47 protein-coding genes (2 of these 47 running past the window's edge) are annotated in these 57,671 nt (G+C 57.7%); 26 read left to right on the forward strand and 21 right to left on the reverse strand.

Features of this window, described 5'->3' with window-relative positions; translation table 11 throughout:
* Positions 1 to 485, forward strand: the end of a protein-coding gene (locus EU557_RS16810) for a Gfo/Idh/MocA family protein (RefSeq protein WP_135531615.1). It extends 718 nt beyond the left edge of the window; only the last 485 of its 1,203 coding nucleotides appear in the window; its start codon lies off the left edge, out of view; its stop codon occupies positions 483 to 485.
* A gap of 251 nt (positions 486 to 736) precedes the next feature.
* Here the strand turns inward: EU557_RS16810 and EU557_RS16815 are convergent, their stop codons facing one another.
* The 4 genes from EU557_RS16815 to EU557_RS16830 all read right to left on the reverse strand — a co-directional run bounded on the left by EU557_RS16815 (position 737) and on the right by EU557_RS16830 (position 4,719).
* Positions 737 to 1,858 carry a glycoside hydrolase family 43 protein gene (locus EU557_RS16815; RefSeq protein ID WP_135531616.1) on the reverse strand — a complete coding sequence of 374 codons (1,122 nt, stop codon included), beginning with the start codon at positions 1,856 to 1,858 and terminating at the stop codon, positions 737 to 739.
* A gap of 277 nt (positions 1,859 to 2,135) precedes the next feature.
* Positions 2,136 to 2,612, reverse strand: a complete 477-nt coding sequence (locus EU557_RS16820; RefSeq protein WP_135531617.1) for a hypothetical protein — start codon at positions 2,610 to 2,612, stop codon at positions 2,136 to 2,138.
* A gap of 107 nt (positions 2,613 to 2,719) precedes the next feature.
* Positions 2,720 to 4,180 carry a T9SS type A sorting domain-containing protein gene (locus EU557_RS16825; protein ID WP_167855244.1) on the reverse strand — a complete coding sequence of 487 codons (1,461 nt, stop codon included), beginning with the start codon at positions 4,178 to 4,180 and terminating at the stop codon, positions 2,720 to 2,722.
* 191 nt (positions 4,181 to 4,371) lie between these two features.
* On the reverse strand, positions 4,372 to 4,719 hold the full coding sequence (locus EU557_RS16830) for a hypothetical protein (RefSeq protein WP_135531619.1): 348 nt from the start codon (positions 4,717 to 4,719) through the stop codon (positions 4,372 to 4,374).
* A 270-nt stretch (positions 4,720 to 4,989) separates the two neighbouring features.
* Between EU557_RS16830 and EU557_RS16835 the strand changes: the two genes are divergently transcribed.
* Positions 4,990 to 8,283, forward strand: coding sequence for a cellulose binding domain-containing protein (locus EU557_RS16835; protein ID WP_135531620.1), 3,294 nt, complete (start codon positions 4,990 to 4,992; stop codon positions 8,281 to 8,283).
* A gap of 144 nt (positions 8,284 to 8,427) precedes the next feature.
* Here EU557_RS16835 and EU557_RS16840 read toward each other — a convergent pair whose 3' ends face one another.
* A complete protein-coding gene (locus EU557_RS16840) occupies positions 8,428 to 8,967 on the reverse strand; it encodes a DUF4136 domain-containing protein (RefSeq protein ID WP_135531621.1) in 540 nt (179 codons plus the stop codon).
* A 294-nt stretch (positions 8,968 to 9,261) separates the two neighbouring features.
* On the opposite strand from EU557_RS16840, the gene EU557_RS16845 reads away from it, so the two are divergent.
* The gene (locus EU557_RS16845; RefSeq protein WP_135531622.1) at positions 9,262 to 10,299 is read left to right on the forward strand and encodes an alpha/beta hydrolase; all 1,038 of its coding nucleotides are present in this window, start codon (positions 9,262 to 9,264) and stop codon (positions 10,297 to 10,299) included.
* Between the two features lie 149 nt (positions 10,300 to 10,448).
* Here the strand turns inward: EU557_RS16845 and EU557_RS16850 are convergent, their stop codons facing one another.
* Positions 10,449 to 11,429 carry an aldo/keto reductase gene (locus tag EU557_RS16850; RefSeq protein ID WP_135531623.1) on the reverse strand — a complete coding sequence of 327 codons (981 nt, stop codon included), beginning with the start codon at positions 11,427 to 11,429 and terminating at the stop codon, positions 10,449 to 10,451.
* A gap of 258 nt (positions 11,430 to 11,687) precedes the next feature.
* On the opposite strand from EU557_RS16850, the gene EU557_RS16855 reads away from it, so the two are divergent.
* The 8 genes from EU557_RS16855 (at position 11,688) to EU557_RS16890 (ending at position 20,837) form a co-directional block, all read left to right on the forward strand.
* Positions 11,688 to 12,137 carry a GNAT family N-acetyltransferase gene (locus tag EU557_RS16855; protein WP_135531624.1) on the forward strand — a complete coding sequence of 150 codons (450 nt, stop codon included), beginning with the start codon at positions 11,688 to 11,690 and terminating at the stop codon, positions 12,135 to 12,137.
* A gap of 246 nt (positions 12,138 to 12,383) precedes the next feature.
* Complete coding sequence (locus EU557_RS16860) at positions 12,384 to 13,688, forward strand: PAS domain-containing protein (protein ID WP_135531625.1); 1,305 nt, start codon at positions 12,384 to 12,386, stop codon at positions 13,686 to 13,688.
* Between the two features lie 42 nt (positions 13,689 to 13,730).
* On the forward strand, positions 13,731 to 14,093 hold the full coding sequence (locus EU557_RS16865; protein WP_135531626.1) for a CZB domain-containing protein: 363 nt from the start codon (positions 13,731 to 13,733) through the stop codon (positions 14,091 to 14,093).
* Positions 14,094 to 14,301: 208 nt separating this feature from the next.
* Positions 14,302 to 15,963: a M28 family peptidase gene (locus tag EU557_RS16870; RefSeq protein WP_135531627.1), complete on the forward strand. Its 1,662-nt coding sequence runs from the start codon at positions 14,302 to 14,304 to the stop codon at positions 15,961 to 15,963.
* A 134-nt stretch (positions 15,964 to 16,097) separates the two neighbouring features.
* Complete coding sequence (locus EU557_RS16875; RefSeq protein WP_135531628.1) at positions 16,098 to 16,700, forward strand: hypothetical protein; 603 nt, start codon at positions 16,098 to 16,100, stop codon at positions 16,698 to 16,700.
* A gap of 240 nt (positions 16,701 to 16,940) precedes the next feature.
* Positions 16,941 to 18,392: an AMP-binding protein gene (locus EU557_RS16880; RefSeq protein WP_135531629.1), complete on the forward strand. Its 1,452-nt coding sequence runs from the start codon at positions 16,941 to 16,943 to the stop codon at positions 18,390 to 18,392.
* Between the two features lie 69 nt (positions 18,393 to 18,461).
* Positions 18,462 to 19,598 carry a DUF3419 family protein gene (locus EU557_RS16885; protein ID WP_135531630.1) on the forward strand — a complete coding sequence of 379 codons (1,137 nt, stop codon included), beginning with the start codon at positions 18,462 to 18,464 and terminating at the stop codon, positions 19,596 to 19,598.
* Between the two features lie 39 nt (positions 19,599 to 19,637).
* Positions 19,638 to 20,837, forward strand: a complete 1,200-nt coding sequence (locus tag EU557_RS16890; RefSeq protein ID WP_135531631.1) for a phosphotransferase — start codon at positions 19,638 to 19,640, stop codon at positions 20,835 to 20,837.
* A gap of 87 nt (positions 20,838 to 20,924) precedes the next feature.
* Here EU557_RS16890 and EU557_RS16895 read toward each other — a convergent pair whose 3' ends face one another.
* The 3 genes from EU557_RS16895 to EU557_RS16905 all read right to left on the reverse strand — a co-directional run bounded on the left by EU557_RS16895 (position 20,925) and on the right by EU557_RS16905 (position 25,922).
* On the reverse strand, positions 20,925 to 21,983 hold the full coding sequence (locus EU557_RS16895) for a hypothetical protein (RefSeq protein WP_135531632.1): 1,059 nt from the start codon (positions 21,981 to 21,983) through the stop codon (positions 20,925 to 20,927).
* A 249-nt stretch (positions 21,984 to 22,232) separates the two neighbouring features.
* Positions 22,233 to 24,887 carry a PEP/pyruvate-binding domain-containing protein gene (locus EU557_RS16900; RefSeq protein ID WP_167855245.1) on the reverse strand — a complete coding sequence of 885 codons (2,655 nt, stop codon included), beginning with the start codon at positions 24,885 to 24,887 and terminating at the stop codon, positions 22,233 to 22,235.
* Positions 24,888 to 25,016: 129 nt separating this feature from the next.
* Positions 25,017 to 25,922: a UbiA prenyltransferase family protein gene (locus tag EU557_RS16905; RefSeq protein ID WP_135531634.1), complete on the reverse strand. Its 906-nt coding sequence runs from the start codon at positions 25,920 to 25,922 to the stop codon at positions 25,017 to 25,019.
* Positions 25,923 to 26,245: 323 nt separating this feature from the next.
* On the opposite strand from EU557_RS16905, the gene EU557_RS16910 reads away from it, so the two are divergent.
* Positions 26,246 to 28,468 carry an efflux RND transporter permease subunit gene (locus EU557_RS16910; protein ID WP_135531635.1) on the forward strand — a complete coding sequence of 741 codons (2,223 nt, stop codon included), beginning with the start codon at positions 26,246 to 26,248 and terminating at the stop codon, positions 28,466 to 28,468.
* Here EU557_RS16910 and EU557_RS16915 read toward each other — a convergent pair.
* Both EU557_RS16915 and EU557_RS16920 read right to left on the reverse strand, forming a co-directional pair.
* Positions 28,428 to 30,011 (reverse strand): glycosyltransferase family 39 protein, encoded by a 1,584-nt coding sequence (locus EU557_RS16915; RefSeq protein WP_135531636.1) that lies wholly within the window; start codon positions 30,009 to 30,011, stop codon positions 28,428 to 28,430. The genes EU557_RS16910 and EU557_RS16915 overlap by 41 nt on opposite strands.
* A gap of 416 nt (positions 30,012 to 30,427) precedes the next feature.
* Positions 30,428 to 30,673: a hypothetical protein gene (locus tag EU557_RS16920; protein ID WP_135531637.1), complete on the reverse strand. Its 246-nt coding sequence runs from the start codon at positions 30,671 to 30,673 to the stop codon at positions 30,428 to 30,430.
* Positions 30,674 to 30,779: 106 nt separating this feature from the next.
* On the opposite strand from EU557_RS16920, the gene EU557_RS16925 reads away from it, so the two are divergent.
* Positions 30,780 to 32,195, forward strand: coding sequence for a YfcC family protein (locus EU557_RS16925; protein WP_135531638.1), 1,416 nt, complete (start codon positions 30,780 to 30,782; stop codon positions 32,193 to 32,195).
* A gap of 308 nt (positions 32,196 to 32,503) precedes the next feature.
* A complete protein-coding gene (locus EU557_RS16930) occupies positions 32,504 to 34,357 on the forward strand; it encodes a tetratricopeptide repeat-containing sensor histidine kinase (protein WP_135531639.1) in 1,854 nt (617 codons plus the stop codon).
* Between the two features lie 204 nt (positions 34,358 to 34,561).
* Here EU557_RS16930 and EU557_RS16935 read toward each other — a convergent pair whose 3' ends face one another.
* From EU557_RS16935 to EU557_RS16950, 4 genes are all read right to left on the reverse strand, one after another.
* A complete protein-coding gene (locus EU557_RS16935; RefSeq protein WP_135531640.1) occupies positions 34,562 to 35,569 on the reverse strand; it encodes an SDR family oxidoreductase in 1,008 nt (335 codons plus the stop codon).
* Between the two features lie 588 nt (positions 35,570 to 36,157).
* Positions 36,158 to 37,276 (reverse strand): alpha/beta hydrolase, encoded by a 1,119-nt coding sequence (locus tag EU557_RS16940; protein WP_135531641.1) that lies wholly within the window; start codon positions 37,274 to 37,276, stop codon positions 36,158 to 36,160.
* Positions 37,277 to 37,440: 164 nt separating this feature from the next.
* Positions 37,441 to 38,241 (reverse strand): LytR/AlgR family response regulator transcription factor, encoded by an 801-nt coding sequence (locus EU557_RS16945; protein ID WP_135531642.1) that lies wholly within the window; start codon positions 38,239 to 38,241, stop codon positions 37,441 to 37,443.
* 15 nt (positions 38,242 to 38,256) lie between these two features.
* Positions 38,257 to 39,318 (reverse strand): sensor histidine kinase, encoded by a 1,062-nt coding sequence (locus EU557_RS16950; RefSeq protein WP_135531643.1) that lies wholly within the window; start codon positions 39,316 to 39,318, stop codon positions 38,257 to 38,259.
* Between the two features lie 190 nt (positions 39,319 to 39,508).
* On the opposite strand from EU557_RS16950, the gene EU557_RS16955 reads away from it, so the two are divergent.
* On the forward strand, positions 39,509 to 41,509 hold the full coding sequence (locus EU557_RS16955; RefSeq protein ID WP_167855246.1) for a carboxypeptidase-like regulatory domain-containing protein: 2,001 nt from the start codon (positions 39,509 to 39,511) through the stop codon (positions 41,507 to 41,509).
* Positions 41,510 to 41,603: 94 nt separating this feature from the next.
* On the opposite strand, the gene EU557_RS16960 is transcribed toward EU557_RS16955, so the two are convergent.
* Positions 41,604 to 42,005, reverse strand: a complete 402-nt coding sequence (locus EU557_RS16960; RefSeq protein WP_135531645.1) for a DUF6960 family protein — start codon at positions 42,003 to 42,005, stop codon at positions 41,604 to 41,606.
* 216 nt (positions 42,006 to 42,221) lie between these two features.
* Here EU557_RS16960 and EU557_RS16965 point away from each other — a divergent pair, with 216 nt between their 5' ends.
* The 11 genes from EU557_RS16965 to trpS all read left to right on the forward strand — a co-directional run bounded on the left by EU557_RS16965 (position 42,222) and on the right by trpS (position 54,264).
* On the forward strand, positions 42,222 to 42,911 hold the full coding sequence (locus tag EU557_RS16965) for a DUF421 domain-containing protein (RefSeq protein WP_135531646.1): 690 nt from the start codon (positions 42,222 to 42,224) through the stop codon (positions 42,909 to 42,911).
* 76 nt (positions 42,912 to 42,987) lie between these two features.
* Complete coding sequence (locus EU557_RS16970) at positions 42,988 to 43,689, forward strand: DUF421 domain-containing protein (protein WP_135531647.1); 702 nt, start codon at positions 42,988 to 42,990, stop codon at positions 43,687 to 43,689.
* 297 nt (positions 43,690 to 43,986) lie between these two features.
* Complete coding sequence (locus tag EU557_RS16975; protein WP_245326297.1) at positions 43,987 to 45,828, forward strand: alpha-amylase family glycosyl hydrolase; 1,842 nt, start codon at positions 43,987 to 43,989, stop codon at positions 45,826 to 45,828.
* Positions 45,829 to 46,467: 639 nt separating this feature from the next.
* On the forward strand, positions 46,468 to 48,306 hold the full coding sequence (locus EU557_RS16980; RefSeq protein WP_135531648.1) for a glycosyltransferase: 1,839 nt from the start codon (positions 46,468 to 46,470) through the stop codon (positions 48,304 to 48,306).
* A gap of 264 nt (positions 48,307 to 48,570) precedes the next feature.
* Positions 48,571 to 49,347: a DUF4198 domain-containing protein gene (locus EU557_RS16985; protein WP_167855247.1), complete on the forward strand. Its 777-nt coding sequence runs from the start codon at positions 48,571 to 48,573 to the stop codon at positions 49,345 to 49,347.
* Between the two features lie 102 nt (positions 49,348 to 49,449).
* Positions 49,450 to 49,824: an STAS domain-containing protein gene (locus tag EU557_RS16990; RefSeq protein ID WP_044002696.1), complete on the forward strand. Its 375-nt coding sequence runs from the start codon at positions 49,450 to 49,452 to the stop codon at positions 49,822 to 49,824.
* 170 nt (positions 49,825 to 49,994) lie between these two features.
* A complete protein-coding gene (locus EU557_RS16995; protein ID WP_135531650.1) occupies positions 49,995 to 50,912 on the forward strand; it encodes a ribonuclease Z in 918 nt (305 codons plus the stop codon).
* A gap of 126 nt (positions 50,913 to 51,038) precedes the next feature.
* Positions 51,039 to 51,788 (forward strand): queuosine precursor transporter, encoded by a 750-nt coding sequence (locus EU557_RS17000; RefSeq protein WP_135531651.1) that lies wholly within the window; start codon positions 51,039 to 51,041, stop codon positions 51,786 to 51,788.
* A gap of 36 nt (positions 51,789 to 51,824) precedes the next feature.
* Positions 51,825 to 52,481, forward strand: a complete 657-nt coding sequence (locus EU557_RS17005) for a hypothetical protein (protein WP_135531652.1) — start codon at positions 51,825 to 51,827, stop codon at positions 52,479 to 52,481.
* Positions 52,482 to 52,771: 290 nt separating this feature from the next.
* On the forward strand, positions 52,772 to 53,275 hold the full coding sequence (locus EU557_RS17010; protein ID WP_135531653.1) for a hypothetical protein: 504 nt from the start codon (positions 52,772 to 52,774) through the stop codon (positions 53,273 to 53,275).
* Between the two features lie 11 nt (positions 53,276 to 53,286).
* Positions 53,287 to 54,264 carry a tryptophan--tRNA ligase gene (gene trpS / locus EU557_RS17015; RefSeq protein WP_135531654.1) on the forward strand — a complete coding sequence of 326 codons (978 nt, stop codon included), beginning with the start codon at positions 53,287 to 53,289 and terminating at the stop codon, positions 54,262 to 54,264.
* A gap of 144 nt (positions 54,265 to 54,408) precedes the next feature.
* On the opposite strand, the gene EU557_RS17020 is transcribed toward trpS, so the two are convergent.
* The 5 genes from EU557_RS17020 to EU557_RS17040 form a co-directional block, all read right to left on the reverse strand.
* On the reverse strand, positions 54,409 to 55,257 hold the full coding sequence (locus EU557_RS17020) for a hypothetical protein (protein WP_245326298.1): 849 nt from the start codon (positions 55,255 to 55,257) through the stop codon (positions 54,409 to 54,411).
* A 193-nt stretch (positions 55,258 to 55,450) separates the two neighbouring features.
* Positions 55,451 to 56,599, reverse strand: a complete 1,149-nt coding sequence (locus EU557_RS17025; RefSeq protein WP_135531655.1) for a CaiB/BaiF CoA transferase family protein — start codon at positions 56,597 to 56,599, stop codon at positions 55,451 to 55,453.
* Positions 56,600 to 56,616: 17 nt separating this feature from the next.
* The gene (locus EU557_RS17030; protein ID WP_135531656.1) at positions 56,617 to 57,291 is read right to left on the reverse strand and encodes an ATP-binding cassette domain-containing protein; all 675 of its coding nucleotides are present in this window, start codon (positions 57,289 to 57,291) and stop codon (positions 56,617 to 56,619) included.
* A complete protein-coding gene (locus EU557_RS17035) occupies positions 57,288 to 57,614 on the reverse strand; it encodes a hypothetical protein (protein WP_135531657.1) in 327 nt (108 codons plus the stop codon). The genes EU557_RS17030 and EU557_RS17035 overlap by 4 nt, the downstream gene beginning before the upstream one ends.
* A 45-nt stretch (positions 57,615 to 57,659) precedes the next feature.
* Positions 57,660 to 57,671 carry the end of a class I SAM-dependent methyltransferase gene (locus EU557_RS17040; protein WP_135531658.1) on the reverse strand. Its footprint extends 729 nt past the window's final position, so 12 of the gene's 741 nt are visible here — the last part of the coding sequence; its start codon lies beyond the right edge, outside the window; its stop codon occupies positions 57,660 to 57,662.

Raw genomic sequence — 57,671 nt, forward strand, 5'->3', positions numbered from 1 at the left:
TTTACAGTGTGCAGGGCGTGATTTACACCAAAGGCCAATTGCCGGTTTCCGTCACGGCCAAGCTGGCGCCCAACCCCGACCCCAAAGGCTTGTTTAAGGAGGTAGAGGCCGGCGTGAATTGGCAGATGCAGTTTGCCGATGGCGCCGTGGCCAACTGCCGCACCAGCTACGCCGAAAACATGAATAGCCTCCTGCGGGCCGAAGCCAGCAAAGGCTTCCTGGAGCTGCAGCCCGCCTTCGGGTACGGCGGCATCGACGGCCGCACCAGCAAAGGCCCCATGAACCTGCCCAACGTGCCCCAGCAAGCCCGCCAGATGGACGACTTCGCCGACTGCATCCTCAATAACAAACCCACCCGCGTGCCCGGCGAAATGGGCCTCCGCGACGTGCAGATTCTGCAAGCCATCTACCGTGCCGCCGAAACCGGCCAGAAGGTCTCCACTAAGGACATCCAGCAGGTACTAGACAAAACCAACAGCCGCTAGGCCAGTAGTAGCCAGTTCCAATATACACGCTTGCCCAAAGCACGTCATCCTGACGAAGGAAGGATCCTATCACGTTGGCACGAGGCGCTAGGCCAGTTGTTCTTACGTGAGTAGGTCCTTCACTCTGCTCAGGATGACGTGCTAGAGTGAGGCAGTTTACCCTAAACGGGTCAAGCTCAAAAAGTCTAAAACCAACAAGCCCGGACCTGCGCTGCAGATCCGGGCTTGCTGTTGTTGATACGCTAGGCCACTTAGGGGTTGAGGGTTTCAAAACCACCGTCGGGCTTACGCTTCAGCTCCGTCACTTTCACGTTGCGGAGCCAGGTTTTGTTGGAGAGCTCCGTGTCGTGATAGAAGAGGTACCACTTGCCGTCTTTCTCGATGATGGAGTGGTGAGTCGTCCAGCCTTGCACGGGGTTCATGAGCACACCCTGGTAGGTGAAGGGACCGTAGGGCGAGTCGCCGGTGGCGTACACCAGCAGGTGCGTGTCGCCGGTAGAATAAGAGAAGTAGTACTTGCCATTGTACTTGTGCATCCAGCCACCCTCGAAGAAGCGGTGCGTGTTGTCGCCCGACAGGAAGGGCTTGCCATCTTGGCCTAGAATTTGGATTTCCTTCACCGGCTCATCAAAGCGCAGCATATCCGAGCTCAAGCGCGCCATTTTCGGACCGAGTGCCGTTTCTTTGGCGCCTGGCTCCTGCATTTTGGGGTTGCTGGCGTCGTACTTACCAGAACGCCAGCGCTGGAGTTGTCCGCCCCAGATGCCGCCCATGTACATGTAGGTTTTGCCGTCGGTGTCGGTGAACACGGCCGGGTCGATGCTGAGGCTGCCCTCAATCGGCTTGGGCTCCGCCTTGAACGGACCCGTAGGCGACTTGCTGGTGGCCACGCCAATCCGGAATACGTCCTGCTTGTCCTTCACGGGGAAGTACAAATAGTAGGTGCCATTCTTGAAAGCGGCATCGGGCGCCCACATCTGGCGGCCAGCCCATGGCACATCCTTCACATCCAGCGCCACCCCATGGTCGGTCACTTTTCCATTCACGCTGTCCATGGACAGAATGTGGTAGTCGCGCATGGCAAAATGGTCGCCGTTGTCGTTCTCCGGCATCCCCGTCTCAATGTCGTGCGAGGGGTAGATGTAGATTTTACCGTTGAACACGTGAGCCGAGGGGTCGGCAGTGTAGATTTCTTTGATCAGCGGCTTGGCCAGATACTTCTGCCCGCCAGTAGTGGAGGCTGCGGCCGTGGCGCTGGTATCGGCGGCCGTACCGCTGGCTGCGGTTTCGCTGGAGGAGGAGTTGCTTTGGCAGGCGTTGAGCAAGGACAGCGCGGCCAAGGCGGGAAGGGCCGGCTTCAGGAAGTGGGACATAGTGGGTGAAAAGAGCGAATGATGGAAAGAGCAGAACAGCCGGTCTTAGCTTGCCCTGATACCATCAAATATAGAAACCTTCAATTACCGCCAATAAAGCCGCAAAAGACCTTCTCCCCAGATAAACTATCTAATCGTTTGTGATAGACAATCGGTAACGTTTCCGATAGCTATCCTTTCAGAAATACCCAATTTTTTGTCTTTCGTCACAGCTATACATTGTTGCTTAGTAGGTCAGAAATCGTAGATAATAGGCGCCTTGCTGAAGCTAGGCCACTTACTTTCTATAATAGGTTTCTACATACCCATCAGGTCTTTCCTGGTCAATGCGCAGCGTGCCAGACACCTCGCTCACCCGGTACCGATTAACCAACACCACGAACCCCGTGTCGGGAGCCGCTAGATACAACCGCCGCCGCACGGTAAGAATCAGGTGCTGTTGCGCATCAAGCCAGCTTCTCTCCTGTCGCAGAATAAATTTGGTGGGCACGCTGCACTGGTCCGCATCACACTGCACGAACATACTATCCCGCGTGAACGAAAGCGTGCGTTGCGCCCCGACTATTGCGGGTGTCAGCACGTCTTTACCCGTGAGCCCTCCTACGCTAGATATCCATTGCCATTCCCCAAAAATCCCCGTCGGCTCCGGCTCGCCGCCGCAGCCGCTTGCCGAGAGCAGGAGGCCTACTGCTAGGTGGGGCAGTAAGGTCCGTAGGCGTTTACTACTTAGCAGGCCACTTCTGATTGCTTCCATTTATCAGCATTATATAACGTAATGGTTTGTTTTAACAAGGTTATCGATTGGCTACCCGAGCCCATATCGGAAGGAGGAATAGCAATATCCTGTTCTCACCTCTTTGCTCAATACTTAAGTAGCTTATGGCAGCTTCGGGAAGCAGAGCCCACTTGCACTTCCACCCAATACACGCCGGCCGCCAAGAAGGCAATATTTACCTGCTTATCCTGCGCGGTTTCTGTCATCGACCGTACCAAAATCCGCCGCCCCAGCGCGTCGTAAATAGCCAGCCGATAGGGAGCGGCACAACCGTCGCCGACTTGCACCCGGAAGGATTCAGTGGTGGGATTAGGAAAGATGCTCACCTCCGCCTGTTCACATGGGCTTTCTGGCTCAGGCGGCGCTTCGAGTCCGTTGAAATAGTGCTGCAAAAAATTAGGTAGCCCTGGACCCAGACTGCCAGGGCGAAAGTCTACGGTCTGGTACCGGATGCCACAGGCATAGCCCCGCCGGTTAGGGTAGGGAATGACATACAACTTGTCACCGATTACCGACGTCGTGGCATCCTCATAACCGCTGGCCCCATACAGGCGACCATCTAGGCCTAGCTGCCAGGCATAAAAGCCAGAGACGCTTTGCTCTCTAGAGTTGATGTTGGTAGCCGGGTTGCCCGCCACCACACTTTGCCCCGAGGCCGCGATGGCCGCATCATCGCCGGCCTGCAGATCATACTGCACCACAACGTTGCGCTCTCTCCGCTCCCGGTTGAAGAACCGATAATCCTGGGCATATAGCTTCGTATTATCGGGCGAGAAAGCCACCCCTCCCCCATCAAACAACTGCCCTAAGGAAATGAAGTGGCTAATGTTCCCTGTGGCCGGGTCAAAGTCGAACAAGCTCAGCGGTATCTCTAGGCTAGGGGTCGAATAGGCCAGGTGGCGCCCATCGGGGGAGGCACGCAGGAAACCGGAAAGGGCCCGGAAGAAGTCGGTCCGGCGTAGCTCTGGCCCCACGGCCACCCGCTGAGCCAGCCGCACGCCGGCTGGGTCTACTAAGAACACTTGGAAGTACGCGCCCGGCCACTCGTGAACCAGTACCCAGTAATCGCGGCCGTTAGCGTGGCGAATGGCAGTGAGCTGTTCCGTAAAAGTACCCGGGAGGTGGCGATTCTTCTCTGTTTCCACTACATCGCCCAAGCCACCAGCCAAGCCCATATCGATGCGGGAATAAAAGAGATTCGTTTCCCGCTCCGGCGGGGGCAACGCGAGGCCGAGGGTGAAGAGGTAATACTGCTGAGGCTGCCCCGGCACCGGTAGAGTCAATGCTCCTTGGAAGACATCCCGAAAGGTGGGCAAGCCCTCGCCATGGGGCATTACTTGGTGCTGGCGGTTCCAGACCTGTTCACCATTAGAATAGAATAGCAGTTCCCCCGTCTGCCCATCCGAGATGACGACTGAGGGGAACGTGGTCGTCATGGCACTGCCCGTTATCGGACGGGGAGCGCCGGCTGAGAAGTCCCAGCCACCTTTATCGCCAAAGAACCAATACGTAGCCTCTTTCTGAGCTAGCGCTCGTTGCTGTAGCAATAGCAAAAACAAGAGAAGGCAGGATGCCCTTCCTCTCTGAGTAATAACAAACCTATAACTCATCTTATCAAGTAGATATACAACAACTGTACAATAAGATAGCAGCCTTTCACCGGAAAAGCTATCAGCGTCAGACAACTAGGCCCATGTTTCCGCAGAAGTACCTTTACCTAAATAATAACCTCCCATAGCTACCACCGAATATTATGCAAAAACGTGTCGAGCTTTTCGCGTAAGGTACCAGCGGGGTACCGCCGGACAAACTCAGCCTCCAGATCAGGACGAGCATAATAGGTTAATTCCCACTGATAACCATCGGTAGCTGTGTGCTCCCGACGGATATGCAAAGCCTCTCGGTGCGGCTCGATCTGCTCATATAGGCTAACCACTAACCAATACATTGAAGTGTAGGCATACAGTCGCTCGGCGGTACCGTTTGCTCGCCAATAGCGCACTACATTAAGCAGTTCCTTTCCTTCCTCCCAATGGAGGTAATGTGCTTCAATATCTGACCAGGGGCGGGCGTGCACAGGTGCCATTAGTAAGGAATATATGTGTTAACCTGAAGCCTGTGTGGCTTAGCATAAGGAAACGGGTTTTGCCAAGAGCCGGACAGTTAATAGTTGAAGATAGCTATGCTCCCTAGTTGCGATGAGGTATTTGCAACTGCTGGCGCTAGGCTAGAGATATACTTGAATATCAGGTGTATATGACTATTCCTAATTCATTTCATTTATCAATGAAATTACATTATATATTTATATAATTATACATTGTGCTATCAATTCCTTTCTTATCCTCTACTCTTTATGAAGAAAACATTACTACGCGTGGGCAGACTAGCCGCCTGTACGGGCTTGCTGTTCAGCGCCCTGACAACTGGTTTCGCCCAGACCAGCAAGGTCACGCCCCAGAAGTTCAAAGCCTCTTCTGAGCTGCGAGAACTTGTCAACAAATCCGCTACGGCGTCTCGTACTCCTGCCATAGGTGGCCTACAAAAGGCTGACTTACTGCAGGTCAAAGGCAATTACGTGGTTATTGAAGCCGTTGCCAACGACGCCAACGGGCAGGCATTGCTTCGCCAATTGCAACAGTTAGGGCTAAAGAACGGAGCTTCGTTCGGGCGAATGGTGTCCGGCCTGTTCCCCATTGGTAAAATTGATGAGTTGGAGACTGTAGGCCAGCTGCGCTATGCCGTCCCCTCTTACCAGCCCATGCACAACAAGGGCCTTGTGACGTCGCAGGGAGATGTATCGCTGGGCGCAGAGAAGGTCCGCACCAAGTCGGCCGTAACGGGGGTAGGCTCTAAGGTGGGCGTACTCTCAGACAGCTACGGCTCTATCCCGGGTGGTCCGGCTGCTGGAGTAGCCTCCGGCGACCTGCCCAATGATGTGGAAGTGCTGGAAGATGCCGGTGCGGGCTACAGCGACGAGGGCCGAGCTATGGCAGAAATTGTGCATGATGTAGCTCCTGGGGCCAAAATTGCCTTTAATACGGCATTTCTAGGCCAGGCCTCGTTTGCCAATGGCATTTTGCGGCTGGCTGATAAAGGGTGTAACATCATCGTGGATGATGTCTATTACTTTGCCGAGCCCTTTTTCCAAGATGGCATTATTGCGCAAGCCGTTGACCAGGTAGTAGATCGGAACATATCCTACTTTAGCGCGGCCGGTAACTCCGCCCGTCGCTCGTATCAGTCAGGATTCCGCAACTCCGGGCAAGATATTGTTATCGGCGGAGTTAACTACGGCGTCGCGCACGACTTTGGCGGAGGCGACACCCGGCAGACCATCACTATTCCGGCAGGCGGCCAGCTTCGGCTAGCTCTGCAGTGGGCTGATCCGTTCTACTCCGTCAGCGGAGGCACCGGGGCCCAAACTAACCTAGACGTATTAGTATTCTTCAACGGGGCCCTAGCCTTCTCATCGAGAGCTAATAACCTGGGCGCTGACCCCTTCGAGTATATCGGGCTAAATGCCTCCTCAATGGGATCTGCTACCATTGAAATAGCCATCACGAAAGTAGCTGGCCCCGATCCGGAAATACTGAAGTATATCGAGTTTGGTAACTCTAATATTGTGGAGTTCAATACCACCGGCTCAACGGTAGTAGGCCACAACAATGCTGCGAAGACCATTTCGGTGGGAGCTTCTCCTTGGTACAACACGCCGCAGTTCAATACCAACATCACACGCCCAGTAGTAGAGACGTTTTCGTCGCTGGGTGGCACACCGGTATTCATAACCACTTCCGGCGTGAATACGGGCATTGACCCCAGCAAAGTTCGCCGCAATCCGTCGGTAGTTGGCCCCGATGGCGGTAACAACACGTTCTTCGGCTCTGATACTTCCCTGGACCCCGACGCCTTCCCCAACTTCTTCGGCACTTCAGCCGCTGCGCCGCACGTAGCGGCCGTGGCCGCGCTTATGCAGCAGGCCGCGGGCAACACGCTCTCCCCTCAGCAGGTGAAAGATGCGCTGACCAGCACCGCCCAGGACATGGACGACCCCTTCACGGTGGGTGTATTTGATACGGGCTATGATTTCCGCACTGGCTACGGCTTTGTGCAAGCGGAGCAGGCCGTGGCAGCCGTGGCCAGCCCTTGCGTGGGCGACGTGACCCCACCCAAAATTCTGGCATCTGGCTTTGTAACCAAGCTGGAAAATGGCAAGCGTACCATCTACGCCGAGGACGTGGATTACGGCAGCACCGACAACTGCGGTATTGCCTCCATGACCATCAGCCCCAATACCTTCACCTGTGCCAACGTTGGCCCCAACAAAGTAACCCTTACCGTCACTGACAAGGCCGGTAACTCGGTTTCTGAGACCGTGACGGTTGAAGTGTTGGCCGACAATACCTGCTCGCCATCCGTGCAGGTACTGTACCAGAACGGTGATCTGGGCCAACCTACCAACAGCGTGATTCGTCCTAATCTGCAGGTTGTGAACACCGGTACGTCCGCCATTTCTTATCAGGAGCTGACATTGCGCTATTGGCTGACGCCCGAGAACTACTCACAGCTGACCACGAATGTGAACTGGGCTAAGCTTGGTACCCAGTTGGTGAGCATGCGCTATGTGGCGCAGCCCATGCCGCGCGAAGGTGCGTTCGGCTACGTAGAATACTCCTTCCTGCCTGGCGCGGGTAGCTTGCCCGCGGGCGGCTCTTCTGGTCCCATCCTCAGCAACATCAACGACCAGCAGTGGAAGAACTTTGACGAGACCAACGACTATTCGTATACTGCTAACAGCGACTATGTGCCCACTACGCGCATCACGGCGTACCGCAATGGCGTGCTCATCGGTGGCGTAGAGCCGGCCGCAGTAGCCGCAACTACGCGCCTGGTGGCCTACTCCGAGAACCGGGGTGCCACCGTAACGCCCGCGGGCAGCGTGTTGCTGCAGCTCGGCAACCTGGGCAACTCGCCCGTGCCTTACGAAGACGTAACCGTCCGTTACTGGGTGCAGCCCAACCAGGTTTCTCAGCGCGAGTACTCCGTGTCTTATGCCACAATTGGCAGCGAGAAGGTGCTGCTCACGCGCGGCCAGCAGGGTCAGCAGGCCTACGTGCAGCTTGGTTTCTCGCCAAGCCTCGGTCTGTTCCAGCCCAGCACCAACACGGGAGCCGTGCAGCTTTCCTTCTACCAGGTATACGGAGTGGCCTACGACCAGAGCGGGGATTACTCGTATCGTCAGGCCGGCCCGCTGGCCGAGCAGCCTCGGGTAACGGTGTACGTAAAGGGTCAATTGGTATATGGCACCGAGCCCGGTAACAGCACCGCTCAGCGCCTGGCCAGCAACACCAGCAGCACAAACTCAGCAGCGGCTAGCATGGCAGCCATTGGTCAAGTAGAGGCCTACCCCAACCCCTTCACGAGCACCGCGAAAGTTCGCTTCTTGGCTTCGCAAACCGGCCCCGTGCAGGTACGCGTGTACAACAGCCTAGGGCAAGTAGTGGCCACCCTCTACGAGGGAACTGCCACGGCCGGCCAAGTAGTAGAGCAGACGCTCAACGGTGCCAACCTGCCCGCGGGTCTGTACACGTGTCGTCTGATTAGCCAAGGCAAGAGCATAACGCAACACCTTGTGCTAACCAAATAAGCGCTGTAGAGTAGCGCATCAAAAAGGCCCCAGGAAATCCTGGGGCCTTTTTAATTTTAGGGTGTGGCCTACTACTCGCATTAGAGTGGCCTAGCACCGCAAATCTTACTCGGGCCAGAGCCCTTGATGCCAGACAATTTTACTTTACTGCTGCGCCGGCACCGGATAAGAGGCAAATAGCTCTGCCGTGGCTTTATCAATGCGTTTAGCCCGCTTGTCGGAGTTGGGGGAGATGATGCTGGTGAGTGTGCCTTCCCATACCCGCTCGTTGCGGGCGGCATCCACTAGCTCAATGGAGGCGGTGCCCTCTGAGTAGCGGTTCACTACTACTTGCTCACTCTGCCAGTGATAGTTGCGCTGCCCAATGTAGCGGGGAGCATCCCGGATGTTGGTTTCGCGGGTTTGCACCTTGTCTTGAGTGACTACCCCAATATTTACCCACAGATCGGGAGTGTTCGACTGGCGGTAGCCGCGGCGTTCCAGCTCCTGGGTTACGGCCTGCTTTATCTCCGGCACGCCTGTGATGTAGGTGGGCGCGGTGCCTTCCGTGCGGGCTTTCACGTCCATGAAGTTATAGGTTTTGTAGGTGGAGAAGTTGACGCCGGGCGTGAGCTGAGCGCGCGGTGCTTGTTCCGCCGCGCAACCGGCCAGCGCTAAGGCCAGCCATAGCAGGTGAGCTTTCATCGGATAAAGTACTTGAGTGGAAACTAGGCGCTTGCCTTTACAATACGCCCTGCTTCTTACGCAGTTTGGGGGCAATAGGTCAATGCCTGTAGCCTCCTGCTGAAGCGGCTACGGCTAGCGTTCTGCTCTGATTGTTCTAGACCAGTTGCACCATCAAATCAACCACAAAACGCCGACTTAATTGGCGGCTGATGCCGTATAAGAGGCTTTTTGCGGTCTGTCGTCAGTCAGACTGCTTCACGCACTCTACCAACCAACTTCCGAGACTGTTCATTACACTTCCGGTCTTACGCTATGAACAAAACGAAAGCTGCCTTGCTGGCATTAGCGCCCGTGGCAGGCGCGGGCCTGCTTACCTGGGTATATCGTAGTACGCCCTACAGCATTGGCCCCGATGGTTGCGCCACGGTGAATACAGCTGGCAAAATCAGGCTCGGCATCTTGCGGCGGTTACTGGCTAGTTTCGGCGGCGTACGGAGCAAGCGCCTGGGTTTCCCTAAAGTACCCATGCAGACCATTGAGCACCGCACCATCCCGACGAACTACGGGGAGGTACCCGTTACAGTTTACTGGCCTAGCACTACGTCGAAGAAGCCCTTGCCAGTGTACGTGAACCTGCACGGCGGGGGGTTTGTGCTGGGCTACCCCATGCAGGATGATTTGCTATGTCGCTTCTTGGCCCATCACACGCCCTGCGTGGTCATTAACGTTGATTATGTGCTGGCGCCCGAGCAGCCCTTCCCTACACCAGTGCTGCAGTGTTATGAGGTGGTGCGCTGGGTAGCCGCGCATGCCGAGAGCCTCGGCCTCGATGCCCGTCATCTGGCCGTGGGCGGCCACAGTGCCGGCGGCAACTACTCGGCGGCCGTAGCCCTGCTGGCCCGCGAGCGGCAGGAGTTTCGGTTAGCACTGCAACTGCTGGACTACCCCTCGCTCAACCTGGCTGAGCGCGAAAGTCAGAAGCACATTCTGCCCCGCCGCAAGCAGGTGCTCACGCCGGAACTGGGTGCTTTCTTTAAGCATGCTTACCTCCCCTGCCCCGCCGACCGTAGCAACCCGCTGGCGTCTCCGCTCCTGGCCGAAGATGTGACTGGCCTAGCGCCGGCCCTCATCATCACGGCGGAGTATGATTTCCTGCGCGATGATGGGCGAGACTACGCCCAGAAGCTCCGCCAGCAAGGCGTGCCGGTTATTTATCGGGAGTTCAAAGGCGTAGATCATGCCTTCACCCACTTCGGCCCGAAAGAGCCTGCCCAAGAGGCTTGGAACCTAATGCTCCGGACGCTGCAGCAAGCTTTTGCAGGTAAGATTGTGGGGCAGGACCTGGCCTAGAAAGCATCAAACCTGTCATCCCGCCCGCAGCAAGGAATCTGAGCCAACCCGTAGAGGGTAACCCAGATTCCTTGCTGCAGGCGGGATGATAGATTAGTGGCCTAGAGCCGGTGCCACCATGCTCAAGCGTGTGTGCTGTTTCCTAGTTATTAGGAAAAACCCAGCACGGGGTGCGGCTGATACAGCTCCTCTAGCCGTTTGATTTCCTCACTGGAGAGCTTCACCGACAGCGAAGCGACGGCGTCTTCGAGGTGGCCGGGCTTACTAGCTCCCACAATGGGCGCCGTAATAACAGGCTTCGATAGCATCCAGGCCAGGGCAATCTGAGCATTAGGAACGCCGTGGGCCTCGGCAATTTCCGTTACACGGTCGGCCACGGCAAAGTCATCATCGCGGCCGTAGAGGCTCTTGCCGAAGGCGTCGGTGCGGGCGCGCTCGGTTTCGTTGCGCTCCTTGCTGCGCTTGCCCGTGAGCAGCCCCCGCGCCAGCGGTGACCACGGAATCACGCCAATCTTTTGGTCTTGGCACAGCGGCAGCATTTCACGCTCTTCCTCCCGGTACACCAGGTTGTAGTGCGGCTGCATGCTCACGAAGCGCGTCCAGTTGTGCTTATCAGCTAGGTAGAGAGCCTGCGCAAACTGCCAGGCATACATGCTGCTGGCCCCAATGTAGCGCGCCTTGCCGGCCTTCACCACATCGTGCAACGCCTCCAGGGTCTCTTCAATTGGCGTGTCGTAGTCCCAACGGTGGATCTGGTAGAGGTCCACGTAATCAGTACCAAGGCGCTTGAGGCTAGCATCAATGGCACTCATAATGTGCTTGCGCGAGAGGCCTTTATCGTTCGGCCCCGGGCCCATGGGGTTATACACCTTGGTGGCTAGTACAATCTCGTCGCGCTTCGCAAAGTCGCGCAGGGCACGGCCTACCACCTCCTCACTGACGCCATTAGAATACACATCGGCCGTATCGAAGAAGTTGATGCCTAGTTCTAAAGCCTTTTGAATGAAGGGGCGGCTCTGCTCCTCGTTTAGGGCCCAGGGCCAGCGGTCGGTGGGCGTGCCGTAGGTCATGGTGCCCAGGCATATTTTAGAAACCTTGAGGCCAGTGGCCCCCAAGCGGATGAAGTCCATGCGGGTTTGATTAGAATTAGTGAAGCCTGCAGCATGCAACGGCTGATAGTAAATAGCTTGTTATACGCCACGGAAACCAGTAGGCTCACCTGATTTCGGCCTATTGTCGTCTAACTTTTTGTGCTTTAGCGGCGCGCCTTACGGGCAGAGCTGGGCCAGCTGAACGCCTTTCTTTGCATCGTTTCTCACTTTTTAGTGCTTGCAGGAAGAGCAGGGCCTACTTTTACACTTCTGTACTTCCTCTCGTACCTACCATCTATGAACCTCTCCTGGACCACCAAGCCATTCGATGCCCTCACGCTTACCGAGCTCTACGCCCTGCTGCAGCTGCGCTCCGAAGTATTTGTGGTGGAGCAAACCTGTGCTTTCCAGGACATTGATGGGCAGGACCAAGCGGCGTATCACCTGCTAGGCCACTCCGAGGCCGGTGAGCTAGTGGCCTACACGCGCTTGTTTGCAGCCGGTATTAGCTACCCCGAGGCCAGTATTGGGCGCGTGGTGGTGAGCCCCAAAGCCCGGCGCTATGGCCTGGGCCGCGAGTTACTGCGGCAGTCTATTGCGGTAGTGGAAATGCTATTTGGGGCGCAACCAATTCAGATTGGCGCCCAACTGTACCTAAAAGAATTTTACGAGGGCTTTGGCTTTCACCAGCACGGGGAAGGCTACCTCGAAGATGGCATTCCCCACATCCACATGATTCGGGAGTAGCATTCATTCCCCCTCTGTTTTACTGCTCACCCAGGGAAACAAGTTATTCAGATAGCAGAACTGCAAGCTCGACTATAAGAAGCAAAAAGCTGGTGCTTTTTAGTGAATTTTGTCGACTTAGCCTTTGCGTATTGCGTTAGTTCTGGCAGCAACTGTGGCTTATAGTTAAGCTTCTGTTGACTGCTTTTTTCTATTTACCGAGCAACACCGCCCCCCTACACCTCACCTTTCCGCCTTTTCAATTATATGCCTACGTCTGCTTTCCCAGTTGACTATCAACATCTATTTCATTCGTTACCCGAGAACTTCCTGCTAATTGCTCCTAACCCCGAGGCAACCATCATCGACAACACCGAAAGCCACGTGGCCGTGTCGTTGAAAAGCCGGGAAGAAGTTATAGGCAAGCCTTTTTTTGAGGCCTTCCCTTCCACTGATGAGCAGTCGGCGGCCGTTATTCGGGAATCTCATGAGCACGTACGTCGGTACCTCGAACCACACACCATGCCTCTGATTCGGTATGACTTGGAGCGGCCCACTGAGCAGGGAGGTGGCCTAGAGGAGCTTTACTGGGAAGCTACTCACTATCCAATTTTTAATGCGCAAGGCGAGTTAGAGTTCATTCTGCAGCGCACCCGAAACGTGACGGAGCAGTACCGGGCCAAGCTGCTAGCCGAGCAAGCGCAACAGGAATTAGCTGAAAGCCAGGAGCGTATGCGCTTCGCACTGGAATCGGTGCCCATTCTGGTGTGGACGGCCAACCCCAGCGGCGAGCGGGACTACTTTAATACCCGTTGGCTGCAGTTCACCGGCCGCACGCTGGAGGAGCAGCTAGCAGGCAACTGGATTGAGGCCCTGCACCCCGACGATCGGGCCCGGGTAGAGCAGAGCTGGCGGCAGTCGGTGACTACGGGGCAGCCTTACCAGGTGGAGTATCGCCTGCGCCGCGCCGATGGCCAGTACCGCTGGGTGCTGATGCACGGCCTGCCCCGCCTAAATGCCGATGGCCAAATTTCTATGTGGGTTGGTGGTGGCACCGACATTCACGACCAGAAACAGCTGGTTCAGGAGCTGCTGGAAACCAACGAGCAGCAGGCCGCGCTGTCTGACCAGGCCTACCAGGCCTTGCAAATGGCCGAGCAGCAGCGCACCACCTTCTACAACTTATTCATGCAAACGCCCGCGCTGATCTGCATTTTGCGGGGAACAGAACACAAGTTTGAGTTTGTAAACCCAGAGTATCAGAAGCTGTTTCCGCACCGCCAGCTGACGGGCAAAACGGTGGCCGAAGCGCTGCCAGAAGTAGTAGAACAAGGGTTCATTACTATACTGGATAACGTGTATAACACGGGCGAAACGTTTATTGGTAAGGAGCATGAGATTATGCTCGACCGGGATGGCAGCGGAGAGCTGCAACGCAGCTTCCTCAACTTCACCTATCAACTCTTTACAGAAGGTGACCAGAAAGCTGGCATCACAGTGTTTGCCTTTGATGTTACTGACCTAGTGCTGGCTCGCCAAGCCCTAGAAAACCCTAGCGCTGATGTACAATAAGGATGTTTCCCACTCTGCTTTCGGGCTACTATCCTGCCGCGCATGGAGATAACTAATCTGGATTTTCAACAGGCTCGTATCAAGCTGGTGCTGTTCAAGTCCCGGCTTCGCTCGGTTCTGTACGGCGTGCGGGAGCCTGATGAAACGCTGTTTTCGCTACGGCAGAATCCGCTCGGCGAATGGCTGTACTCTATTGTAAAACCTCGTTACGGCGGTATTCCTGCTGTTTTTTACCTGGAAAGTGAGCTTTCCAAAATGTTGGACACCGCCCGCTCGTTGGTGCAACAGCACCAGAATGGCAAGCTAGAGGAGGCTCGGCTAGGCCTAGAACGAATTGACGCTCACGCAGCACAAATTGAATCCTTGCTTACTCAGGTAGAGCAATCGGCCTTGCTTCAATCTTAGCTTCTCGTAGAAGTATGCGGAAGCGCAAGCCACGATTTCCCCGCTAAGACGTGGATACTCACTGCCCAACTTCCGCTTGTTAGTAGCAAGCTCCCACTCAGTTAAACAGATCACTATCTGGATGCTGGGTGGGAGCTTCTCGTTTCTACTGGCGTCGGAGAAGACAGCAGCCCATTACTCTAGTGGGCTGTTTGCGTATTTTGGGGCGATGAAACGAATTTTCCTTCTCCTGGCGGCCAGTGTTCCACTCCTTGGTCCGGCTGCTGCTCAAACTGCTCCCCTCGTCCCGAAGCGGGTTGCTAAGGCACTACTTAAGGTTAAGCCTACCGATGTCAAAGCCCACATTCAGTACCTGGCCGATGACCGGCTGCTAGGCCGCAAGCCCGGCACTCCGGGGTATCAGATGGCGGTAGAGTACGTTACGGGCCAACTTAAAACCTTTGGCGTGCAGCCTGCCGGCGAAGAAGGTAGCTTCACCCAGCGGGTGCGCCTGCGCCGGGCTACCGTGCGCCCAGGCGCCACCGTAACCTATCAACCAGCCGGGGGTAATGTTCCACTAGCGCCCACCGAGGTGCACCTCTATCCTCACCCCGAGTTCCCGGAAACTACACTGGTTCCAACCGGGCTGGTGTTTGCGGGGTACGGAATTTCTGCCCCCGACCAAGGCTACGACGATTACCAGGGCTTGGACGTGAAAGGTAAAGTGGTAGTAATTGTGCGCGGCGCCCCTCGCAATTTCCCTAGCACTGTAGCCGCCGCCAGCCAAGATCAGACCTTGCTGGTGCAAACCGCCGCCCAACGCGGGGCCGTAGGGGTGCTGTTTGCGGCCCCTAGGCCTGCCCCTGCCGCGGCCGCCGCGGCGGTAGCTCGCCCTCTGTCAACTACCAGTGTGCTGGGCCCTGATGGGAAAGTAGCAGCGGCTCGGGGCTTCATCAGTGGCTCGGGCTTCACCATGACGGGCACCTTATCTGCGGCGGGCCTGCAGGCCCTGTTGCGTAATGCCGCCTCCGATACGGCCCAGGTGCTCGGCAACCTGCGCCAAGGCAAGCCAGCGCCGGTACCCCTGCGCGGAACCTTGGCTGCCACCTGGCAATCGGCTTATCAGGATTTCGAGAGCTACAATGTGGTGGGAAAAATTGTGGGCTCTGATCCTAAGCTGCGCGATGAGTACGTGGTGCACTCAGCTCACCTTGACCATTTGGGCGTGAGCACACCCGTGCAAGGCGACTCGATTTACAATGGGGCTCACGACAACGCCTCGGGGGTGGCTTCAGTACTCGAAATTGCCCGGCTGTACTCTCAGCTCAAAGAAAAACCCAAACGCAGCATTCTGCTGGTGCTCCAGACGGGCGAGGAACTGGGGCTGCTCGGCTCGGCCTATTTCGCCGCGAGGCCTACGGTGCCAAAGTCCGCCATCGTGGCCGACGTAAATACCGACATGCCCACTATCATAGCGCCCTTGCTCTCGGTAGTGCCACTGGGCGCGCAGCACTCTAGCCTAAGCCAGCCAGTAGCTGAGGCGGCGCAGTATCTGGGCCTGACGGTGGAGGCCGACCCCGAACCAGATCAGAACCGCTTTATTCGTTCCGATCAGTACAGCTTTGTAGCTCAGGGCATTCCGGCGCTGCACATCAAATACGGCAACCGCACCACCGATGGCAAGAATAACCTCAGCGAGCAGGTGCAGAAGTGGCGCGCCGTTACCTACCACAAGCCCCAGGACGATATCAATGGGGTATTTGACTTTGAAGCAGGCAAAAAGTATGTGCAGCTTAACTTCCTGATTGGCTACTTGGTAGCACAAAGCCCCAGCCGCCCCACCTGGAACAGTGGCGACTTTTTTGGGCAGCGGTTCGGGCAGCGGCAGTAGGGCACTTTTTCGGGAGCAGGTGCGGAAATTCGCCTGAAAAACCCGAATATTATGCAATCAACATTCTTCCCTGATCCTATGCAAGTGCCTGCGAATACCATTGGCAGGCTGCCTTCTACTGCTTAGCTGCATTTATGATCATTTACGGCCATCGCGCCTCTCATCTCACCACGGAGGCAGTACCCGGCTCTTGTCCCTCCTGCGCTACTCCTGACAGCCGACGCGTAAGTGTATTTGGGCGTTATGCGCACATCTACTGGATTCCTCTATTCCCCTTCGGTAAGACTGGTGTAGCTGAGTGTGGCCACTGCCGCCAAGTAGTGCAGGCCAAGGAAATGGACCCCAACCTGAAACAAACTCTTCAGGAAGTGAAGCAGCGGGTACGCGTACCCCTATGGCACTTCAGCGGCTTGGCGCTGTTAGCAATTGCCATCGTGTGGGGAATTATTGTGCATAACCAGAGCCAGAAAAACACTCAGACGTTTATTCAGGCCCCCCACCCCGGCGACCTGTATCACATCCGCACCGAAAACGGGCACTATTCCCTCCTCAAGGTGCAGGACGTAACCGGCAACAGCGTGAAGTTGCTGCCCAACAACTATGAGATGGAAAGCCAGACCGAAGTCGGCAAGCTCAACAAGCCAGAGAACTACGCCGCCGAGCCAGTAGAGCTAACCCGGTACGACCTCCGAATTATGCTCACCAAAGAAGAGATTCTGGAAGTAGAGCGCCCGTAAGGATATATAGTAAAACATAGCCCCTCCCAAAAGTCCCGACAGCAACTGCCTGTCGGGACTTTTTTATGCATTTAAGGCTCTTCTAGACCAGTATATCCATTGTTTGTCTGAGTGCTGAAAAGTCTACGAAATTGCGCTTGTGGTTTTGAATCGGAAGGGAATAAGGCTCCATTTGAAGCATACACCGCCGGATACCTGCCGGCGGCCCTGCTCCACCTGTTGCGCTCTGCTCCTGCCCTCATGTCTGCCAATTTCTACGAGCTGATTCACCACACGCTTACTACCCACCCCGCCGAACAGGTCTGGGTGCAGTGGCCCGCTCTGCCCGGCCAACAAGCCCCGGCCGCTGATACCGGTCGGAGCTTGTTGGGCCGCATTGGGGCTATGAGCGTGCGGTTAGGCAGCCACGGGGTGCAGCCTGGGCAGCGGGTGTTGCTAGTACTACCGGTGGGGCCGGCTCTGCTGAGTGGGCTACTAGGCCTGTTGGCAGTAGGAGCAGTGCCGGTGCTCCCACCAGCGGGCAGCACTCCCAGTAGCCTTCGACTGCTAGCTAAGCAGCAGGGCATTGGAGTAGCACTAGTGAGCGATGCCGTACCGGCCTGGGCCCGGCTGCTAGCTCGGCTGAGAGGCCTACGTTTGGTAATATCTCCGGCGGCAAGTTCGGCTGCCATATCTCCGTTGCGCCCTCAGCCGGTACCTGCTAATCAGCCCGCCTTGGTTTCGTATAGCTCTGGCTCCACGGGCGGCGCGCCTAAAACAGTGGTGCGGACCCACGCCGTGCTCACGGCCCAACACCTTACCCTGAAGGCCGCTTTCCCCCCCCTGCCTGGCCAGCACGATTTCCCGCTGTTCCCGAATGTCCTCCTGCATAACCTGGCGGCGGGCGTAACCAGCGTGCTCCCAGCGGTGCCCGCCCTAGATGTGCGCCAGCTAGAGGCCGCGACGGTAGTAGAGCAGCTACGCACCGGTCCGGTTCACACCCTCACCGGCAACGTATTCTATTTCCGCCGACTGCTGGAACACCTAACCCAGCACCCCACCGTTTTCCCTGAAGTAGTAGCCTTGGGCATTGGTGGCTCGCCGGTACCCGAAGTACTGCTGGCGGCCTTGCAGCCTTACTTCCCGGCGGCCCAACGAATCATTATTTATGGATCTTCTGAGGCGGAGCCCTTAGCCATTCGAGAGGCCGCTGCCTCCCCTGCTCCGCCGCCCGCGGCGGGGTATTGCGTAGGCCACCTCCGGCCAGAGCTTACCTGGGAGCTGCGCCCCCTAGGCCAGGTACGGACGCCCGCTGGAAACTGGGTGCAGGTAGGTGAACTAGCAGTACGCGGCCCACACGTAGCGGTGGCCGAGGCAGAGTGGTTCCTGACCGGTGACTTCGGTTACCTCGATGCCGAGCAGCGGCTAATACTCACGGGGCGCAAAGGCAACGAAATCATTGTGGCGGGGGTGCAGCACTATCAGCTAGAGCACGCCCTTAGTACCGTGCCAGGGGTGGCCCGCGTAGCGGCTAGGCCTACTGCCAACGGCTTTACGGTATACGTGCAGGGTACCGCGGCGCTAGAGCCCGCCTTGTGGACGGTGCTAGGCCAGTGCTTCCCCTCAGATTTGCCGGTTAGCCTGCTGTTCCGGGCAGAGCTGCCAGTGGACAGGCGACATCATTCCAAGATTTTATACGCTGAGCTGGCCTAGCGGGGCACTTGCGCGCAACGCCGAGAGTGCTTTTCGGCTCCTCTTATTACCCTCCCATTCCTTACTGCCATGAATTCTGAGTTCTATAACGTTGCCCTCGACCGTGTCCGGTACTCCCTGGTGTGGGAAGATAGCCGCACCTTGTATCAGGCTCTTGAGCTGAATCCAGCTGATGAAGTGCTGGTTATTACCTCGGCGGGCTGCAACGCGCTCAATACATTGCTGGCGGGGGCCAAGCGCGTCACGGCCCTTGATCTGAACCCGGTGCAGAACCACCTGCTCTCCTTTAAGTGCTACCTGATTAAGTATCATTCGGCGGAGGTATTTCAGGCACTGCTGGGCCTAAAGGGCCTTGAGGAAGTAGCTGCTACTTGGGCGCAGGTGGCTCCTACAATGCCCTGCGCGTTGCGGCAGTACTGGGCGCCATTTTTTACAAGTCACCCAGGTGGCCTACTGACGGCGGGCCGCCTGGAAACCTATTTGACAGACTTTCTGCCCGGTTTGCCCTTGGCTATGCAAGCGGCTCTGCATGGCTTATTCACCTTTGCCACTACGGCTAGCCAGGTGGAGTTCTTTGAGCGCGAATTGCACGGCACCGCCTTCCAGGAGCAGTTTATCCGGTATTTCGACGAGGCCAACCTGAGTAAAGGGCGCGACCCGCAGTTGTTCCGCTACGCGCCCGAATCGGGAGGGGAGGCGTTTTATGCCCGCTTACGGCAGCAGCTCCGCACCCAACTAGCCCGCGACAACTTCTTTCTGCGATTCTTCTTTTTTGGCCCCGCTCACATGCCTGAGCGGTTGCTGCCGCCGTGCTACCAAACCAAGAACTTTGGGGCGCTGCGTGAGCGGCTGCCAGTGCTGCAAATCCGCCAGGGCGAGGCCAGTGATTTTCTGCTTTCACCAGCGGGCCGCCATATCACCAAAGCCAGCTTATCAAACATATTCGAGTACGTCAGTGCAGCGGAATTTCAGCGCGTTACGAAGGCTCTGCTCCAGGACCCGGAGCGGCACTTGCGGCTGGTTTTCTGGAACCTGCTCCAGCCCCAGGGAGAAGCACCAGGTACACTCCCCCTCGACAAGGACCTGTCTCAGGCGCTGACCGACACGGACAGCTGCTTTTACTTCCGCAGCGTCCGGGTCTTTGATTCGGAGCTGGTACCAGTGCCCGTTGAAGCCACTGCGCCCCTGGCCTACCACCAGCGCTAGCCGCCACGTTTGGTTGTCACTTCTCTCCCTATATCAGCCATGGATACTGCCTACTATTTCTCGCCTGCGTTTTTGGAAAGCTTGCTCCGGGCCCGCCCCGGCGCCCCCGCTGATTTACGAGTGGAACAGGTCCAGCCTTTTTCAGTAGATAACTCAGCTAGTATTCTGGCGGTGCTCACTGCCGGGCACGCCGGCCGGCCGGTAGGCCACTTCGGGGTGGAGGTAACGTGGCGGGCGGGTGGCCTAGCCGAAACCCGACGCCTTGTGCTGAAGCTGAAGCCGCCCGGTACGGAGGTGGCCGCCATGCTGGCAAGCCTGGCCCAGGCTACCGGTGAGCCCTTGGCTTCGGTGTACCCATACTACGAGGCTCGCACGGGCTTTGCCCATACCCACGGCCGGGAGCTGGCCGTGTATGAGCAGCACGCCTGCCACCCCCTGCTGCCGAGCATATGGGGCCTGCACGCCGATGCAGAAAACGGTGTGTACGTGGTGCTGATGGAATACCTGGAAGACGTAGAGCTGCTAAACTCCGTGATGCAGCCCCAGGCCTGGACCGATGCTCACTTGCGTGTGGCCCTCGCCCAGCTAGCCGTCTGGCACGCCGGTCACCTTCACGCGCCGCCCCAGCTGCCCGCCCTCCCGGGTGGCGAGTGCGCGGGGCCTATCTACCTGCTAGAGCAAGTACCGCTGTGGGAAGGGCTGCTGGATAGCGCGGCCGCGCATTTCCCTGACCTGTACTCCCCAGCTCGCGTAGGCCACCTCCGCCGGGCCCTAGCTGATCTTCCCCAGCATGCCGCTACCCTGGCCGCTGAACCACACACCCTCATTCACAACGACCTAAACCCGCGCAATACCTGCTTCCGCCGCACCCCAGCCGGGCAACTGCAGTTCTGCGCCTACGACTGGGAGCTGGCTACCTACCACGTGCCGCACTACGATGTTGCTGAACTGCTCTGCTTCGTGCTCGATGCCGACCGCTACCACCTGCGCGCCACCTACTTGGAGTACTACCGCCAGCAGCTCCACCAGCTCACCGGCTCTTATGCTGATGCCGATGCGTTTGGGCACACCTTCGGAGTAGCGGCTCTGAACTTCGGCTTGCACCGGCTGGGCATGTACCTGATGGCCCATGCGGTCAGCCCTTACCCCTTCCTGCCCCGGGTAGTGAATAGCTTATTTGACACATTGGAGGAGTTTCTACCCCAGCCAGAAACAGTAAAGAAGGTAGCAGCCGTCTAATCCCGACCAGATAGCCACGGCAGCCCTAACCAACAGCCCGTCATCCTGACAAAGAAAGGATGACGGGCTGTTTTGGCTATTCTGAATTCATAATTCCTTTCTGTACAGCGCGTAATGCGCGATTTCAGTGGGGAGGCCGTCGGTGAAGTGGAGGGAGAAGTTATCGGTGCGCATGAGGCAGAAAATCACCTGCTGATACCACTCTCGAAAGTGCACCATGCCGTAGGCGCCAAGGGCATTCATGAGGCCGCGGTTGCGGAAACTGGGGTGCACGCCCACCGTTTTGGCCAGCAGCGTGGGGGCCGTGAGACGCGGGTAGTCGCGCTGGAAGTCAGGCGGCTGGGTGGCGGCTTGGCCTAGCGGCGCATAGTTAGGCTGGCACAAGCTTAGCGCCGCTAATTGCCCTGAGTTCTGGTCGCGCAGCAATACGGAGGTGTGCGGGCACAATCCCGCCGCATACGTGCGATTGTATAACCCTCGAAATTGGGCCTCCGATACTGGCCGGTATGCTGGGTTAGCACCAAATACCGCTTGCACCAGCTCAAACAACTCCGCCTCGTGCTGCGGCCACGTATCGGCGTTGAGCGGTAAAAACTCGAATGGCAACGCGGCTAGTGCGTCCAGCAGCGGCTGCTTATCGGTGTATACGGCCGGCACCGTTTCGGGCCGAATGAGGCGGCTCTCGAAAGTCAGATGCGCCCGAAATCCTAGCTCCTCAAGCAGCGGCGGGTAGTACGTGGGGTTGGTGGGCTCCCGGTCGAAACGGCCCCAGGAAGGCGCAGCGCCCACCCGCAGCCGGTAACGCTGAAACGTGTTGAAGTCCAGAGGGCCGGTTAGGGCTGGGCAGCCCCGGCGGCGAGCTTCCGCTTCGAGGGCGGCAAAGGCCTGTGCGTTGGCGGTGGCATCGGGGCTACTTTCCCAGAAACCAAATCGGGCCTCGCCTCCTTCCTTGGGGAACTGGCCTACAAGCCGAACCTGCGCGAAATCAGTAAAGAAAATGATGTTGTAGCGCTCAGCCTCCTCCGCAAACAGGGTCGTCAGCATCTGCTCATCCGGCCTCGGAGCTTGGGCAGGCAGGGCAACCTCAAAAAAGCCTGCTGGCAGTGTGCCAGCGTATGGAATAACCGCAAGCGTATCGGTGAGCATGAGATGTTTGATGGTAGCGTTTAAACTAAAGGTCGTTGGGCTCCTTTGACCATTATGCTAAGCATGTAGTCCACTGGCGCACTGACGATTGGATTATGGAGATCCGACACTTGGCTCCGCCGACCTTCAGGTTGCGGCTCGGAGCATGCTGGTGTTGGTTACTAGGGTATTCTAGACCAGTCGTTGGCTACGCCGACCTGTGGTTCAACGAGAAGACGCGAAGTGCCGCGTCTCTACCTCGTTCTCGCGTCAGCATGGAGCTATGCTGCTTTCTACTTTCGTTTCATCAGTCCCAGCTACGCTGTCCTTGGTTAGGGTAAGCACCTGTAGCTCCCCACTACCGCCATTGAAACGCAGGTGCTGGCCGGAGTGCAGGTGGCGGGTGAGGCCGGGCACGTTGATGATGGTGGGAATGCCCAGCTCGCGCAGCAGAATGACGGAGTGCGACAGGGCCGAGCCTTTTTCGATGGCCACGGCCCGGCAGTTCGGAAACAGTACTGCCCAACCGGGGTCGGTGCGTAAGGCACACACAATTTTGCCCGCCACATCCAGGTTGTCTTCGGGAGTACGAATCACCAGGATTTCGCCTTCTACCACGCCCGGCACGCAGCCCGTCCCGCGCCACTGGCCTAGGCTGTCGTCGTGGTCATGCGCTGACTCTTGGTCGAAGACGGGGGGCGCGGGTACGGTTACGTGGGCGGGTACTTCTACCTGTGTGTAGGCGGCAAATTCAGCCCGCCGGCTTTCTACTTTCTCTCGTAAGCTCAGAGTCGGCTGCCCTTGTAGAGCGGTTGTTATCTCGGCTTCGGTTAGGTAAAAAATATCTCGGCCAGTTCCCAAGTACCCCGCTTGCGCGAGCCATTCACCGGCCGCCAGGTAGAGCGCCCGGTACATCCCGAACAGCCGCGTCCGCTCCAGGCGCAAGGCTTCGCGGGCATGAATGGCGTCGCGCAGCTGCGTCAGCGCCTTGCGCGTTTGACGGCGCTGCCACCAGGAGTGGCCTAGGAGCGCCTGACTAAGCTCTGCTTCGGCGTTGGCACTGAGCGACGTGGGGCTTGGCCGCCCACTACGCGGTTCGGGGGCGCCGACGAGGTAGTTGCGCAGGTATTGGTAGAAGATACGAGGCTGCAGGCGCATGGTGTGCGTCTCGAGCTTTAGCTCGCCCACAGTCCGGTCGCCGTACTGCTGAATGAACTCCGAAACTGCGGCGTGAAAGTTGGGCGCGAGTTGGGCCACTTGCGTGTGCACATCAGCTGGCAACTCAAGCAGCAACGCTTGCAGGCCGGAAATGGCCGCGACCTGTTGCGCCAACTGCTGCATACGGTGCGGAATCTGAGCACTGGGCAGGTCTTCGTCGCCGGAAAGGTAGCGGTGCAGAAACTCTTCCGGGTGGCCTAGGCCACTACGGCGCAGCTGGCGCAGGGCCCGGCCATTGGCCATCATTACCCGAAAGTCATTCACAATGGGGGTAGTCCACTGCTCCAGCAAACCAGTATCGAGGCGGGCTTTTTCAGCTAGCAATTCCGCGCCGGTTAATGACGCCAGCGGCAGTTGGTAGAACCGCGCATAGTGCGTTTGGAAGTCGGCCTGAAACCCGGCAATGCGGTTGGGGAGCTGCTGAAAAGCCCGCAGTAACCGCCCCAAGTTAAGCAGCAGGCGCGGCAGCATCCGGAGGCGTTCTGGCCAGCTCCGGGCGCGGCTCTGCACCAGGTCTACGGGCTCCTCTAGGCCCATCATGCGCTCCATGTCGGCCTTGTTCTGGCTGAATGACGGGAGCAGCAGCAGGCCTTGATACCAGTGGTTGATGTTATAATAAATACGCCCTTGCACCAGGCCTAGCAGTTGGGTTACCACCGTTTCGTGGGCGGCTACCAGGGCAGGCGGCAGGCCTAGCACGCGCATGGTTTGACGGTACACGGTGGCGTAGGCACGCTGGGCGAAACTGAATGTGAGAGGCGTAGTAACGCCGCAGTAACTCTCCTGAATGTTGGAGTTGTCGTACACCACCACCTCCGGCATAGCCTGCGTGATGGGGCGCATCTGCACCACCCACACCTTGCCTTCCGCCACCACAAATTCTACGTCCTGGGGCCGCCCGGTCAGGCTTTCCAGCCGCTCTCCAATGGCGTGTAGCTCTGCCAGTTGTGCCTTCGTTAGGCATTCACTATCCTGGCCTGCGACGGGCACGGGGGCCAGCTGCAAGCCGCTTTCGGCGGCGCTGACCACGTATTGCTCCGGTTGCGGCGGAAGCCGCTGTCCGCATACCACGCCGGTTGTTTTGCGCAGGTAGGTCTCCTGTGGGTTGAAGTGCCCCCCAACCAGCCCTTCCCCAAACCCGCGCACGGCATGAATGGCTTGATACAGCGGGTACTCGGGGTACGAGGTGAACAGCACGCCGCTTACTTCCGCCGCCAACTGCACCTGCACCACCACAGCCGGTCGAGCCGCCAACGGCAACCCCTTTTGCTGCCGGTAGGCCACCGCCCGCGCCGAGTAAGCACTGGCGGCGCACTGGCCTATGGCCGCTAGCACGGCGGGTAGGGCGCTCAGGTTCAGGAAGGTATCCATGAGGCCGGCAAACGCGGCGGTAGTGCCATCCTCATCGGCCACGGAGGAGCGTACTACTACCGGACGCGCCGGGAAGCCCCACCCCGCCAGCACCTGGCCTAGCGCGATTTCCTCGGCCACTGGCAGCCGGAACTCTCGCAGCCGGTCGGCTCGCTCCGCTAGTCCCGCCGGGGTAACGGGCAGATCCTGCAAGGCCGCGTCGAAGGCCTCAGCCGGCACCACCAAAAAGCGCGGTACTGCCAACCCAAGCTCTCGTAGCCGATACAAGCCTGCGGCTTTGCCACCAGGCGTAAAAGCGCGGCGAGTGGCAGGAGATGTATCATCGAGCAGTACCATGGAGGAATATGATAGGAGCCGTACGTTTCGCCTCACAAAGGCACTCCGGCTCATTACTAGAAATGTGTTTCGCTTACTGATATGGAGAAGGCCAATTCTGACGCTACGTCCTTGGCCGTTTAACCTGCTTTAGTCTAAGCGGTGACCGAGGCCATGAATTTCGGCCAGAATGGAAACGTAGCTGACCAGCATAAAAAGTGACGTCAGCAGCTCGGCGCGCTTCAGTCGGGCAACCTCAGGCTGGCGCCAGGCCCGGAAGTAGTGCGCGGCCGTGATGAGGTAAAGCAGCCCTAATAGTATCAGCGGCACCGGCCCGGCGTGCAGCAACCTGAGTAGCATCCCCTGCACCAGCACCCCACCGAGCAGCACCACCAGCACGGCTGCAATGGCGCCACCATAGCCCAGTTCCCGGGAATAAGAATCGAGGCCTGGTATTTCAGCAGGGCGAATTTTGCGGGCTATTTCGAAGGCTAGGCCACCCAGCAAACTTAACGCTGCCAGTAGCCCAAATACCACCGGCAAAGCCCCAGGCCCGGCCAGCGCCCACCACAACCACAAAATCACGAGGGGCATTACGAGCAGGTGGGTACCGGCATAGAGCAGCAGCCGGGGCCGCAGCCAGTGGCCTACGCCAAACTCGTAGCGCATCAGCAGGCTGTAACCCGCCGCCAGCCCCCACCCGGCCAGCGCCTGCGGCCCCATCCAAGCCGACCAGAGCAGCTCGCCCACGCTACCCAGCAAGGCTACTATGCCCAGCTGCCGCAACGTAACCCGTCCCGTCTGCAGCACCCGCTCCGGATGATGCTCCAAGTCAGCGGCATAGTCTTTCAGCTCATCAAACACCCGCAGCCGATAGAAAAACGAGATGGTAGCCGCAATACCCGCTACCTCGCGCAGCCCGAACGTGGCCGCTCCACCTGCCGCCACCACCACGGCCCGCACCGTCAGGAACACAATGGCGAACAGCGCCATGTTCACGGGCGGAAACCGCTCCTGCAAGTACGCGGCAAATGCACGGGAAGCGGGAAAAGGCATGGCGTGTGACATCATTGCGGGGGTGATTTCCTACCTCTAGAAGCTGAGGATTTATGTCTGCAACAATAGGCAATGTCGGGCGGCTCTGATGCTAGTATCTGAAAAAGCATTTACACCTCATAAGTCTAAATTATTCGACCGACTACTGATCGCAAAGCACTATTTGACAGCATATTACTGCACTAATTTCTCTAATCACCCCAGCTCTTCCTGCACTACAAGAAGTCATGTATGCTGTACTTATTTCGCGTTGAAGGCCGTGAAAGCAAGTTTCTTCGGGGCAGCATTGACGCCTACTGATTCGTCGAGTTACCGACCCGCTCATGATTTCTGCTTTGTACAAATGGCGCTACCTGTTTCTGGCTTTTCTGCTCATGCTGTGCACGGCGCTTTGGCCGGGCGTGCGGTCGGGGGTGCAGGTAGATAACAGCCTTTCCGCCTGGTTTCTGGAGGGCGACCCAGCCTTGGTGGCCTACCATGCCTTTCAGGGGCGCTTCGGCAATGATGAGGTAGTCATTATTGGGGTACACGACTCCGCTTCCCTCCTCACCCCGCGTAGCTTTCAGCGGTTGCGGCAGCTAAGCCTAGCCTTAGAAAGCCACCCCGATGTAGCCGCTGTGCTAAGCGCCGGCACCACTACCGTGCCCGCCCCCGATGGCCTACGCGCCGCCCGCCCTCTCCTCGACTCTGCCGCTACGCCAGCCGCCGTGCGTCGCTACCTCGACCGGCGGCCTACGCTGCGCCAGCAACTGTTTAGCCCCGATTACCGCACGGCCCGCCTGCTGGTAGTGTTGCGGGCCAGCCCTAATTTCGACGACCGCCGCGGTGAGATTCTAGGCCAGCTCCGGGCCATAACGGCTGCGCACGTGCCCCGTGGCAGCTTCTGGTTGGGTGGCGTGGGCGTAGTGTATGCGGGCCTCAATGCGCTTTCCCAGCAAGACTTCGGGTTGTTTCTGGGCCTTGGCTATGCCCTGATGTTCCTGATTTTCTGGCTGCTCTACCGCAACCTGTGGCTGTTGCTTTACACGCTCGGCATCGTGAGTCTGGCTACGTATGTGACGCTGGGCGTGTACGGCCTGCTGGGGTATCGCCTGAACCTAATGACGGTGCTGCTACCCGTAATCATTATTCTGCTGGGGCTGATGGATGCCCTACACGTGGTAAACGAGCGCAACCACCTGGCACGCCCTGGCAGCACCGGCCCCGCCGATACGCTGCAGGCCCTGCGCAACCTGGTCCGCCCCTGCTTAGCCACTATGCTTACCACCGTGGCCGGCTTTCTGGCCCTGCTCAGCAGCCCGATGGCCATACTGCGCGTATTTGGCATTTTCGCGGCGCTCGGCATTGGGCTGTGCCTGGTATTTACCTTCGGGCTGGGTGTGCTTATTCTGCCGCACGCCGCGCCTAGCCCGCGTACCACCCGCACGACCAGTAACCGCTTGGTGGCCTTTTATGCGCTGGTACTCCGGCATCGGCAGTTGGCTACGGCGGTTTCCGGGGTGCTGATAAGCCTTGGCCTCTGGGGCGCCACCCACCTGCGCGCCGATACCTACACGCTAGGCTACCTGCCCGCCAATCATATCGTCGTGCGCGACCATCAGGCCCTGGAAGCGGCCTGGGGGCCGTACCTGCCGCTGGAGCTGCTGGTGGAGCCTCGCCCTGGCTACTCCCTGGCCAGCCCGGCCGTGCTGCAGGCCGCCGCCGCCTTCGCCGATTCGGCCCGAACGCTGCGGAGCGCGGGGCAGGTATTCGGCTTCCACTCCCTTTATCAGGCTGGCCTAGAAACCCGCTTTGGCCCGCGTGGCGGCCGGTTGCTAGGCCAGTCGGGGGCAGTGCATGACATAGGAGTCCGCCTTCAGCAGGATTACCCCGAGCTACTGGCGCAGTTTGCGCATCAGCCCACGGGCACGGGCCGCATTACCGTATCAGGCCGGATGCTGTCGGCAAGGCAGCTTACCGCCACCACCGATACGCTACTTCGCATGGCTGGGCACACTCTGGGACCGGTAGCCCGCGTGCGCCCGGCCGGCTACCAGCCGCTCTACGCCCGCATCACCGACTACGTTACTACCTCCCAGACCAATAGCCTGCTGCTTTCCTTTTTGCTGGTGCTGGGGTTGGTGTGGGTGTTTGTGGGCAACTTCCGGCTGGCACTGCTGGCGCTCATTCCAAACGTGTTTCCGGTGGTGGTACTGCTGGGCGTGATGGGCTGGGCGGGCATTGCGCTTGATACGGCCACGGCCAGTATTGCAGCCATCGTGCTCAGCTTCTGCACCGATGATACCGTGCATTTTATTCATGCCTACCGCGAGCAGCGCCGCCTGGGCCTCGGGCCGGCCGCAGCGCGCCACGCTACCGTTGCCCACGTAGGGCCCACCATCGTCCTGACCAGTGCCGTGCTGTTTGGCGGCTACGCTGTGATGATGCTGGCCTCGCTGCAAACCGTGTTTCTGTTCGGACTGCTGACTTCGCTTTCTATTGCCGCCGCGCTCTACGGCGAGGTCATCATCTTCCCGCTGCTGCTGGAGCGGTTCGACCGAGACTAATGCCGTTGCTTTCCCACTTGGCTACTTCCTCTTGGTGCTCCCGGTAGGCCCGGGCTAGCAGGGCGCTATTAGGGTGGGTACCGAGGTAGATGGTGGTACCTCGCTCGATGGCATAGGGGTTGTTGACTTCGCCCACTTTCCGGAACTCCTGAAAATATGGCACCAACTCAGCAGGGTTGCCCTCGCCCACCAGCAATAGATGCGTATAAGACTGGGCCGGACGAGGCGGCAGCCAGTACAAGTAGCTGCCGTTGAAGCTTGCCGCCGCAGGCATGGGCCGGTTGCGGTTATAGTAGTTAATGGCGCCGGCCTGGCCGTAGTTGTCGCATTTGATGAGGGTGCGGGCGCGGGTTGAGTCGGGCAGCGCCTGGTAGGCCTGCCAGGTTTTCTCGGCCAGCTCCTGCCAGCCCAGCATGTCGGCAAAGTCCTGGGGCAGGGCATGGTCCTGGCCGTCTTCCCAGCGCAGTACGCCGGTGCCGCGGTAGGCCTCTGCTAGCTGCTCCAGCCGCGCCGGGGCGTAGAGCGTGGTCAGGAAAGGATAGAGCGGAATCACTATAAGAAACGGCAGCACCAGCAGCGCGGGCCGCAGCCACCGGCCGGCGCTAGGCCAGTGCGCCAGCCGCTGCTCCCACCACACGGCACCCGCGGCAAACAAAATGGGATAGTAGCCGAGCGCATAATAGCTCTTGCCGTGCAGCACGGTCAGAATCAGCAGCCCGAGGCAATAAATGAGGCCTACGGCGCGGTAAGCCCGAAATGTTGGGGAGAACAGCAGCGCCAACAGTCCCGGCACCCACACCCACAGGGCGGGCACGCACATCAGCAGCTGATCTTTCCAGAACTCACCCAGGTTCACATTCACCAGCTGCGTATCGTGCAGCTCCTGCATGTGGTGCAGAAACGGAATGCCGTGGCGCAGCTGCCACACCACATTTGGGAGCCACAGCAACAACGCCAGCGCGGCCCCCACCCAGAATGCGCGGGTAGCCAATGCCCGGCGGGCCGGGGTCAGGAGCAGACTGCCTAGCAGGGCCGCCAGAAAGAAAAGGGTGGAGTATTTGTTCAGTAGCGCCAGGCCTAGCACCACGCCCACCCCGTACAGAAACTGCGAGGCCGGTCGCTGCTGATACCGAATCAGCCAATAGCAAACCAGCGTGAAGGCGAATACCTCAAAGGAGTTGGGTTGGAACAGAAAGTTGAGCCGGGCAAAACCACCCAGCAGGTAGCACAACCCAGCCAGTACCACAGCCCAGGGGCCGCCGCCCAACCGCTGCACGGCCCGAGCCACCACATACACCGTGAGGCTACCCCAGAGTAAAGGCCAGAACTTCACCCAAAAATACCCACCGCCCATGGCCAGCGTCAGCCAGCTTTGCAGGGCCGTGAGGGGTGGCACTTCAATGTAGCCCCAGGCCAAGTGCTGACCATAGTTGAGGTAGAGGTACTCGTCGCGGTGCAACTCATAGGCGGAGCTGGCCAGAAAAAAGCCGGACAGGAATTTCAGTAGGCCCAGCCCCAGCGGCAGCAAACGCGACGGTTTCATGAAACGAGTAATGTAGGAGAGAAAGCAACCCGGCTGGTGCGCGGAACACTTGCAGTTCGGCTTGCACTCAGCTAGCTGGCCTAGGTGGCTTAGGCCTACTGAGCGACTCGCTTCATCGTGCGGCCAAAACCACCAATGCCGAGGTCAAGGTAAATAATGTTATCCTTGAATATAGCATCGGGCAGGCCCCTCCCCTGCTAAACGCAGATACTACGCTTAAGCATCCACGGATTCGGGTGGTGCGCTGGTATGCACCGGCTGCGACACCGGCAAAGCTTTTAGGCCCGAGCCAAGGTATGTTCAGGGCTTGCCACAGTTGCCCGGCTACCTCGTGTTCGGCGAGCAGCTATTTGCAGTGTAACTCAAGCCATCCGGCGCTGGCCTCTACTGATAGGCCTAGGCCACTATAAAGGCCCCTAGAGTTCTTCAGGCAGCCGAATATTATCGAGGTAGTCGCGCAGCCCGGCTGGGTGCTGAAACAGGTGAATGAACAGCACGCGCTCCTCGTCCCACACGCGCCATTCTTCGGCGTAAAAGTCGCCGAGTGCAAACAGGCGCAGGCGGAAGCTGTCTTGCCGCCGCTCGGCCAGCAGGTGGCCATGGTGGCGCAGGTGTTCGGCCTGCCGGTATAAGTGAAGGGCTTTAAATGCGTCGAGTTTCATGAGGTTTCAGAACCCAAAGATACCGCTGCCAGGTTCCGAAGCGGGTATAAGTCCCATGCAGTAATGAAATCGAGAGAGGTAGCCTTTGCTTCACCTTCCTCTCAGGGTGGCATCCGTACTCGGCAAGTTCTTCTTTCACACGTTCATCACTTCCCGTTTCTACCTTCGTGGGATGAAGATGATTCGGTTTCCGCACCCGCTGGTGCTTTTGGTGGGGTTTATTGTGCTGGCCTGCCTGCTGAGCTACGTGCTGCCCGCGGGGGTGTTTGAGCGCCATACCGATGCCGCCACCGGCCGCGAGGTAGTAGTGGCGGGCTCCTACCACCGCGTAAAAGAGACTCCCGTGAGTCCACTGCAAGCCATGGTGGATATTCCCAAAGGCCTACAAGACGCTGCTTCCGTGATTTTCCTGGTATTTCTGGCGGGTGGCGCCTTCACGGTAGTCGACCAAACCGGGGCCTTGCGTAGCGGCGTAGACTGGCTCCTGACGAAGTTTCGGGGGCGCGAGGCCATCGTAATTCCCATTATCTCGGTGCTGTTTGCCACCATGGGCGCCCTGGAAAATATGCAGGAAGAGATTGTGCCACTGGTACCGGTGCTGCTGATTCTGATGCGCCGCATTGGCTACCCTACCCTCACGGCGGCCGCCGTAAGCTTAGGCTCGGCGGCGGTGGGGGCCGCGTTTAGCCCCTTGAATCCGTTTCAGGTGGGCATTGCTCAAAAGTTGGCCCAGTTACCCTTGCTCTCAGGCGGCGGCTTTCGGCTGGTATTCCTGGCCCTGGCTCTGCTCATCTGGATTGGGGGCACCGTGCGCTACGCCGTGCGCCACCGCGTGCAGCCCGACACCGCCGACGAGGCCGACCCGGCCGCTGCGGTGCACCAGGGCCGTAACCATGGGTTGGTACTGCTGTTGCTGTTCATTACGTTCGCCTTTTTCGCTTTCGGAGTACTGCAGTTGGGCTGGGAGTTTGAGCAAATGGCTGCCCTGTTTTTCGGGTTGGGCATTCTGGCGGGCCTGCTGGGTGGCCTAGGCCTCACGGGTACTGCCGAGGGCTTCATCGACGGCTTCCGCGACATTGCCTTCTCGGCTCTCCTTATTGGCTTTGCCCGCGCCATCTTCGTGGTGCTAGAGCAGGGCCAGATTGTAGATACTATTGTAAATGGGCTTTCGGCCCCGCTGGCGGGCTTGCCGGCTTGGCTTTCGGCGCTGGGCATGATGGGCGTGCACACCGCCCTGCACTTACCAGTACCCAGTGTAAGCGGACAGGCTGTACTTACCATGCCCCTGCTCGTGCCCCTCTCCGACCTGATTGGCCTCTCGCGCCAGGTTACGGTACTGGCCTACCAATACGGAGCAGGCCTATGCGAGCTGCTGACTCCTACCAATGGTGCCCTAATGGCAATTGTGGCGGCTTGCGGAGTACGGTTTGATGAGTGGTGGAAATTTGCCCTGCCACTGTACCTGTTGCTGTTAGCGCTAGGGGCTCTGGCCGTAGTGGTAGGTATTGCACTCGGAATCTGATTTCCTCCCAAAGAAAAATGGCAGCGGAACTATGGTTAGTACAAGGCCATCCCGGCAGAATACAGTACCTTGTACAGTCGAGTTGCTTTTAGCCTACTTAGCTTGTAATAAATTTAGTGAATAGCTCTTACGCTACCGTGCTTAGCCTCTGGGCAGTTCTGCTCTCACTACTACCTGTAGGAAGTGGCCGTGCAGAACCGCGCGGAGGTGCGCCTTCGCTGCCGGCAGTTTCGCGGCCACACCCAGCGCCAGCCAGCCCCGCTACTTCCCGCGAAGTAGCCGGAGGAATTCACCGGTTGCCTCGGGTGATGCTTGACAGCCTGCAATTGCGGCTCCGGGAGCATCCGCAGCCCGATACGGTGCGGGTTAATCGACTTAACGCGCTAGCCCTTGCGTTGCGCACCAACAACCCGGCGCGCTCAGCTGCCTTGTTCCGGGAGGCGCTGGCGCTGGCCACCCGCCTTCACTACATGCTTGGGCGGGGTCATGCCCGGTTTGGCCTCGGCTACTACTACCGCGACAAAAGTCAGTATGACTCGGCCCTGGCCTACAATCAAAGCGCTTACCACGACTATAGCCTGCTCCACAACGATTACCACCGGGCCCGGGCTTTGTATGGGATAGCGCGTATTTACTATGAGCAAGGACTCTACGGGCAGTCGATGGCGAGCTGCTTGGAGGGCCTGCAGTTGGCCCGCGCCCAACGCAGCCAGCGGGCCGAGCTGTTTCTGATTACCCAACTAGGCCACACCAGCACGGCCCTGGGTGAATATGAGCAGGCCCGCCAGTATTTAGGCCAGGCCCAACAGTTGGCCCAACAGCTACATGACCCTATCGGTAGCGGGCACGCGTACACCGCCCTCGGAGAGCTCAGCCAGCAACAGCAGCGCTGGGCGCAGGCCCAACAGTTTTATGAACAAGCCATTGGCAGCTACCAGTCGGTGTATAACAACCAGGGTTTGCTGCCTAGCCGTATTCACTTAGTGGATATGGCGGAGCGCCAGGGTCGGGCCAAGGCAGCCCTAGCAGATGGGGCCGAACTCCTCCGCGAGGCTACTACCGCCAATGCTATCAGCCGCCTGCACTTAGTCCTGTCCCGTGCCTGGTTTAAGGTGGGGCAGCTTGATAGCGCCACTCGCCACGGCAGCCAGAGCTTGCGCCTCAGCCAGGTTAGTCGCCTCAAAGAAATAAGTGGCCAGGCCTCGGAGTTGCTGGCCCAGATAGCGGCCCGGCAAAACCGCTTCGCAGACGCGTATCGTTACCAGCGGCTAAGTGGCGCCTACGCCGATAGCCTGACCGGGAACACCACCCGCCGCTTGGTGGCGGCGCTGCAATTCCGGGCAGTACAGGAGCGGGAAAAAAGTCAGCGCCGAGAGCTGGCGCAACAGCAGCAGCTAGCCCAGTTGCGTCAGCAGCATCAAACCATGATTTGGGGAGCCCTAACCCTGCTGGTGGCTGTGCTTACTGGCCTAGGAGTATGGCAATACCGCCGCAAGCAGGCAGCCCGCGACAAAGAGCTGCGCACTCGCCTCGCCGCCGATCTGCACAACGATGTGGGGGCACTTCTGCTCCAGATTTCACAGCAGAGTGGCCTACTGCAGGAAGGGCTTGCCGATGGGGAAGCTCAGCGCCGACAGCTGGACCAGATTTCCGAATCGAGCCGCTCGGCCATGCGGCAGCTCAACGATGTAGTGTGGAGCCTAGATTCTAAAAACGACAAGCTGGCTGACCTGCTTGAGCGCCTGCGTGAGTATGCCCATGAGGTACTCGTTCCGGCCGGGGTTACTGTAACTTTTGACTTCCCCACGGCGCAACTCAGCCAGCCCCTCCCCTCCTTGCTGCGCCGCAACCTGTACTTGATCTATAAAGAGAGCTTGCGCAACTTGCTCCACCATGCTTCTTGTGCCACCACCGTAGCCGTGAGCGTGCAGCTAGTTCCGGGTACACCTACACAATTGGCGCTGGAAGTGCGGGACAATTGCGGGGCTCAATGCCAGCCGAACGGACGCCGAATCGATAACGGCATGCACAACATCTCGGTGCGGGCTCAATCACTGGGCGGTATATCCTACAGCGGCAGTACGGCCGAAGGATACCGAGTATATGTAGTAGCCCCGCTAGCGGGTGGCTGGAACGTAGCCAAACGGTATCAGAAAGGTTGATTTACTCTCCTTCAAGCACTGCTTATGAGGAAATGCCTACGCCTATTACAAAAGTGATAGTAGTCTAAGCCGTACTCTTCAGAAGGGCCGCAAAAGACAAACCGCCCCGGAGTGCCAGTGCACTCCGGGGCGGTTTGTCTTTTGCAGAAAGCTGTAGGCTCGTTATTGGCCGCCGCTTTGCTTGTTTGTGAATGGCGTTACGTATTACGGCTGCCCGCCTCCGCCAGTGGCCCCATAGACCTGGCCAGTAGCGTAGCTGGCGCTGGGGTCAGCGAGTTGCACATAGATGGATGCCAACTCAGCGGGTTGGCCGGGGCGGCCCATGGGCGTATCGCCACCAAACTTCTTCAGCTTTTCCTGAGTGGCGCCACCACTTACCTGCAGAGGCGTCCAGATGGGGCCGGGCGCCACCCCGTTCACCCGAATACCTTTCGGACCCAGCTGCTTAGCCAATGACCGAACGTAGCTTGTAGTGGCAGCCTTTGTTTGAGCGTAGTCATACAGATCGGCAGAAGGATCGGTGGCCTGCTCGGAGGTAGTACCAATAATCACTGAGCCGGGCTGCAGGTGAGGCAGGGCAGCCTTAATAATCCAGAACGGCGCGTAGATATTGGTCTTCATCGTCGCGTCGAAATCCTCACTGGAGAGCTCCAAAATGGATTGATGCTGTTGCTGCCGGGCCGCGTTGCTGACCAAGATATCCAGCCCGCCAAGCTGGCGCACGGCGTCGTCTACTAGCTTCTTGCAGAAGGCCTCGTCGCGCAGGTCGCCGGGAATGGCTACAGCTTTCTGGCCGGCAGCTTTAATCAGAGCCACTACTTCTTTGGCATCGGCTTCCTCGGCGGGCAAGTAGTTGATGGCGACATCGGCCCCTTCGCGGGCGTAGGCAATGGCCGCGGCGCGCCCCATACCTGAGTCGCCGCCCGTAATGAGGGCTTTACGGCCCTTGAGGCGGCCCGAGCCTTTATAGCTTTTCTCGCCATGATCGGGCACGGGGTCCATTTTGCTGGCTAGGCCCGGCCAGGGTTGCGTCTGGCCCTTAAATGGGGGCTTGGCGTATTTGGTGTTTGGGTTATCTAAGGGGGCGGGGGCCGCAGCGGCGGGAGCGGCTGCGCTTTCTATTGCTAGGCCAGGTGCCACGGCAGCGGCGGCTAAGCCCGCTCCTATTCCTACTAATACCTTACGCCGGCTGACGTTGTTTTCTTCTTGCATGATAGCGTGATGTTCAATGGGTAGTGAAATAAGCCCTTGTTGTATAGACGCAGCCGTTGTGCTAGAGAAGCTAGCCGCTGACTCTCTTCAGTATCTGATGTAGTCTTTGCCTCGCTGTCCCAGATTCCCAACCTTTCTGTGCTTGCCCAAGGGTCTAAGTTTAGTACTAGATCTGCCTCCTAACGGTTACCAATACCCAAATTTTATCCACAGTTTCTAGCACCACAACTCATCCATAAGCTTCTTATTATTAGATATTTGCCGCACATACCAGCAAAGAAAGGCTCCAGTTATAGCTGTGCGTAGGCCACTCACCCGGTCCGGTAGATGTGCAGTTGCGTAGGACACACCTGGCCTAGAACGAAGTTGAATAAGGTGGTGCCTTACTAGCTAGCAAATGACACGTTGCCCTCTGCCATTTTGAGAAGCACCCAAACTGGGTTATCTACCTGATCTATTGTGGGCTGACTTGCTGTAAATGCAGCGTAGGCCACTACTAGTAAAATGTGTTTACTGCACATCTTACCAGTAGTGGCCTACGCTGTTTACTGGCCTACGCAGGTGGCCTAGCTACAATTGAGCGAGTTCTTACTGCAAGCTCTTTTTCAATTCGCTGGCGGCCAGCGCTTGCGCGTCTTTGGCTTCTGGTACCACGGTGGCCATCCCAAAGAATTCGTGCGTTACGCCTTCGTACACCTTGGCCGTAACCGGTACGCCCGCGGCTTTGAGCTTGTTCGCATACTCCTGGCCTTCACTTTGCAATGGGTCAATTTCTGCGTTGATGACGGTGGCGGGCGGTAGCCCCTGCAGGTTGGTGGCATTCACCAACGAAATCAAGGGGTTCTGCCCCTCGGCGGCATTATTCAGGTACTTATCAAAAAACCATTGCATGAGTGGTTTACTCAGCGGCTTGGCATTGGCGTACTGCATGTACGAGGGCGTATTCATGTCGTAGCGGGCAATGGGATATACCAGCAACTGATGCACCGGCATGGGCACATTGGCCGTGCGAGCCATCATGCAAACAGCCGCGGCCAGGTTACCACCAGCACTTTCTCCGGCTACGGCAATACGCTGCGCATTGATTTTCAAAGTTGAGGCATTGTCGCGCACCCAGCGGTAGGCAGCGAAGGCATCATTATGCGCCGTGGGAAACTTATTTTCTGGTGCCTTACGGTACTGCACCGATACTACTACGGCCCCCGTCTGCTCCGACAACGCCCGCGCTGATGGGTCGTAGGTATTCAGGTTGGCAATAACCCAGCCGCCCCCCTGGTAATACACGATGCCCGGCATAGTTGCCGTCGCGTTTTTAGGGGTATAGATGCGGATGCGAATAGTGCCGCCCGTTACGGGAATGCGCTGCCCGGTGGTATCAACCATGGGGGTGGGCATGGGGATACGAAAGTTTTTCATCACGGCCATGGCCGCATCCGTAGCGGAGGGTGCCATGCGCGCCTGCTGCGGAGTAAGCGTGTAGAGGGGCACTCCTTTGCTTAAGCTATCGAGGGCCTCGATAACGGTTTGCATTTCTGGCTTGATGGTAGGCCCCCACTCCGGCTTAGGACCTTTAGGGCGAATGCCGCTGGATGGAGACGACGAATCATCGTCGTCGCAGGCCGTGAAAGCTAAGGCCAGTAGCAGTGCCAGCCCGTGCATGAAACACCGCTTGGGTACTGGAAACAGGGTAGAAACAGAAGTTTTCATAACTGGTAGTGAAAAAGAAACAAGAGCAGGTGGTTAAACAAAAGGGCATACGCAGCTAGGCCACTTGGCTAACCACAAGTGGGACAGACCGGACGATATCAGGGATAACCTGCACTTAAAACAGCGTTGGCTTCGGCGTAGCTCAGCCGTACGCTGTGGCCTAGCTAGTGAGCAAACCGATGCAGAAAGCGCTGGAGGCTGCCACTATAGCTTCTCGACGAGGTAAGGTGGGTGTCGTTGTGCAGCGTGACGAGGTACTCGCCGTGGGCCCAGGGCCGCAGCTCTTTGATGTAGGCGCTATTCACAATCAAAGAGCGATGAATACGAATGAACGTAGCCGGATTGAGTTTGCCCTCTAGCTGGCTCAGGGTGGAGCGAATAGAATGCTGCTGGCCTAGCGCGTGCACCGTTACGTAGTTGCCACTCGCCTCCAGGTACTGCGCCTGATCGGCCCTGACGAAGTACAGCCGCCCTCGTTCTTTGATTAGAAACTGCTCAATTGGGGCCTGATCGAGGACCGGGGCCGCTACGGGTGGCGCTACCTCCCGCAGCAGCGTAGTGAGCTGATGCCGTAGTTGATACGTAGTGCGTTGTGCTACCAACTGGCGCACGTGCGCCAGGCACCGGGCAAACCGGTCGGGGTCAACGGGCTTAAGGAGGTAATCAACCACATGCGCCTCAAAAGCTTGCAGAGTATAGTGGTCGTAGGCCGTTACAAATACCACCAAGGGCTGCGGATGGCCCGCCAATTTTTCTAGTACCTGTAGGCCACTCAGGTCGGGCATCTGCACGTCCAGAAAGACCAGGTCAACGGGCTGAGTGGCGTCGGTGAGTCGCTGGAGTGCTTCGGTTCCATTACGGCACTGGCCTACCAGCGCATAGCCGGGTACCTCAGCCAGCAGTTGCGCCAGGCGCCGACGAGCCAGCGGTTCATCATCAACAATCAGCGTACGAATCAGCTCCACGGGTATAAATCAACATTATGCTTGAGGGGAAAAGGGCAGTTCGATGCGGACGGCAAAGCCCTGCTCGGGTGCCGTACGAATGGATAGGGCGTACTGCGAACCGTATAGGGCGTGCAACCGCTCTTCGCTGTTGCGCAGGCCAATGCCGCGCGACTCAGAGTGGGTGGTGCCACGGCCATTGTCGCGCACTTCCAGCACCAGCACGCCATCGTGGCGGTCGGCCTGGATGTGAATGGTGCCTGTTTCCGCATCGGAAGCCAGGCCGTGTTTTACGGCGTTTTCTATCAAAGGCTGTAGCAGCAGGTTGGGCACCAGCGCCGGCAACGTATCGGGGGCAAGTTGGTAGGTGATGGTCAGGCGGTCAGAGAAACGGATTTGCTCCATCTCGAGATATAGCTCCGCGAAATGCAGCTCCTGCGCGAGCGTCACCTGATGCTTGTCGGTGTTATCGAGTACCAAGCGCAGAAACGCGCCAAGCTTGGCCGTCATGCGTTGCGCCCCCTTCGGGTCGTCTACGATGAGCGTAGCAATGGCATTGAGCGTATTAAACAGGAAGTGGGGCTGCAGCTGCATTTTCAGAGCCTGCAGCTGCGCCTGCACCAGCTGCACTTCCAGGCGGGCGGCATCGAGGTTGCGGCGCTGAAACCGCCCGTAAAAATCAAGCGCGTAGGCCACGCACAGCAGCATCCAGTAGACTGATATCCAGATGTTGACGCTGGACATGATAGTGGCCCACGACAATACCGTGCCGGGTACGGCCATCAGGTAAAGCACGGTTACGTGCAGGATGCGGAACAGCAGGGTGAGCAGCACGCTGGCCGCGGCGTGTACCAACAAAGAGGCCACCCAGCGGCGCCTGCCAGCGGTGAGGTCGAAACGAGCGGCCAGCCAGAACACCACCGGAGTAAGCAGCGTCCAGATCAGGCCGTACACCAAAGGCGCGAGCACGGCTGTGCGCCAGTGCACGGGCCCTGCGCCAGTAAGGGCCTGGGCATACACCACCACAATCATAAAGAGAGTGAATAGCCCCCACGCTAACGCAATCCGAAACCACTTAACCTTTTCTAGCTTGAGCATACAACACGGCTCGAATAAGGCTCTTCCAACGAAAGTTTATACTCGGGAGTTGAGCTATTGCCTTACAAAGCGCCTACTGCAACGGGTTCTGCTTTTCCGCCCTTAACGCCACTAGTGGAGTTAACGTAGAGCAGAAGGCCCACTACCAATGCTTGGGGTTGGGCCTTCTGCTTTTACTTTCTTTGCGCGTATGCTGCGTTTTTTGCTTCTGGGGCTACTTGTGCTGCTAACTACCGCTGCCGGAGCGCAGCAGCTGAGCACGGTGAAAGGACGCGTGCTCGATGCCCAAACGCGTAAGCCAGTGCCCTACGCTCTGGTAGGAGTAGCAGGCAACCAGCTCGGCACCAGCGCCAATGAGGAGGGCCGTTTCTCGCTTAGCATCCCGCCCGAATATCAGCCGCAGGCGCTGGAAATCACCTTTATCGGGTACCGCAAGGCCACGCTGCCACTGCCCGTGCCGGCTGGGCAAGAAGTGCAGATTCTGCTGGAGCCCGCGCCTACGCAGCTGGCCAACGTCACGGTCTCGGGCTCGGCGCTGGGCATTGTGCGGGCAGCGGTGGCGCGCATTCCGCGCAACTTCGCCACGCGGCCGGTGCAGCTCACGGGCTTCTACCGCGAGTCGAGCAACGTACCAGAGGGCAAGTACCTTTATTTGGCGGAGGGTGTGCTGCGGGTGCGCAAGGAGTCATACCGCACGGCCCACCCCACCGGTGGCGACGTGGAGCTGGTGCAAACGCGCAAATACGAGGCCCGCGACACCAGCCGTACCCAGCTAAACTGGCAAGCGGGCCCCCTGATTCCGCACCGCTTCGATTTTGTGTACAACCGCGCCGACTTTATCAGCAAAGCGCACTACGCCGAGTACGACTACCAGATTGCCGACGTGACAACCTACAACGGTAGGCCAGTGTACGCCATTTCCTTCAAGCCGCGCTCGGCCAAAGCCAACTACCAGGGCCGCGTGTTTATTGACCTCGACTCCTATGCCTTTCTGGGGGCCGATTTCAGCCTCACGCCTGGTGGCGTAAAGCGCTACCAGGCTGGCTTTGCGGCCATGGGCGACTACGCCTACAGCCGCCGCAGCCGCCAGGTCAGCTACCAGCGGTATGCGGGCCGCTGGTACCTTAAACGGGTTTGGGACCAGGCCGCCAGCCAGCAGCCGGGCCGGGCGTACCAGCACACCAGCGAGTTTATTACTACGGCCATTGATACGGCCAAGAGCCGCCGCCCCGCCTACGCCGACCGTTTCCGGCCGGATGATGTATTTCTGCGCAACTCCGTGGCCTACGATTCTACATTTTGGGAGAACTTCACCACCCTGGTGTTGCCCCGGCAGGTGGAGCAGCAACTCCTGGATGAGGAGCGCCAGCGCAAGGCAGAGCAGCTGTTCTCTGACTCTACGGCCGCTGCGGCAGCCCAACCAGCAACAACCGATACGGTGGCCCCAGCACCGGCTCCTCTCCCCGCCCCGCCCCGTGGTAAGAGCTTTCTCGAGCGTTTTAGCTACTCCTCTAGCCTGGCCGTGGTGCCGCTGCAAATAGCAGAAGGCAACTTGGAGGTGGCCTACGCGCCGGCTGGTTCTTCTTTCTCGGCCGTGAGCAGCAGGCAGCTAGAGGCTGGGGGTGCTGGTATTGCCCTACGTTTCGACTACTTATTTTGGCTTAGCCGGCACTGGCAGCTGCACTACGGGGCCGGGGGCCTTCGGGGGGCGCTGCAGGGTGGCCTACAAGCCATTGGCGTACGATACGTGCATAACCTTTCCCAGCGTCGGCGGCCGGTGTACGTGCGGGCCGGCCTCGACTACAGCCGCATAGTGCTGCGGCAGCGCCTGGGCCGCTTTGATAATCCTGATGCTGACCTGCAGGTAAGTGGCACCCAGCTTGGGGCCAGCCGGCTGGCCCTGGGCCTGCAGTCCATCACGAAGGGGGTGGCGCCCCAGCTAGGCCTAGAGGTTAAGGTGGGCGCTACTCTCTATTTATTCATGGAGGCAAGCTACTGCATTCAGGCGGCCCCCAACAGTGAGCTGCTTCTGGACGAAAAGAAGGGCTTCTTTCTCAGCCGAAACTCTGCTCGCGTCCCCCTCTCCTCACCCGATGTGCATGTGCAACTACATGCACAAGCCCGCCAAAGCGCGCCCTTCCTTCCTAGGCCACTGCAGCTGCGGGTGGGTATTGCCGTGGGGGGCCACTGAGCTTGCAGGGGTTACGCCTACTCTTCCTGGAGTTGCGCCCGTATTGCCTGCACCTCCTCGCTAAGATGCGTTACTGCAGCTCCACACTAATGGCCTAGGCGAAGCGCAATTCTTCGGCTTCGAAGATGCGCTTCACTTTGCGCTTCTTCTCCACAATCTGAAAGCGGGCCTTATCGGCGGCTTCATCCCAATACACGTCAGATACCTGCCCTTCGTGGGCGGGGCGGCCAGGCTCGGGGCTTACTTCCTGCACCAAGTCGCCGAAGCTAAAGGGGGGCTTATTGTAGAGTTCTTTAAATAACTCACCGCTGACTTTAAACTGTTGCTCATCATAGCGCAGTAAAATCCAGTCGTCGGTTTCATCAATTTTTTCGAAGACTTTGCCCATGGGCTCCAGCCACTCAAACGTGCGGCGGTTGGCGGGGTGAATATAACCTAGGCCGTAGTCGGGGGTCCAGGAATACAGGCCGTAGATGACGGGTTTAGGACGGGGCACGGAATAAAAGCAGTGGGTTAAAAAAAGAAGAACAGCCGCTAGCCGCTGGAGGTTGCATAGGTGCTAAAAACTGGCCTAGCAGGCCCTAAAAGTACATTAGCGGGGATTAGTTCGTAGTAAAATCCCGTTTTGTACGGACCTATTTTTAAGCACCTTAACTATAACGCCGCCTTGCCTCCACCCGTTCAGCACTATAACTGACAGCAAGGAAGTAGCATGAAGAAGGAAGATATTCACCTCGGTGATTTGAAGAGAATTTTGTTTGGCGATACCCCCGCTGAGTTCACGCTGGAAGTAATTGTTCGGACAATCGTCATATACCTGATTTTTCTGATAATCATGCGCCTGTTTGGCAAGCGCATGAACGGTCAGCTCACTATCACGGAGCTTTCCGTGATGCTAACTCTGGGTGCTATTATTGCCGTGCCAATGCAGGTGCCTAACCGCGGCCTGCTGCCCGGCGCTATTCTGCTGGTGTGCGTGCTTTACCTGCAGCGCGGCCTCAACTGGTGGTCGTTGAAGAGGCGGAAGGTTGAGGTAGTAGTGCAGGGCAAGGTCGTTATGCTAGCCAAAAATGGCGTGTTGCTCCCTGATGAGCTGGAGAAAGAGCGCGTGTCGCATGAGCAGATTTTCGCTGAGTTGCGCGACCATGAAATCACGCACCTAGGCCAGGTAAAGCGCCTTTACATGGAGGCCAGCGGCAACTTCAGCCTGTATAAGCAGGAGCCTGCAATTCCGGGCCTAAGCGTGCTGCCCGGCCAAGACACCAAACTGCAGGAAGAGCAAGCCAAAGTGCCCGACCTGAAGGTGTGCGTGTACTGCGGCAACTGGGCCAGCTCGCGCGACCATGCCGGCCACCAATGCCTCAACTGTGGCCACCAAGAATGGACCGAAGCCGTCCGGTAACTAGTGGCCCAGTGGCCTAGGCCACTGCCTCACGCGCCTGCCAAGTTTGTATTTCCCCCGTAGTTGTAGCTAGTGTATGAAACCCGAAGACTTTCATCTGTTAGAGCCCTTGCGCGTGATTCTGGGCGATGTACCCTGGAGCTTTCTGCTGGAGATTTTATTGCGGGTGCTGTTCTTGTATGGCCTGCTGGTGCTTTCAATGCGGCTGATGGGCAAGCGCATGGGCGCTCAGTTGAGCCGCAATGAGATGGCTGCGCTGGTTTCGTTGGCCGCCGCTATTGGTGTACCCATTCAGGCACCCGACCGGGGCTTGGTGGCTCCGCTCTGTATTGCGGCTATTATTGTAATTGGGCAACGCCTGATTTCCCGCGCCACATTGCGCAGCAAAAACTTTGAGGAGCTTTCTCAGGACGACATTGCCATTATGGTGGAAAATGGCTGCCTGAACCTCGATAAGCTAAAAGAGGCCGTAGTGCCCCAGGAGGGTATATTTGCCCAGCTCCGCTCCAAGAGTATTACGCACCTAGGCCAGGTAAAGCGCCTCTACATGGAAGCCAACGGCAACTTCACGCTGCTGCCCCAAGAGCCGCCTCAGCCGGGCCTCTCCCTCATCCCCGATTGGGACGAGGAATTCCGCCAAGAGTACCCCGTAGCGCCCGATACGTTTGCCTGCAACCGCTGCGGCAACCTGAGCAACAGCAAACAGACGCCCTCTACTGCCTGCCCACGGTGCGGCAACACCCGCTGGGTGCAAGCCATTACCTCTAAACCCGAATAAGAGAAGCTCACACCCATAGCCACGCGCCAGCGCCCTCGCTCTACGGACCGGGGGCGCTGGCGTGCTTATGGGCCCGTAAGCACGTAGCCTTGCTTTTTAAGTCAGTATTGATTTTACCCTGGCTGGTTAGCGTGGTGGCTTTAGCCGAGGTGCATTCACTTACTTTATGAAGTAGCCTGTTTCTAAGGGCTAAGAAGCTGGCCTAAGGTCAATTATTGCCCTGCTTACAACCCAAGGCGGGACTGATCAGTAAGAGGATATACTGTTGAACTTCAACACGGCTTCTCTTACACAAACATGTCCGTCATCGACTCCGCTCCCGCACCTATTACTATTCCCTCTACTGACTTACAACCTGGTATGGGGGCTATTCCCCACGCAAACGGTACCACCTTCCGGGTGTGGGCTCCGGCCGCCACGGCTGTTTCTTTGGTAGGCCCCTTCAACAACTGGGACGCTACCCAGCACCCCCTCCAGCACGAAGCTGATGGCTATTGGGCCGCTAATTTCCCCGCTCTATTGCCGGGCACTGAATATAAGTTTTGGCTGAAAACGCCCACCGGCGAGCTAACCCGCAACGACCCCTACGCCCGCGAAGTCACCCACTCGGCCGGCAACTCTATCGTGCCTGATCATAGTTTTAATTGGGAAGATGACCACTTTGAGATGCCCGCCTGGAATGAGCTGGTAATCTATGAGCTGCACGTAGGCACCTTTAACGCTCCCGACCCCGAAAAGCCTGGTACTTTCCTCGACGTAGTAGCTCGCCTTGACTACCTGCGGGACCTGGGCATCAATGCCATTGAGATTATGCCGCCCACGGAGTTTCCTGGTGGGCGCAGTTGGGGGTACAACCCAGCGCACCCGTTTGCACTGGAAACCGACTACGGCGGACCACAGGCTTTTAAGGAGCTGGTGAAACAAGCACATCGCCACGGCATTGCCGTTATTCTGGATGTGGTGTACAACCACTTCGGGCCCGGCGACCTGGACCTGTGGCAGTTTGATGGCTGGCAGGAAAACGATGGCGGTGGCATTTACTTCTACAACGACTGGCGCGCCGAAACGCCCTGGGGCCACAACCGCCCCGACTACGGCCGCGATGAGGTGCGCCGCTACATCCGCGACAATGCCCTGATGTGGCTGGAAGACTACCGCGTAGACGGCCTGCGTTGCGACTCCATTTCTCACGTGCGGAACGTGGACGGCTCCAGCGACCCTGCCCGCGACCTGCCCGAGGGCTGGAGCCTGATGAAGTGGGTCAATGAGGAAATTCAGGAGCGGATGCCCTGGAAAATCACCATTGCCGAGGATCTGCAGGGCAACGAATACATTACTAGGCCTACCGCTGATGGCGGACAAGGCTTTGCCTCACAGTGGGACGCCGCCTTTGTAAACATTGTGCGCGATGCGCTGATAACGCCCGAAGACGCCGACCGCAACCTGGAAGCCGTGGCGTCCATCATCGGCCACACCTATAATGGCGACGCTTTCCAACGCGTAATTTACACCGAGTCGCACGACGAGGTGGCCAACGGCAAAGCCCGCGTGACGGAGGAAATTATGCCCGGCAACGCGGCCTCTTGGTTCCCCAAGAAACGCTCGACGCTGGGCGCCGCCCTGGTGTTCACGGCCCCCGGCATTCCCATGATTTTTCAGGGCCAAACCATGCTGGCCGATGGTCATTTCTCCGACGACTTACCCCTGGACTGGAGCCGAGCCGAGCAGCACGCCGGCCTGGTGCGCCTCTACCGCGACCTGATTCAGCTGCGCCGCAATACCGCTGGCCACACCCGCGGCCTGCTAGGCCAGCACACGGAGGTGTTCCACGTCAACAACGATGAAAAGGTACTGGCCTACCGCCGATGGGCTGATGGTGAGGGTGGCCCCGGCGACACTACCATCATCCTGGCCAACTTCGCCGACCGTGCCCACGAGGCCTACACCATTGGCCTGCCCAGCGGCGGCCACTGGCGCGTGCGCTTCAACTCCGACTGGGAAGGCTATGATGCCGAGTTCGGCAATTTTGAGAGCATGGATACCCAAGCCGAAGAAGGCGAGTACGATGGCTGTGGTTTCCACGGCTCTTTCGGGCTAGCCCCCTACTCCGTCCTGATTATCTCACAGGAGCCGGGCTAAGTGGCCTAGGCCTCTGATGCAGGCATACTATACAAGTTGCCCTTTGTTTAGGCAGTTCTGCAACCGTTGCGGAGCTACCCAAACAAAGGGCAACTTGTTGTCTGGCAGTTCTTCATCAACTCGAGTACTGTATAGCTCCACCATTGCGGGTAACGGGTTCTACTGTATGCCCAGCCAGTAAGGAAACCGCAACGTTTCGGTGACCAGAACCGACCTGCTTCCCCTGGGAAGCCGATATGGCAAGCAACTCTGCGTTGCCGTTGCAGCACGTTGAATGTACCCTATCTATAACTCGGCAGCATTGCTCAGGCTGGCTGATGAGCACCGCAAGAGTTGCAGCGTTGCTTCATTGATGCAGGCTGTTCAATCAGTTAGGGGTGGCACTGCTGCTCTTGTGTGTTGCGGTGGCTATAAGCAGCCTTTGCCGACTTGCTAAACCGCAGTGTACTAAGCCGCAAGCGTTGCAAGTTGGGGAAAACATAGCCGAGGGCTAGCCGTGACGTTGACTCCGACGGAAGAGCTTGCGTAGGCAACAGGGTCATCTACTTCTGAGCTACTAGCAGAAAAAGCCCGGTTTTTTCCGTTTGAAACTCCGTTGTGCCGTCTATCTTGCCACCACTCCCACCGAACTACACACTCATGCAAGTTCCGCTTTCCTCGCCCGAACCTATTGCACCCGATGCCCTGCTCGTAGAAGTAGCCTGGGAAGTCTGCAATCAGGTAGGAGGCATTTATACCGTTATCCGCAGTAAAGTGCCGGCCACCGTGCAAGTGTGGGATGATCGGTATTGTTTGCTAGGTCCCTATTTTGCCCACCAGGCCCAGGGCGAGTTCGAACCCTACGACGACTACCAGCTTGCCACCCTCAGCGACCCATTTGCTGATGCTGTGCGGGAAATGCGCCGGCAGGGCTATGATGTGCACCTGGGCATCTGGCTCGTGACGGGCCGGCCCCGGGTGGTGCTCATCAACCCCTACCAGGCCTACAACCGCCTGGGCCAGATTAAGTCTGACCTCTGGCACCACCACCACATTCCTACGCCCGATAACGACGACCTCCTGCATCAGGTAGAGGCGTTCGGCTATCTGGTGAAGACCTTCCTAAAGGTTCTCACCGACCAGGTAGTGCCACCTCAGCGCGTGCTGGCGCACTTCCACGAGTGGATGACCGGGGTGGCTATTCCGGACCTGCGCCGCGAGCAGGTGCCCCTGCACTTGGTGTTCACCACGCATGCCACCCTGCTGGGCCGCTACCTGGCCATGAACGACCCCAATTTTTACGACCACCTCATGCAGGTGGATTGGGCAGCGGAGGCGCGGCATTTCAACATTGAAACGGCCGTTACCATTGAGCGCGCCGCCGCTCATGGGTCGCACGTATTCACGACGGTAAGCGAGCTGACGGTGCGGGAGTGTATCTATCTGCTCGACCGGATTCCGGACGCAGTGCTGCCCAACGGCCTGAACATTGAGCGGTTTGTGGCGCTGCACGAGTTTCAGAACCTGCACCAGCAGTATAAGTCGAAGATTCACGAGTTCGTGATGGCGCACTTCTTCCAGAGCTATTCTTTTGATCTGGATAACACGCTGTACCTGTTCACGAGCGGCCGTTACGAGTACCACAACAAGGGCTTCGATCTAACCCTGGAAGCCCTGGCCCGCCTGAACTACCGCCTGCAGCAGAGTGGCCTACAGGGCAACGTGGTGATGTTCTTTATCACGAAGCGCCCCTTCCATAGCATCAACCCGCAGGTGCTACAAAGCCGGGCCGTGCTTGATGAGGTACACGCCACCGTAGAGGCCATTCAGCAGCAAGTGGGCGAGCGACTATTCTACGCTGCCGCCGCCAGCACCGACCACCGTCTGCCCGACCTGAGCAGCATGGTGGATGACTACTGGAAGCTGCGCTACCGCCGCACCCTGCAGAGCTGGAAAACCACCAACCTGCCCCCGGTTATCACCCATAACCTGGTAGACGATGCCAACGATGATATTCTGGGCTTTGTACGCCGGGCTAACTTGGTAAACAACCAGCACGACCGGGTGAAGATTGTGTATCACCCCGATTTCGTGTCGCCTACTTCGCCGCTGTTTGGCATGGAGTACGGGCAGTTTGTGCGCGGCTGCCACCTGGGCATCTTCCCGAGCTACTACGAGCCCTGGGGCTACACCCCGCTGGAATGCGCCGCCCGCGGCGTGCCGGCCATCACCAGTGACCTATCTGGCTTCGGCGACTACGTGCTGCAAAACGTGGCCAACCACGAAGACAAAGGCATTTTTGTAGTACACCGCCAAGAAAAGAGCTTTGAAGAATCAGCGGAAGAGCTAACGGATATGCTGTGGCAGTTTGTGCAGCTCAACCGCCGTGAGCGAATCATGCAGCGCAACAACGTAGAAAGCTCCTCCGAGCTCTTCGACTGGAAAAACCTGCGCGTGTATTACGACCGGGCCTACGCTCTGGCTTTAGAGCGCTATTAATCTAGCACACCATCTCAAAAACGTCATCCCGACGCAGGAAGGATCTTCTCATGCGGTACCGACTGGCCTAGCGCCTCGTGCCGACGGGAGAAGATCCTTCCTGCTTCAGGATGACGTGCAGAGTGTAGACAGCAACCGCAGGGTTCTTGGCCTAAATGACCGCCGCCTCTTCATGTGCTCTTAATGAACCTGAAATTTCTTCGCGGCATGTCTCACCAGTCTTGCCTGCTTCTCCTGCTTTTGCTACTGCTAGCGGGCACTGCAATGGCGCAAGAATTTTGGCTGGAACCGGCTCGGTTCAGTATTGCTCCGGGCGCTGCGCTACATATTCGGGTTTTTACGGGCGAAAATTTTCAGGGTAAGCGCTGGGCCGGCAAAGCCAAGCGGGTTACGCAACTCCTTCATCGCACGCCTACTGGCCTAGAAAACCAAACCGCAGCAGCTACGGCGGCTGATAGCTTGCATACCACGCTCACCTTTGTGCAGCCGGGCACTCATCTTGTGGCACTCACCACCGACTATGCCTTTCTGCAGCTCAGTGCTGCGGATTTTACTACCTACCTGCAAGAAACTGGCCTAGGCCACGTTATAGCATTGCGCAAACAGCGAGGTGAAGCAGACAAGCCCGGCCGGGAGGCCTATCAACGCTGTGCTACTACCCTAGTACAAGTTGGGGCGCCGCTGCCCCAAGACACGGCCCGCGCGTGGAGCCGTCCCCTTGGTTTGACATTAGAAATTGTTCCAGAACAGAATCCCGCACTTCTCAAATCGGGAATGTCTATTACCTTGCGGGTGCTAGCCGCTGGCCGGCCCCTTGCGGGCCAGCTAGTGCAAGTTTGGCAGCGCGGAGACCTACAAAATCGTCCGCCGCTCAAACTTCGGAGTAACCAAAATGGGCGTGTGCTGTTTCGACTACAGGCGCCCGCACAATATTTAGTAAGTACTGTTCAGATGGTGCCCGCCCAAGCTCAACTGCAAACCGAGTGGCAGAGCACCTGGAGTACTTTTACTTTCGCTTTTCCCGGAAAAATCAGCCGCTGATGCAGCTTTTATTTCTCATTTTTGTCCACTAACGACTCTGCAGCGCACAAAAAGTTTTTTTGTTACCTTCGCAACTCCCATAAACACCGAACGACCGCCGGTATGAAGTACTCCATAGATAAAAAGGAAACCTACACGATTATCACGATTGACGAAAAGAAGCTCGACACCACCGTCGCGCCCGATCTAAAGTCGGAATTCGTGAAGTTAAATGCCGAGGGCATCAACAACCTGATCCTCGACTTAAGCAATGTGAAGTACACGGACTCGTCGGGACTCAGCTCAATTCTGATTGCGAACCGTTTGTGCAACTCCACGGGTGGCCTACTGGTGCTAACCGGCCTGCAAGACCACGTGATGAAGCTTATCACCATCTCCAAGCTGGAGTCGGTGTTGCACATTCTGCCCACCGTAGAGGAAGGCATTGACCGTATTTTCCTGCACGCCATTGAGCGCGACCTGACCAGCAAAGAATAGCTGTTCAGAAGGCTGTGAAGCTGTTGGCTGTTAGCTGTTAGTCTTTTGCTGACGGCTACCGGCCAACAGCTTTTTCTTTGGTGGCCTAGGCCAGTACTTGTAACTGACCGGTCCTCCTTCCTTTCATCTTAACGTATGTGGGTGGCCTAGGCTGCCTGCTCCTTGCCACTTTGGATTTTGAGCTAAAAATTCTGGGTAGTGCTTCGGCCACACCGTTCATGGACCGCCACCACACGGCCCAGGTCCTGACGGTGGGCAACACCCACTACCTAATCGACTGCGGCGAGGACACCCAGCGGCGCCTGATGGAACAGAAAATACGTCACCAGCGCATCCACACCATCTTCATCAGCCACCTCCACGGCGACCATTTCTTCGGGCTGTTTGGGCTGCTGGGCACCATGCACCTGAATGGGCGCACGGAGCCCCTGCAGTTGTTTGGGCCGGCCGGGCTCGATGAGGTGCTGAGCACGCAGTTCCGCCATTCATCTACCCACCTCAACTTTGAGCTGGAGTTTACGGCGGTTGATACCACCCAACATGCGCTGGTGTTTGAGGATAAGTACCTCACAGTGCACACTCTACCGATGCGGCACCGCATTCCGTGCTGCGGCTACCTGTTCCGGGAGAAGCCCAAGCGCCGCCGCCTGCTGCCCGATTTGTTGCCCGCGGGCCTTACACCTGCCCAGCTCACTGCCCTCACCTTAGGCGAGGATGTGTTGGATGAAAATGGGGAAGTGTTGGTAACTAACGCAGCCGTAACCGCCGAGCCCAAGCGTGCCCGCAGCTACGCCTACTGCTCCGATACCCTCTATACTGAAAGCCTGGCAGAACTGGTACGCGACGTAGATCTGCTCTACCACGAGGCCACATTTATGGACGATATGCGTGAGCGGGCCCACACCACGCATCATTCCACGGCGCGCCAGGCTGGCCTACTGGCGCGGCGGGCCGAGGTGCACCGCCTGCTGATTGGGCATTTCTCCTCCCGCTACCGCGACCTACAGCCTTTGCTAGCCGAAGCCAAGACCATGTTTGAGTGGACGGAGCTAGCCATTGAAGGCCTCACGATTCACTTAGCGGAGTAAGGATACCTAGGACTAAACGAATCGGCGCTTTAGCAGTTCTTAGCTGGCTTACTTCCGAGCACAGGCCTAGCCCCAGTGGCTACGTTTTCGCCGAATCAGTTTATTCCTCCCCTCCTTTTTGCGCGCATGCCTACCCCGTTTACCCACAAAAAACAACAGCTCTACCTCGTTCTCAGCGGCATTTTCATTGTAAATGCGCTGTTGGCCGAAATTATTGGGGTAAAGATTTTTTCCCTGGAGCCCCTGATTGGTCGCCCCGACAACCTGACGGCGGGTGTACTCATCTGGCCCGTCGTGTTCGTGACTACCGATATTATTAATGAGTACTTCGGCAAGGAAGGCGTATTACGCATAAGCTACCTTACTGTGGCGCTTATTCTGTTCGCGTTTATCGTCATTTATGCCACTACCAAGCTGCCGCCGGCCGCTTTCTGGCTCGATGTGAACAAGACCGACGATGCCGGCCGCCCCTTCAACATCGACTACGCCTACCAGAGTATTTTCCGGCAGGGCCTAGGCATTATTGCGGGCTCCATTACGGCATTCGGGATTGGGCAGGTGCTCGATGCCACGGTATTTCAATTGCTGCGCCGCGCCACCAAGGGCCGTTTTGTGTGGCTGCGCGCCACCGGCTCCACGCTCGTTTCCCAGCTCGTCGATTCGTTTGTGGTGCTCTATGTGGCCTTCTACCTGTTCGGGAACTGGACGCTAGATCAGGTACTGAGCGTGGCAAACACCAATTACTGGTATAAATTCGCGGCGGCTATCCTACTCACGCCCGTTATCTACCTGGCTCATTTCCTGATTGACCGCTATCTAGGCCAGGAGGAAACGGTGGAGCTGCAGCAAGAAGCTGCCGCCGATGTGAGTGTGTAAGGCGCCGTATTCAACCAGTCTATAGTTCTTTTTTTAATGCGCTTTTCTCTCCTACTCCCTCTTGTAGGTTTATTATTCTCCCGGGCTACTATCGCTCAAATACAGCCCTTCAATACGTACAAGTCCGGATCATACGTGCTGCTGAATGACCGCACTCATCGAATAGACGGCCAGTTGAAGCTTAAGAGCAGCACCCTATTGTTGGTGAAAGATGACAAGGGTAAAAGCACTAAGCTGGCTCCGGAATCGGTACATTCCTTTCGAATAGAAAACCGGGCTTATACTGTTGCCTGTGACTTTGAAGTCAGACAGGGACTTTACGACTCCGTGGTCGAACAGGCCTTCGTCGAGCAGCTTGATAGTGGCCAAGTAATTCTAATGCGTTACGCATTCACTACGGGTGCCCCAACCATGAATGCAGGAGGCGTTATGACGGGTGGCCAATCTCAGAATGAAGTGTATTTGTTGCGCTGGGCCCGAGGCACGTCCGTTTTGGCTATCCAAGGGAGCTGGTTTACAGGTGGTGGCGCTCGTTTCAGGGAGGCTTTACTGCCCTATATTTCTCAACGCCCCGACTTAGTTCAGTTAATCGAGAACCGCAGCATCACCACACATGAGTTGCCTAAGCTTATAAGGGCGCTCAATACTGGGCAGAAATACGAGCTGCTCACCTCCTCTAGTACTTACAACTGATTCCTACCATGTCCCGCATTCTTACCGGCATTCAGAGCATAAGCAGCTGCCTAGGCCAAGAGAAAACCGTGGAACTGCAGTAAGATGCTGCCGCCGATACGAGTGTATAGCAAATAATTACTCTCAATAAATTTTAAATGGTTATGCCGCGCCTCATACTTATAACTTTTTTCTTCCTGATAGCTGCGCCTCATCTACTATTTTCCCAATCATATACCTCAGATGGAAGACCTAGCAGAAACCTAAAATTTGCTCTGGGAACCTGCAAAATAGAATTCGAGGATGGAAGCATGGCTGAAGAGAATATCACTTATTATGTTGGTATGCAGCCTTATTTAACCAGCCAGAGTTCTCAAGGTGAAGTGCGTTATTTTCCACATCAGGTTCGCTCTTTTAGTAATAAATATCGCAAATATGTAACTGTAGGAAATTTCCCTATTCACTTAAACTACTCAACAAATATTAACAGAGACTTTGCAGAACTGATAGAATCAGGCCCATTGGAATTGTTAATTCATCAGAGCTACGACGTTTATACAATTCCTGGAGCCAATGGTGCGCAACAGTATGGAGGAATTGGAAACAGTATTTATCTGCTTCGAAAAGCCGGTGAATTTGCTCCTTTCGCCGCTTTCAGCATGACTGGTAAAAGTGATAAACAGTTGCGAGAATCTCTATCACGTTGCCTTTCTTCGCGTCCTGATCTGCTTGAGAAGCTGATGAAAAAGTCAATCAGCTACGAAGACATCCCTGCTTGCATTCACGCCTATAATACTGGGCAACCTTTTAAATAGCGTCTTTCCCTATGTCCCGCATTCTTACCGGCATTCAGAGCACTGGCCGCCCTCACCTGGGCAACCTGCTCGGCGCCATTCTTCCGGCCATTGAGCTGTCGAAAAGCAGCACCAACGAGTCGTTGCTGTTCATTGCTGACTTGCACTCGCTTACCACAGTGCGCGACGCCGAGTTGCTGCGGCAGAACACGTACGCGGTAGCAGCATCGTGGCTGGCCTGCGGGTTTGATACGGAGAAGAACATGTTCTACCGCCAGTCGGATGTGCCGCAGGTAACGGAGCTGGCTTGGTACCTCTCCTGCTTCACGCCCTACCCGATGCTGGCCAACGCCCACTCCTTCAAGGACAAGTCGGACCGGCTTTCTGACGTGAATGCAGGCCTGTTTACCTACCCGGTCCTCATGGCGGCCGACATACTGCTGTACGACGCCGATGTGGTGCCCGTGGGCAAAGACCAGATTCAACACCTGGAAATCACCCGTGATATTGCCTCGGCGTTCAACAACCGCTACGGCGAAACCTTTGTGCTGCCCAAGGCCCGCGCCGATGAGCAGCTGATGACGATACCTGGCCTAGACGGGCAGAAGATGAGCAAAAGCTACGGCAACATCATCGACATTTTTGTGGATGATAAAGCCCTGTTGAAAACTATCAAGAGCATCGTTTCCGACAGCACCCCATTGGAGGCGCCCAAAAACCCCGAAACGGATACGACCTTCAAGCTGTTCTCGCTGCTGGCTTCTCCCTCCGATGTGGAGACTATGCGCCAGAACTACCTCAACGGTGGCTACGGCTACGGCCACGCCAAGCAGGCCTTATTTGAAGTAATCAAGCAGCGCTTTGCCACCGAGCGCGAGCAATTCAACTTCTACATGAGCAACCTGCCCGAAGTAGACCGTAAGCTGGCCGAAGGTGCCCGCAAAGCCCAAGCCTACGGCTCCGAAGTGTTAAATAAAGTCCGCGAAAAAGTAGGCTACGCCCGGCGGTAGTCCACCTATTGAAAACAACACAGAAAGCACGTCATCCTGAGTTGAGCGAAGGATCTCTCACGTGAGCACGAGGCACTAGGGCCAGTTGTTCAAACGTAATAAGATCCTTCGCTCAACTCAGGATGACGTGCGTTTATCTTAGGCCTAATACGCTAGGCCATCTATGTTCTGGTGGCGCTGCTCGTTGGAGAAGCTGAAGCCCACTTTGCTGGCGCGGCTGACCTGCTGGTTTTCCAGCTTCTGCTTCACGCTGATTTTCTGAATGTCATCCAGCGGGGGCGCAATGAGGTCATTATTGACAGCGGCAATCATGGCGCTTTCTACGAAGAGCTTCAAACCATCGGGCGTCACGAGGTTATCCGACATATCATTGTCGGGCAGCTCCAGCTGCTGCACCCCTTCCAGGAAGTAATGATTATCGATGTTGATGAGCAGGCGGCCTACGAGGTAGCCGGGGTCGTTCATGCGCTGGTACTTGATACTGTCGGCGGTGAAGTTGTAGGCCATGATGTGGCCAAAGAACCGCCGGCGGAAATCTGCCTCTACATATTTGGTAGGCATGGGTCCGTAGTCGTCGGGGAAGGTGACGATGTTGGAGTGCAGCACGAACACGAGCAAGTCGCCGGAGAACCGAATGTGAAATTCCATGTCGTTCACGGGCCGGTACTCAATTACTACCGTCGAGTCGACGGGCGTAATGCGGCGGCTTAGCTCCACTACCAACTCCTGCGACACCTTCCGCAGCATATCAAAGGTGTTGAGCGTGTTGCGGTAGATGGCCTGCTTAGCCGTTGACTTTTGCTTGAGGCCTTCAAAAATCAGGTCGAGACGGTCGGCGGGTACTTCACCGGGCGAGCCGGGCTCGTTGGGTGCCGTATTATCCGTATTGGGAGCACCTGCGCCGCTGTTCATGGCTGGCGCACCGGGCGTACCGTCATCCAGTTGAGAAGCAGATACGGCGTTGGAGGCGGGAGTTTGGGGCGTTTCGTCCATGCAGAAAAGAACAAGAGGGACGCCTCACAGGAGGCGCGCCAGTTAGGGTAAAATTCCAGCTCAGGACCTTCCTAGGCCACGTTGAGGTGCTGCTAAGCAGTAGTACCTACGCAAAGTAGCAACCAGGGAGTTTCGGTAGCAGCCCGGAATACCTCAATTTTAGCCGACGAGTACCACACCTGAGCAAAGCTATTCAACCGGCATCCGTAGGCCTCTTCCCTACCGCTGGCGGAGCAGACAGTTGCTTCGCTACGGGCCAAGCATTGCTGCGGAAAGCCACGGTGCGCAACCCCTGGTGCGGAAACTCGGGCGTGGCGGGCAGTAGCATTTCTTGGGCTGATGGGTGGCCTAGCGCCTCCCCAACCGTGCGCACAGCGCCAGCGGGCACGTGGCGTAGTTCCAGCTCTTGCAGCAGCCCGTCACCGGATACTTCCGCAATGCGGGCCCGGAGGAGCTGCTCCAGCTCTGAGCGGTGAGTTACGCGGGCAGCGTTGGTCTGGAACCGGGCATCATCAGCCCACTTGGGGTGGCCTAGCACCATGCACAGGTGCTGAAACTGGCGGTCGGCGCCCACGGCTAGCAGCAGGCGCACGCCATCGGCAGCTTCGTACACGGTACCGTAAGGCACAATGCTCGGGTGGCCCGAGCCTAGCGGCTGCGGGTCGCGGCCCGTCACGAGGAAGCTGGTAGCCTGATTGGCTAATGAAGCCAGGGCACTGTGTAATAAGGATACCTGCACCAGCGCGCCCCGGCCGGTACGCTCGCGCTGGTAGAGAGCCGTGAGCAGGCCTTCCTTTAGTTGGTGCGCCGTGAGCAGGTCTACCATGGCTACCGGCATTTTCAGGGGCTCCTGCCCTGGCAGCGTGTTCAAGTGCATGAAGCCAGCCTCAGCCTGCAGCACGGCATCGTAGCCGGCGCGGTTTACAGTGGGGCCGTAGCCGGTGATGTGGCCGTAGATAAGCCGCGGGTGGCTACCGGCGAGTAACGCATAATCGACGCCCAGCTTCTCGGCGTCGCCGGGCTTATAGCTGGCCAGTACAATATCCGACTGGCCTAGCAGCTGCTGTATTTCTGCTTTGCCCTCCGGCGTGGTCAGGTCTAGCACTACCGATTGCTTGCCCCAATTGGCACAGGAGAAATACGCCGACACGGTGGTATCGGCTGGTTCAGCGGGCGTGCGCCAGGTGCGGGTTACGTCACCGGTTGGTGCTTCTACCTTGAGCACTTCCGCTCCTAACTCTGCAAAGAACTGGCCTACCTGCGGGCCAGCCAGCACGGAGGCCAGCTCAAGTACTTTTAAACCAGCAAACGGAAGCGGCAGGTCAGCAGCAGTATAGGGCATAGAGCAAGGGATGGGTGTCAGCCCGCAAGATAGCCCCGGTCGCGGAGTGCGGGCTCGGGGTCGGGCGGCAGTTGCTCCAGGCGCCCGCCGTGCAGCAGATACACTACGTCGCAGAGGGGCAGCACCTCGGCGTAGCGATGGTCGGTGAGCACGATGCCTTTGCGAGTTTTGGCCTGCCTAAACAGGTCGGACAGCGTTTCTACGTGCACCGGCATCACCCCCGAAAATGGTTCATCGAATAAAGAAAACCGCGTGTTGGCGTGTAGCAGTAGCAGCACCTGCACTAACCGCGTGGTACCGCCTGAAAGCTCGCCCACGCGCCGGGAAAGCTGAGCACGCAGGTCCGGAAAGTCGGCCAGGGCTTGTTCGGCGTCAACCCGGAGCATGCGGGCGGCCTCGGCCAGCGTAAGGCGTTCGGGCAGCAAGGGCACCTGGGGCAGGTAGTTCAGCAGGCCCGGCTGCCGGTACGCGGGCACCACGCGCTGCCCATTCACCCGCACCGAGGCATCGGCGAGGTGGCGCCCCCCGAACACGGTTTGCAGCAGCGTGGATTTGCCGCAGCCGTTGCGCCCCAACAAGCCTACCACCTGCCCGGTCTGTACCCGCAAGTACACGTCTGACAGGATGCGCCGCTCCCCGAAGGCGAGCTGAATGCCATCAGCTTCCAGAATATGTGAAGAGGCCGGGCTCATTGCAGCAGGGCGTGAAGCAGCAACACGACCGCGCTGAATAGCAGGGTATCGGCCACCACTACGCCCGCCCACAGCTGCCAGGGCGCAATGTGCAGGTTCAGGTAGAGCCAGTACTGGTGGGGGCGCAGCTGCTCCGAGAGGTACCAGATGACGGAAAACGTGCTCAGCTTAGTTAGCAACAGGCCTAGGCTGAGCGGTAGGGGCCAATTTGGGAACGGACCAGCTGCCGCGGCTGCAAAGATCAACAGCGAAAACACAACGGCGAATGGCGCCACGGTGCGGTAGAACAGGCCTAGGGCCCGCAAGTACGTAGATATCGTCATGTTTCGCGCGTGCTGAATCAGCCAGACAACGCGTCAAGTAACGGATTATTCTACCAA

This window comes from Hymenobacter wooponensis, from assembly GCF_004745865.1.
In the GTDB taxonomy this organism is placed as follows: domain Bacteria; phylum Bacteroidota; class Bacteroidia; order Cytophagales; family Hymenobacteraceae; genus Hymenobacter; species Hymenobacter wooponensis.

Bases quoted from the DNA above. Each gene is read 5' to 3' on its own strand.
- EU557_RS16910 (WP_135531635.1), top strand. From the start codon at position 26,246: ATGATTTCTGCTTTGTACAAATGGCGCTACCTGTTTCTGGCTTTTCTG.
- EU557_RS16830 (WP_135531619.1), bottom strand. From the start codon at position 4,719: ATGGCACCTGTGCACGCCCGCCCCTGGTCAGATATTGAAGCACATTAC.
- EU557_RS16875 (WP_135531628.1), top strand. From the start codon at position 16,098: ATGATCATTTACGGCCATCGCGCCTCTCATCTCACCACGGAGGCAGTA.
- EU557_RS16860 (WP_135531625.1), top strand. From the start codon at position 12,384: ATGCCTACGTCTGCTTTCCCAGTTGACTATCAACATCTATTTCATTCG.
- EU557_RS16895 (WP_135531632.1), bottom strand. From the start codon at position 21,983: ATGCTCACCGATACGCTTGCGGTTATTCCATACGCTGGCACACTGCCA.
- EU557_RS16835 (WP_135531620.1), top strand. From the start codon at position 4,990: ATGAAGAAAACATTACTACGCGTGGGCAGACTAGCCGCCTGTACGGGC.
- EU557_RS17035 (WP_135531657.1), bottom strand. From the start codon at position 57,614: ATGACGATATCTACGTACTTGCGGGCCCTAGGCCTGTTCTACCGCACC.
- EU557_RS16935 (WP_135531640.1), bottom strand. From the start codon at position 35,569: ATGCAAGAAGAAAACAACGTCAGCCGGCGTAAGGTATTAGTAGGAATA.
- EU557_RS17000 (WP_135531651.1), top strand. From the start codon at position 51,039: ATGCCTACCCCGTTTACCCACAAAAAACAACAGCTCTACCTCGTTCTC.
- EU557_RS16890 (WP_135531631.1), top strand. From the start codon at position 19,638: ATGGATACTGCCTACTATTTCTCGCCTGCGTTTTTGGAAAGCTTGCTC.
- EU557_RS17005 (WP_135531652.1), top strand. From the start codon at position 51,825: ATGCGCTTTTCTCTCCTACTCCCTCTTGTAGGTTTATTATTCTCCCGG.
- EU557_RS16980 (WP_135531648.1), top strand. From the start codon at position 46,468: ATGCAAGTTCCGCTTTCCTCGCCCGAACCTATTGCACCCGATGCCCTG.
- EU557_RS16965 (WP_135531646.1), top strand. From the start codon at position 42,222: ATGAAGAAGGAAGATATTCACCTCGGTGATTTGAAGAGAATTTTGTTT.
- EU557_RS16905 (WP_135531634.1), bottom strand. From the start codon at position 25,922: ATGCCTTTTCCCGCTTCCCGTGCATTTGCCGCGTACTTGCAGGAGCGG.
- EU557_RS16985 (WP_167855247.1), top strand. From the start codon at position 48,571: ATGGCGCAAGAATTTTGGCTGGAACCGGCTCGGTTCAGTATTGCTCCG.
- EU557_RS16900 (WP_167855245.1), bottom strand. From the start codon at position 24,887: ATGGTACTGCTCGATGATACATCTCCTGCCACTCGCCGCGCTTTTACG.
- EU557_RS16840 (WP_135531621.1), bottom strand. From the start codon at position 8,967: ATGAAAGCTCACCTGCTATGGCTGGCCTTAGCGCTGGCCGGTTGCGCG.
- EU557_RS17010 (WP_135531653.1), top strand. From the start codon at position 52,772: ATGGCTGAAGAGAATATCACTTATTATGTTGGTATGCAGCCTTATTTA.
- EU557_RS16970 (WP_135531647.1), top strand. From the start codon at position 42,988: ATGAAACCCGAAGACTTTCATCTGTTAGAGCCCTTGCGCGTGATTCTG.
- EU557_RS17020 (WP_245326298.1), bottom strand. From the start codon at position 55,257: ATGGACGAAACGCCCCAAACTCCCGCCTCCAACGCCGTATCTGCTTCT.
- EU557_RS16955 (WP_167855246.1), top strand. From the start codon at position 39,509: ATGCTGCGTTTTTTGCTTCTGGGGCTACTTGTGCTGCTAACTACCGCT.
- EU557_RS16845 (WP_135531622.1), top strand. From the start codon at position 9,262: ATGAACAAAACGAAAGCTGCCTTGCTGGCATTAGCGCCCGTGGCAGGC.
- EU557_RS16815 (WP_135531616.1), bottom strand. From the start codon at position 1,858: ATGTCCCACTTCCTGAAGCCGGCCCTTCCCGCCTTGGCCGCGCTGTCC.
- EU557_RS16915 (WP_135531636.1), bottom strand. From the start codon at position 30,011: ATGAAACCGTCGCGTTTGCTGCCGCTGGGGCTGGGCCTACTGAAATTC.
- EU557_RS16855 (WP_135531624.1), top strand. From the start codon at position 11,688: ATGAACCTCTCCTGGACCACCAAGCCATTCGATGCCCTCACGCTTACC.
- EU557_RS16820 (WP_135531617.1), bottom strand. From the start codon at position 2,612: ATGGAAGCAATCAGAAGTGGCCTGCTAAGTAGTAAACGCCTACGGACC.
- EU557_RS16865 (WP_135531626.1), top strand. From the start codon at position 13,731: ATGGAGATAACTAATCTGGATTTTCAACAGGCTCGTATCAAGCTGGTG.
- EU557_RS16940 (WP_135531641.1), bottom strand. From the start codon at position 37,276: ATGAAAACTTCTGTTTCTACCCTGTTTCCAGTACCCAAGCGGTGTTTC.
- EU557_RS16870 (WP_135531627.1), top strand. From the start codon at position 14,302: ATGAAACGAATTTTCCTTCTCCTGGCGGCCAGTGTTCCACTCCTTGGT.
- EU557_RS16880 (WP_135531629.1), top strand. From the start codon at position 16,941: ATGTCTGCCAATTTCTACGAGCTGATTCACCACACGCTTACTACCCAC.
- EU557_RS16950 (WP_135531643.1), bottom strand. From the start codon at position 39,318: ATGCTCAAGCTAGAAAAGGTTAAGTGGTTTCGGATTGCGTTAGCGTGG.
- EU557_RS16990 (WP_044002696.1), top strand. From the start codon at position 49,450: ATGAAGTACTCCATAGATAAAAAGGAAACCTACACGATTATCACGATT.
- EU557_RS17025 (WP_135531655.1), bottom strand. From the start codon at position 56,599: ATGCCCTATACTGCTGCTGACCTGCCGCTTCCGTTTGCTGGTTTAAAA.
- EU557_RS16850 (WP_135531623.1), bottom strand. From the start codon at position 11,429: ATGGACTTCATCCGCTTGGGGGCCACTGGCCTCAAGGTTTCTAAAATA.
- EU557_RS17030 (WP_135531656.1), bottom strand. From the start codon at position 57,291: ATGAGCCCGGCCTCTTCACATATTCTGGAAGCTGATGGCATTCAGCTC.
- EU557_RS16975 (WP_245326297.1), top strand. From the start codon at position 43,987: ATGTCCGTCATCGACTCCGCTCCCGCACCTATTACTATTCCCTCTACT.
- EU557_RS16930 (WP_135531639.1), top strand. From the start codon at position 32,504: ATGCTTGACAGCCTGCAATTGCGGCTCCGGGAGCATCCGCAGCCCGAT.
- EU557_RS16885 (WP_135531630.1), top strand. From the start codon at position 18,462: ATGAATTCTGAGTTCTATAACGTTGCCCTCGACCGTGTCCGGTACTCC.
- trpS (WP_135531654.1), top strand. From the start codon at position 53,287: ATGTCCCGCATTCTTACCGGCATTCAGAGCACTGGCCGCCCTCACCTG.
- EU557_RS16920 (WP_135531637.1), bottom strand. From the start codon at position 30,673: ATGAAACTCGACGCATTTAAAGCCCTTCACTTATACCGGCAGGCCGAA.